At 52.6% G+C, this 57,011-nt stretch carries 55 protein-coding genes; 28 read left to right on the plus strand and 27 right to left on the minus strand.

The window, feature by feature from the left end:
• Window positions 1-143 precede the first annotated feature (143 nt).
• Window positions 144-1,862, plus strand: coding sequence for a hypothetical protein (locus IMCC3135_RS15475; RefSeq protein ID WP_088918450.1), 1,719 nt, complete (start codon window positions 144-146; stop codon window positions 1,860-1,862).
• Window positions 1,863-1,924: 62 nt separating this feature from the next.
• Window positions 1,925-2,092: a hypothetical protein gene (locus IMCC3135_RS15480; RefSeq protein ID WP_205738064.1), complete on the plus strand. Its 168-nt coding sequence runs from the start codon at window positions 1,925-1,927 to the stop codon at window positions 2,090-2,092.
• Between the two features lie 43 nt (window positions 2,093-2,135).
• On the opposite strand, the gene IMCC3135_RS15485 is transcribed toward IMCC3135_RS15480, so the two are convergent.
• The 3 genes from IMCC3135_RS15485 to IMCC3135_RS15495 form a co-directional block, all read right to left on the minus strand.
• Window positions 2,136-2,978 (minus strand): acetolactate decarboxylase, encoded by an 843-nt coding sequence (locus IMCC3135_RS15485; protein ID WP_088918451.1) that lies wholly within the window; start codon window positions 2,976-2,978, stop codon window positions 2,136-2,138.
• Window positions 2,979-3,040: 62 nt separating this feature from the next.
• Window positions 3,041-3,652 (minus strand): putative quinol monooxygenase, encoded by a 612-nt coding sequence (locus tag IMCC3135_RS15490; RefSeq protein ID WP_157736009.1) that lies wholly within the window; start codon window positions 3,650-3,652, stop codon window positions 3,041-3,043.
• Window positions 3,653-4,097: 445 nt separating this feature from the next.
• Window positions 4,098-4,313 (minus strand): hypothetical protein, encoded by a 216-nt coding sequence (locus IMCC3135_RS15495; RefSeq protein WP_205738065.1) that lies wholly within the window; start codon window positions 4,311-4,313, stop codon window positions 4,098-4,100.
• A 362-nt stretch (window positions 4,314-4,675) separates the two neighbouring features.
• Between IMCC3135_RS15495 and IMCC3135_RS15500 the strand changes: the two genes are divergently transcribed.
• A complete protein-coding gene (locus IMCC3135_RS15500) occupies window positions 4,676-5,026 on the plus strand; it encodes a hypothetical protein (protein ID WP_157736010.1) in 351 nt (116 codons plus the stop codon).
• A gap of 154 nt (window positions 5,027-5,180) precedes the next feature.
• Entirely contained in the window at window positions 5,181-6,176 is a 996-nt protein-coding gene (locus tag IMCC3135_RS15505; RefSeq protein ID WP_157736011.1) for an alpha/beta hydrolase family protein, read from the plus strand.
• 52 nt (window positions 6,177-6,228) lie between these two features.
• On the opposite strand, the gene IMCC3135_RS15510 is transcribed toward IMCC3135_RS15505, so the two are convergent.
• Window positions 6,229-6,972, minus strand: a complete 744-nt coding sequence (locus IMCC3135_RS15510) for an exopolysaccharide biosynthesis polyprenyl glycosylphosphotransferase (RefSeq protein WP_088918455.1) — start codon at window positions 6,970-6,972, stop codon at window positions 6,229-6,231.
• A gap of 270 nt (window positions 6,973-7,242) precedes the next feature.
• The gene (locus IMCC3135_RS15515) at window positions 7,243-8,247 is read right to left on the minus strand and encodes a Gfo/Idh/MocA family protein (RefSeq protein WP_088918456.1); all 1,005 of its coding nucleotides are present in this window, start codon (window positions 8,245-8,247) and stop codon (window positions 7,243-7,245) included.
• Window positions 8,248-8,505: 258 nt separating this feature from the next.
• On the opposite strand from IMCC3135_RS15515, the gene IMCC3135_RS15520 reads away from it, so the two are divergent.
• Entirely contained in the window at window positions 8,506-9,054 is a 549-nt protein-coding gene (locus IMCC3135_RS15520) for a methylated-DNA--[protein]-cysteine S-methyltransferase (RefSeq protein ID WP_088918457.1), read from the plus strand.
• A 54-nt stretch (window positions 9,055-9,108) separates the two neighbouring features.
• On the opposite strand, the gene IMCC3135_RS15525 is transcribed toward IMCC3135_RS15520, so the two are convergent.
• Both IMCC3135_RS15525 and IMCC3135_RS15530 read right to left on the minus strand, forming a co-directional pair.
• Window positions 9,109-10,086, minus strand: a complete 978-nt coding sequence (locus tag IMCC3135_RS15525; RefSeq protein ID WP_088918458.1) for a hypothetical protein — start codon at window positions 10,084-10,086, stop codon at window positions 9,109-9,111.
• A 112-nt stretch (window positions 10,087-10,198) separates the two neighbouring features.
• Window positions 10,199-11,041, minus strand: a complete 843-nt coding sequence (locus IMCC3135_RS15530; RefSeq protein WP_088918459.1) for a PhzF family phenazine biosynthesis protein — start codon at window positions 11,039-11,041, stop codon at window positions 10,199-10,201.
• Between the two features lie 162 nt (window positions 11,042-11,203).
• Between IMCC3135_RS15530 and IMCC3135_RS15535 the strand changes: the two genes are divergently transcribed.
• Both IMCC3135_RS15535 and IMCC3135_RS15540 read left to right on the plus strand, forming a co-directional pair.
• Entirely contained in the window at window positions 11,204-11,602 is a 399-nt protein-coding gene (locus IMCC3135_RS15535) for a hypothetical protein (protein ID WP_088918460.1), read from the plus strand.
• Between the two features lie 589 nt (window positions 11,603-12,191).
• Complete coding sequence (locus tag IMCC3135_RS15540; RefSeq protein ID WP_088918461.1) at window positions 12,192-13,181, plus strand: alcohol dehydrogenase catalytic domain-containing protein; 990 nt, start codon at window positions 12,192-12,194, stop codon at window positions 13,179-13,181.
• A 15-nt stretch (window positions 13,182-13,196) separates the two neighbouring features.
• Here the strand turns inward: IMCC3135_RS15540 and IMCC3135_RS15545 are convergent, their stop codons facing one another.
• The 3 genes from IMCC3135_RS15545 to IMCC3135_RS15555 are packed head-to-tail and all read right to left on the minus strand — an operon-like array spanning window position 13,197 to window position 14,708.
• The gene (locus IMCC3135_RS15545) at window positions 13,197-13,586 is read right to left on the minus strand and encodes an ExbD/TolR family protein (protein ID WP_088918462.1); all 390 of its coding nucleotides are present in this window, start codon (window positions 13,584-13,586) and stop codon (window positions 13,197-13,199) included.
• Window positions 13,583-14,002: an ExbD/TolR family protein gene (locus IMCC3135_RS15550; protein WP_157736012.1), complete on the minus strand. Its 420-nt coding sequence runs from the start codon at window positions 14,000-14,002 to the stop codon at window positions 13,583-13,585. Before IMCC3135_RS15550 ends, IMCC3135_RS15545 begins: the two co-directional genes overlap by 4 nt.
• Entirely contained in the window at window positions 13,992-14,708 is a 717-nt protein-coding gene (locus IMCC3135_RS15555; protein WP_088918463.1) for a MotA/TolQ/ExbB proton channel family protein, read from the minus strand. Before IMCC3135_RS15555 ends, IMCC3135_RS15550 begins: the two co-directional genes overlap by 11 nt.
• 279 nt (window positions 14,709-14,987) lie before the next feature.
• Between IMCC3135_RS15555 and IMCC3135_RS15560 the strand changes: the two genes are divergently transcribed.
• Window positions 14,988-16,127, plus strand: coding sequence for an efflux RND transporter periplasmic adaptor subunit (locus IMCC3135_RS15560; protein WP_088918464.1), 1,140 nt, complete (start codon window positions 14,988-14,990; stop codon window positions 16,125-16,127).
• Window positions 16,124-19,228 carry an efflux RND transporter permease subunit gene (locus tag IMCC3135_RS15565; RefSeq protein WP_088918465.1) on the plus strand — a complete coding sequence of 1,035 codons (3,105 nt, stop codon included), beginning with the start codon at window positions 16,124-16,126 and terminating at the stop codon, window positions 19,226-19,228. Before IMCC3135_RS15560 ends, IMCC3135_RS15565 begins: the two co-directional genes overlap by 4 nt.
• Window positions 19,229-19,252: 24 nt before the next feature.
• On the opposite strand, the gene IMCC3135_RS15570 is transcribed toward IMCC3135_RS15565, so the two are convergent.
• A complete protein-coding gene (locus IMCC3135_RS15570; protein WP_088918466.1) occupies window positions 19,253-20,278 on the minus strand; it encodes a hypothetical protein in 1,026 nt (341 codons plus the stop codon).
• A gap of 126 nt (window positions 20,279-20,404) precedes the next feature.
• Entirely contained in the window at window positions 20,405-21,688 is a 1,284-nt protein-coding gene (locus tag IMCC3135_RS15575; protein ID WP_157736013.1) for a DUF3060 domain-containing protein, read from the minus strand.
• 413 nt (window positions 21,689-22,101) lie between these two features.
• Here IMCC3135_RS15575 and tnpA point away from each other — a divergent pair, with 413 nt between their 5' ends.
• From tnpA to IMCC3135_RS15590, 3 genes are all read left to right on the plus strand, one after another.
• A complete protein-coding gene (tnpA, locus tag IMCC3135_RS15580; RefSeq protein WP_088915928.1) occupies window positions 22,102-22,536 on the plus strand; it encodes an IS200/IS605 family transposase in 435 nt (144 codons plus the stop codon).
• A 360-nt stretch (window positions 22,537-22,896) separates the two neighbouring features.
• A complete protein-coding gene (locus IMCC3135_RS35235) occupies window positions 22,897-23,031 on the plus strand; it encodes a hypothetical protein (RefSeq protein WP_257790411.1) in 135 nt (44 codons plus the stop codon).
• Between the two features lie 150 nt (window positions 23,032-23,181).
• Complete coding sequence (locus IMCC3135_RS15590) at window positions 23,182-23,505, plus strand: hypothetical protein (RefSeq protein ID WP_157736014.1); 324 nt, start codon at window positions 23,182-23,184, stop codon at window positions 23,503-23,505.
• Window positions 23,506-23,649: 144 nt separating this feature from the next.
• Here the strand turns inward: IMCC3135_RS15590 and IMCC3135_RS15595 are convergent, their stop codons facing one another.
• The 6 genes from IMCC3135_RS15595 to cuyB all read right to left on the minus strand — a co-directional run bounded on the left by IMCC3135_RS15595 (window position 23,650) and on the right by cuyB (window position 30,338).
• A complete protein-coding gene (locus IMCC3135_RS15595) occupies window positions 23,650-24,669 on the minus strand; it encodes a CobW family GTP-binding protein (protein WP_088918470.1) in 1,020 nt (339 codons plus the stop codon).
• 42 nt (window positions 24,670-24,711) lie between these two features.
• Entirely contained in the window at window positions 24,712-25,668 is a 957-nt protein-coding gene (locus IMCC3135_RS15600; protein ID WP_088918471.1) for a zinc ABC transporter substrate-binding protein, read from the minus strand.
• A gap of 34 nt (window positions 25,669-25,702) precedes the next feature.
• Window positions 25,703-26,251, minus strand: coding sequence for a GTP-binding protein (locus IMCC3135_RS15605; protein ID WP_088918472.1), 549 nt, complete (start codon window positions 26,249-26,251; stop codon window positions 25,703-25,705).
• 211 nt (window positions 26,252-26,462) lie between these two features.
• Complete coding sequence (locus IMCC3135_RS15610; RefSeq protein ID WP_088917058.1) at window positions 26,463-27,803, minus strand: IS1380 family transposase; 1,341 nt, start codon at window positions 27,801-27,803, stop codon at window positions 26,463-26,465.
• 42 nt (window positions 27,804-27,845) lie between these two features.
• A complete protein-coding gene (locus IMCC3135_RS15615) occupies window positions 27,846-28,472 on the minus strand; it encodes a DUF1826 domain-containing protein (RefSeq protein ID WP_088918473.1) in 627 nt (208 codons plus the stop codon).
• 423 nt (window positions 28,473-28,895) lie between these two features.
• Complete coding sequence (gene cuyB / locus IMCC3135_RS15620; protein WP_088918474.1) at window positions 28,896-30,338, minus strand: cysteate racemase; 1,443 nt, start codon at window positions 30,336-30,338, stop codon at window positions 28,896-28,898.
• Between the two features lie 264 nt (window positions 30,339-30,602).
• On the opposite strand from cuyB, the gene IMCC3135_RS15625 reads away from it, so the two are divergent.
• A complete protein-coding gene (locus IMCC3135_RS15625; protein WP_088918475.1) occupies window positions 30,603-31,769 on the plus strand; it encodes a DUF6152 family protein in 1,167 nt (388 codons plus the stop codon).
• Between the two features lie 58 nt (window positions 31,770-31,827).
• Here the strand turns inward: IMCC3135_RS15625 and IMCC3135_RS15630 are convergent, their stop codons facing one another.
• The gene (locus tag IMCC3135_RS15630) at window positions 31,828-33,558 is read right to left on the minus strand and encodes an HNH endonuclease signature motif containing protein (RefSeq protein ID WP_088918476.1); all 1,731 of its coding nucleotides are present in this window, start codon (window positions 33,556-33,558) and stop codon (window positions 31,828-31,830) included.
• A gap of 401 nt (window positions 33,559-33,959) precedes the next feature.
• Here IMCC3135_RS15630 and IMCC3135_RS15635 point away from each other — a divergent pair, with 401 nt between their 5' ends.
• Window positions 33,960-34,460 carry an Hcp family type VI secretion system effector gene (locus IMCC3135_RS15635; RefSeq protein WP_088918477.1) on the plus strand — a complete coding sequence of 167 codons (501 nt, stop codon included), beginning with the start codon at window positions 33,960-33,962 and terminating at the stop codon, window positions 34,458-34,460.
• Between the two features lie 10 nt (window positions 34,461-34,470).
• Here the strand turns inward: IMCC3135_RS15635 and IMCC3135_RS15640 are convergent, their stop codons facing one another.
• Complete coding sequence (locus tag IMCC3135_RS15640) at window positions 34,471-34,767, minus strand: MipA/OmpV family protein (protein WP_157736015.1); 297 nt, start codon at window positions 34,765-34,767, stop codon at window positions 34,471-34,473.
• A 42-nt stretch (window positions 34,768-34,809) separates the two neighbouring features.
• Window positions 34,810-35,865 (minus strand): NAD(P)-dependent alcohol dehydrogenase, encoded by a 1,056-nt coding sequence (locus IMCC3135_RS15645; RefSeq protein ID WP_205738066.1) that lies wholly within the window; start codon window positions 35,863-35,865, stop codon window positions 34,810-34,812.
• 132 nt (window positions 35,866-35,997) lie between these two features.
• Here IMCC3135_RS15645 and IMCC3135_RS15650 point away from each other — a divergent pair, with 132 nt between their 5' ends.
• The gene (locus IMCC3135_RS15650; protein WP_088918479.1) at window positions 35,998-36,678 is read left to right on the plus strand and encodes a TetR/AcrR family transcriptional regulator C-terminal domain-containing protein; all 681 of its coding nucleotides are present in this window, start codon (window positions 35,998-36,000) and stop codon (window positions 36,676-36,678) included.
• Between the two features lie 66 nt (window positions 36,679-36,744).
• On the opposite strand, the gene IMCC3135_RS15655 is transcribed toward IMCC3135_RS15650, so the two are convergent.
• Window positions 36,745-37,572 (minus strand): MBL fold metallo-hydrolase, encoded by an 828-nt coding sequence (locus IMCC3135_RS15655; RefSeq protein WP_088918480.1) that lies wholly within the window; start codon window positions 37,570-37,572, stop codon window positions 36,745-36,747.
• A gap of 298 nt (window positions 37,573-37,870) precedes the next feature.
• Between IMCC3135_RS15655 and IMCC3135_RS15660 the strand changes: the two genes are divergently transcribed.
• On the plus strand, window positions 37,871-38,449 hold the full coding sequence (locus IMCC3135_RS15660) for an outer membrane beta-barrel protein (RefSeq protein WP_157736016.1): 579 nt from the start codon (window positions 37,871-37,873) through the stop codon (window positions 38,447-38,449).
• A 31-nt stretch (window positions 38,450-38,480) separates the two neighbouring features.
• Here the strand turns inward: IMCC3135_RS15660 and IMCC3135_RS15665 are convergent, their stop codons facing one another.
• Complete coding sequence (locus tag IMCC3135_RS15665; protein WP_169727468.1) at window positions 38,481-39,404, minus strand: LysR family transcriptional regulator; 924 nt, start codon at window positions 39,402-39,404, stop codon at window positions 38,481-38,483.
• Window positions 39,405-39,593: 189 nt separating this feature from the next.
• Here IMCC3135_RS15665 and IMCC3135_RS15670 point away from each other — a divergent pair, with 189 nt between their 5' ends.
• The 5 genes from IMCC3135_RS15670 (at window position 39,594) to IMCC3135_RS15690 (ending at window position 45,375) form a co-directional block, all read left to right on the plus strand.
• On the plus strand, window positions 39,594-40,727 hold the full coding sequence (locus IMCC3135_RS15670; RefSeq protein ID WP_088921875.1) for a TAXI family TRAP transporter solute-binding subunit: 1,134 nt from the start codon (window positions 39,594-39,596) through the stop codon (window positions 40,725-40,727).
• A gap of 7 nt (window positions 40,728-40,734) precedes the next feature.
• Window positions 40,735-42,702, plus strand: coding sequence for a TRAP transporter permease (locus IMCC3135_RS15675; RefSeq protein ID WP_205738067.1), 1,968 nt, complete (start codon window positions 40,735-40,737; stop codon window positions 42,700-42,702).
• On the plus strand, window positions 42,699-43,367 hold the full coding sequence (locus tag IMCC3135_RS15680; RefSeq protein ID WP_088918483.1) for a 3-oxoacid CoA-transferase subunit A: 669 nt from the start codon (window positions 42,699-42,701) through the stop codon (window positions 43,365-43,367). The genes IMCC3135_RS15675 and IMCC3135_RS15680 overlap by 4 nt, the downstream gene beginning before the upstream one ends.
• A complete protein-coding gene (locus IMCC3135_RS15685; RefSeq protein WP_088918484.1) occupies window positions 43,364-43,999 on the plus strand; it encodes a 3-oxoacid CoA-transferase subunit B in 636 nt (211 codons plus the stop codon). Before IMCC3135_RS15680 ends, IMCC3135_RS15685 begins: the two co-directional genes overlap by 4 nt.
• Window positions 44,000-44,085: 86 nt before the next feature.
• Window positions 44,086-45,375: a hypothetical protein gene (locus IMCC3135_RS15690; protein ID WP_088918485.1), complete on the plus strand. Its 1,290-nt coding sequence runs from the start codon at window positions 44,086-44,088 to the stop codon at window positions 45,373-45,375.
• 47 nt (window positions 45,376-45,422) lie between these two features.
• Here IMCC3135_RS15690 and IMCC3135_RS15695 read toward each other — a convergent pair whose 3' ends face one another.
• Complete coding sequence (locus tag IMCC3135_RS15695; protein ID WP_088918486.1) at window positions 45,423-46,703, minus strand: flavin-dependent oxidoreductase; 1,281 nt, start codon at window positions 46,701-46,703, stop codon at window positions 45,423-45,425.
• An 84-nt stretch (window positions 46,704-46,787) separates the two neighbouring features.
• On the opposite strand from IMCC3135_RS15695, the gene IMCC3135_RS15700 reads away from it, so the two are divergent.
• Complete coding sequence (locus tag IMCC3135_RS15700; RefSeq protein WP_088918487.1) at window positions 46,788-48,560, plus strand: M14 family metallopeptidase; 1,773 nt, start codon at window positions 46,788-46,790, stop codon at window positions 48,558-48,560.
• Window positions 48,561-48,804: 244 nt separating this feature from the next.
• Window positions 48,805-49,782: a hypothetical protein gene (locus tag IMCC3135_RS15705; RefSeq protein WP_157736017.1), complete on the plus strand. Its 978-nt coding sequence runs from the start codon at window positions 48,805-48,807 to the stop codon at window positions 49,780-49,782.
• A 23-nt stretch (window positions 49,783-49,805) separates the two neighbouring features.
• Here IMCC3135_RS15705 and IMCC3135_RS15710 read toward each other — a convergent pair whose 3' ends face one another.
• Window positions 49,806-50,699, minus strand: a complete 894-nt coding sequence (locus IMCC3135_RS15710) for a pseudouridine synthase (RefSeq protein WP_088918489.1) — start codon at window positions 50,697-50,699, stop codon at window positions 49,806-49,808.
• A gap of 3 nt (window positions 50,700-50,702) precedes the next feature.
• The gene (locus tag IMCC3135_RS15715) at window positions 50,703-51,620 is read right to left on the minus strand and encodes a LysR family transcriptional regulator (protein WP_169727469.1); all 918 of its coding nucleotides are present in this window, start codon (window positions 51,618-51,620) and stop codon (window positions 50,703-50,705) included.
• A 170-nt stretch (window positions 51,621-51,790) separates the two neighbouring features.
• Between IMCC3135_RS15715 and IMCC3135_RS15720 the strand changes: the two genes are divergently transcribed.
• The 5 genes from IMCC3135_RS15720 to IMCC3135_RS15740 are packed head-to-tail and all read left to right on the plus strand — an operon-like array spanning window position 51,791 to window position 56,202.
• Complete coding sequence (locus IMCC3135_RS15720; RefSeq protein ID WP_088918491.1) at window positions 51,791-52,651, plus strand: fumarylacetoacetate hydrolase family protein; 861 nt, start codon at window positions 51,791-51,793, stop codon at window positions 52,649-52,651.
• Window positions 52,648-53,136, plus strand: coding sequence for a GlcG/HbpS family heme-binding protein (locus IMCC3135_RS15725; protein WP_088918492.1), 489 nt, complete (start codon window positions 52,648-52,650; stop codon window positions 53,134-53,136). Before IMCC3135_RS15720 ends, IMCC3135_RS15725 begins: the two co-directional genes overlap by 4 nt.
• A gap of 49 nt (window positions 53,137-53,185) precedes the next feature.
• Window positions 53,186-54,166 (plus strand): Bug family tripartite tricarboxylate transporter substrate binding protein, encoded by a 981-nt coding sequence (locus IMCC3135_RS15730; protein WP_088918493.1) that lies wholly within the window; start codon window positions 53,186-53,188, stop codon window positions 54,164-54,166.
• A 41-nt stretch (window positions 54,167-54,207) separates the two neighbouring features.
• On the plus strand, window positions 54,208-54,666 hold the full coding sequence (locus IMCC3135_RS15735; RefSeq protein ID WP_088918494.1) for a tripartite tricarboxylate transporter TctB family protein: 459 nt from the start codon (window positions 54,208-54,210) through the stop codon (window positions 54,664-54,666).
• 3 nt (window positions 54,667-54,669) lie between these two features.
• Window positions 54,670-56,202: a tripartite tricarboxylate transporter permease gene (locus IMCC3135_RS15740; protein ID WP_088918495.1), complete on the plus strand. Its 1,533-nt coding sequence runs from the start codon at window positions 54,670-54,672 to the stop codon at window positions 56,200-56,202.
• A 100-nt stretch (window positions 56,203-56,302) separates the two neighbouring features.
• On the opposite strand, the gene IMCC3135_RS15745 is transcribed toward IMCC3135_RS15740, so the two are convergent.
• Entirely contained in the window at window positions 56,303-56,944 is a 642-nt protein-coding gene (locus IMCC3135_RS15745; protein WP_088918496.1) for a glutathione S-transferase family protein, read from the minus strand.
• Window positions 56,945-57,011: the final 67 nt, after the last annotated feature.

Below are 57,011 nucleotides of genomic sequence, written 5' to 3' on the forward strand. Positions count from 1 at the left end.
AATTACCAATCTCTGGGTTGATTTTTGATCGCTTAAAAGAGTAATAATCACGCCAGTGAACAAGACGGCCAGGCTGATCTCTTCACGCATGCCGTTATGCCTTAACGGTTCCAGTGGGCCAGTGTTCCAGAGACATCGTAATCATGATCATGTACAAAATGGCGGACAGAGGCGGGAGTGACTACCCCGTCACAACAAGCAAGGTGAGTCTCGTTGCCGCTGCAGTAGCCATCCTGCTGGCTGCACCACTGGCGCAAGCGCAACCGGTGGTTACAGGGTCTGAAATATCCTGGCCGGACGATGGCTGGTATCAAGTTCAGAGCGCCGATGGGCTGACCAATATCTGTGAGGGCACTCGATCCTGCCAGGTTGAGCCAGGTTCCTACATCGTGATCAATCACACGACGGGTCAGCGCTTCACCCATGTTCTGGTTCCCGAGGCGCCGATGGCGGAAGTCGTTTCGGTTGAAGGCAATACGATTTCATGGCCTGACGATGGTTGGTACCAGGTACAGTCGGCAAGCACCTATGAGTCAATTTGCCAAGGCGGACTTTCGTGTACGGTGGATGACGGAGTCTATATTGTGATCAACCACACTACTGGCGAACGCTTTACCGACATTGTCGTTAACGGTGGAACTGAGATTGATGAGCCGCCGGTTTTATCTACCGTTGACCTGCTTGATATATCGCAAGATTTGATTGTCACGGCTGCCGGTTTCCAGCTCGACGAGCTTGCGGTGGTAGTAGACGATTTTGCGTTCATCATCGGACAACAAACAACGATCCAGTGGCCAGACAGTAGTTGGTACCAGGTGCAGAATGCCGACACCTACGCATCAGTGTGTAATGGTGGGGCAGAATGCAATATTTTGCCCGGTAGCTATACGGTCATCAATCACTCAACCGGCGAACGTAGCCCGCTGCTCGTGCCTTATGTCAGCCCGGATGACCAAACTGAGGCGACCCAGCTGGAGAATACCTCTGCGACTTTCCCGCTGCCCCAGGATCCTGACAACATCAGCACGGAGTTGACAATAAAGCGAACGTACTACAGCTGTGAAAACGGTGGCAGTTTCGTACTGGAAAAAGGTAACGGGAATGAAGCTACCTTTACTGACTCATTCGGAAGTGTTATCGGTGGAATATCCGATAAAAATGGCTATGTATTTGACCAATGTCGAATGAGCTTGCAGAACGGTCTGCTACCGGACGGAACCTATGAACTGAATGGCAATCTGCAAACCAATATCATCTACAGCTACGGTGACTCACAAAGCACAAACGTTTTTGATGAGTTTTCGATTATCGGAGATAACGGCGTAGAGTACCGAGCTAATGGACAGACAAAGGATACTGACGGCTACGACTTCAATTATCTGCGCAGCGCCACAATTGCCGACTTTCGGGAAAAGTTGCCTGGTGTTCCGACAGAGGAGACGATTTCCGATGTCACATTCAACTATGAGACCTTGAATAACACCACGGTTCTTGCCGCTCCCTGGAAGACACTTGAGGTCAATGGCATCGTTCGCAATGCGCAAACCGGCGATCAGAAAGTGACTATCACGACAGCGCCCGTATTGAGCTGGGGCTCTGAACCCTTCATGCCCTTCAACGGTTCAATAGCGATGTTGGCAGAAGATGGTAGTTCTCTGTATCAGAATGCCAACCCTTTTGTCGATCCTGAAGATTTCTGGGCGCTCTTTGCTGACTTTAACTACACAGCGGCAAATGGAGATCAGGCGCAACTGCAACAGGAAAGTTATTCCTTTCCATTCGGATACGGCGAGCTCAGTTGTTTTTATTACCGATCTGATCTGACAGGAAGGCTCGATTGCCCTGATAATTATCTGCAATAGCCGAGGCGCTATTCTCCCTGAATCGAAGTTGCGATTCAGGGGGAATCCGTCACAGACTCGCAGTGGCGTTTACAGATGAGGCTGTCTTGACCGGTGATAACCCTGAGAACCTGACGCTGGATCTGGCCTGCGAAAAAGTATTCGCAGCCAGTCAGAGAAAAGTTCTGACCCGGGGGGCATATGCCGAGTTGGAAGAGGAAGTTGCTGAAGGTCACAGGGACTTCTGGTGAGATACGCGGAGCGTTGCAGCTCAGCCAGGTGCAGATCTGTCAACTACTCTTCTTTTTTGCTTCCGCCTGCGCCTGCTCCTGAAGGCGGTTGAATCATCTTCATGTCGATGTCACGAAATTTCTGCACGTTCGGCAGCGCTACGTTGATGCGGTCCACTTCTTGTACATCGAATTGCATCTTGTCAAAGCGAATGTCCTCGAGGTGTCCACCGATGGTGTTGTCCTCGTTTTGAAAATGAAAATGCAAGCCCGGGATGCTGATGGTGCCAAGATAGGCGGGTGTGTAGATGCCGACGATGGTACCAACGGTATGCTCCAGGTTGTACATCTGTCGACTTCCCAGGTATTCGAAGAAGTCCACATTCTCATCTTCGACTCCGTGGGCGGAGGCCAGACGCGTAAACGAGAATTCGCCCTTCGCCTTGAATACGTGCAGAGTGTTGGCTGATGAGATATTGTCCAAAACCGCTTGTTCGAGCGCTTTGAAAGAGCTGATGTCCGTGATCGTGACAGTTCGGGTCGGTTCGAAGTTGATCATGGACATGTAAGGAGCTTGCAGATCATCTGGGGCAACTGTGGCGGTACCATCGGCGGCAATCGAGTACACGATTCCGTCAACGGCTGTCAGCTCGCCATTCAAGTGGTTGCTGACGCCAACACCCAGAGTGCCTAGTGATTTCATCTCGGCAGCCGTTATCTGGCCTTCATAGATGGTGTTCATCAGTGTCAGTGGCAGCCCGTACTGTTCGATGGCTTTCCTGTCGCCAGTGCTGGCAGTGATCTCTGCATGGTCGTCTGACTCATGTGCGGTGGCGTTTGCGCTAGAGAGTAGTGTGGCGATCGTACTAACGACTGCCAGTAGAGTGTGCCTGTGTTTGAGCATCATGTGAGTTCTCGGATTGAGGTGATCGATGTGGGCGTGACGTTTGTGATGAAGGCAGAACGTGCCTATCGAATCTCAGTGGCGAAATGCATGGCATCTTCCAGGCTTCCGGCCACGGCATCGTTCAGTAATGCACCTGTCTTTTGAGCGTAAGGTTGGGAGAAATGTATCTCCATCAGCGCCGCCTCGTTTTCCCAGCGCTCATAGACCATCAGGGTGTCGTCACTACCGTCGATGGTATACAGATCAAAGACGACGTTGCCCGGCTCCTGACGAGCCTGTTTGATGTGCTCGGCGAACTGTTCCAGCACTTGATCCCGGAAGCCTGCCCGCAGTTTGAAGATGAAGAACACTGCAAACTCGTCGCTGCCGCCATCGGTATTGGCAGGCAGGGTGCTGGCTGGTGCCGTCTCGCCGAGGTTGAACTGCTCGACCTGAGTGCCGGAGCTTGCCAGAAACTCGAACAGTTGCTGTGTGTGCGGCATGGCAGCATGGGTATCCTGGTCCAGCAGGCGCTCGTAGGCAAAGAATGTGTTCGAATCCGCACGAGTGACGAAGAGCCTGGCTTGTTCGAAACCGGGTTCCTGTAATGCACCGGCACTGGCTATGGCGAACGATGCCTTGAAGCCGCTGACCTGCTCGGATGGTACGGTGAATTTTATGACACGGTTGATCATGAGGGTATTCTCGAAGTGTTGGCAGTGGGTGACGTGAGTCTTGAACGGGTAGTGTCGCGGCGGGGCTTGTGCTGATTGTTGATCAAATGCCCGTTGTGATCTCATCTCCCATGGCACGTTGAGAGGCAGAGATGACCTGCGAGAAATACTATCGACATACCCAGTCAGGAGTAACCACGAACTACGGGATTCACTATCCCGAGAAACGAAAGAATCAAGCATCGACAGTGCGTATGGATGCGTAGGTGGAGCCGGTTATTTCGGTCTGCTAGCCTCGATATCAGAGAAATGAGCCCAAAGAACGCGAGGCTCCATGTGATCTTGATGCTGATTCCACTGATGAGCGGCAAGGGTCGCGAGGGGCACGGAACCCATGTCAACGACCACTCGGTCAATGATTCTCGGACTTCATAGGTACTGCGGTTTTTCCGGCGCAGTAATGACCTCAGCGGCGCTCGTAGTGCACGCAGTCGAAAGGCCAGGCTTCGATGAGCCAAGTCGACATGCTCTCCCATAGAATTTTGTCAAGTTGGGCCCGGGATGCGATAACCCATGACTTCACCCTGGCGTCGTAGCCTTCTTCCTGGGACGGGTAAACATAGACAGCACCGACAATCTCGTCGCCATCAAGTACCGAAAATGCTGGACATCCACGCTTCATGGTCGCGCTCGTTGTGTTGCGGCCCGAGTGTCTCTAACCGAAAGTGCTCAGTTCCAAGCTCAAGTGGAATATCAAAATCATCCGGCACGAAGGGCGTGGTCATAAAGGTATCCTGTCTCAGAAGAGTAAAATCGACATCACGTGTCACAGCAAAATAGTTTCAATTCTGCAAGCGTAAGCTCATCGTCATGTCCATACCCATTGTGCGGTGAACGCGATGCAGTTTAGCCCATACCGTACCATGCATTGAATTCGCAACGCAGGCCTCAATGACGCATGAATGAATTAGAGATTCGATGCCAGGACGATCGTCTTCTTGCATCAACATCGCCCTGAAGGAACTGAACGAGAGGAGAAGGACTGTGACAGCACAACTAAAAATCTGCGATGAAAATGCCGAGCACATAGGTAGGCCGATTTTCGACAAGATTATTCGCTCATTCCAGAATTCAGATCGTGAGGAGCTACTGCAGTACTTTCCCTACTTGCACGAATGGATGACAGTAGAGATTTTTGACGAGGCAGTAGAAGTCCAGAACCGCCTGGGGAAATTGCTTTCAAGCAAATATTCAAGCCATTCAATAGAAAACGATAACCACGTGCTGGTCTGGAAGGTCAACTACGAGAACGATGAAAACACAGTGCATTGGAAGTTGTTTCTCATCGATAACCAAAATGAAGTTCTGGTCAACGGTTTTGCGTTCGACCGATAACCACCCCTGATTGATCTTCAGTCCGTTGAGAAGTCGCCGGTCAATTCAATAGCACATCTACAGGCAATTATCGCAATGTGATAGGCGAACCTTCTATGCCTGTATCATCTGTGGCTGTTATAGGGCTTAAGATTCTTCACTCAGGGATGGCACGATGAGAGTTCCACTCAGTATTTTTCTTTTTGTTGCTTGCATGGGCACCGCCTATGCGGATGAGCTGCTCGGCGTTTCAACTATTGAGGTTGAGGGCGCTGGTTCTGGCCAAGCATTGTCATTATCGGTTTGGTATCCAGCAACAAGCGGAACTCCGGAAGAGATCGGCGGCAGCGCCGTATTCATGGGAGTGTCTGCAGTGCAAAATGCACCGATCGTCAGCGGAAAGCTCCCGCTTGTGCTCGTCTCACATGGTGGCCTGCGATCTGCTGACAACTCGGGGGCCTGGTTGGCTTCGGCATTGGCGCAGGCTGGCCGGATTGCCGTTGAGATCAATGGATTGCGCCCACATTCGGCAACGGAGGCGGTGGACGAGATCTGGCAACGTCCTGATGACATTAGCCGAGCACTGGATGCCATTCTGGAAAACGCTGATTACTCAGCGCGTGTGGACTTGCAGGACATCTCTGTCGTTGGGTATGCGCTGGGTGGTACGGCTGCGCTTGCACTGGCTGGCGGAGAGTTCGATGCGCCAAGCTTCATTCAATCTTGCGCTGACTCGCTCAAGAATCCCCCTGATTGCGCCTGGTACAACGCACAGAATGTATCGCTGGATACGGTTGATCAGGTTCAGCTAATTGCGCCTCGACGTGACACACGGGTAAAGCTTGCGGTAGCGATCAACCCTGAATACGCTGCTGCATTTTCGAATGGCGGTGACACCATTGAAGCGCAGTCGCTGCTTATCAATCTGGGAAGGGATGAGCAGAGCAGCAGTGCTATTCAGACGAAGAAAGTCACTCACTCAGTCGCCCAGGAAGCAAACCTGTTTGATGGATTCGGTCTGTGCACACCAGCTGGGCCGACCATTCTTGTTGATGATGGAGGCAATCCCGACCTATGCGGCTATTCAAGAGAAGAGAGGGTGCTTGCTCATCTGGAAGTCGTGGATAAGGTCGAGTCGTTTCTTCTGTCAGTGAACGATAAAGGAGAATAGGTCACAGAATCAAACAGAACAGCACCGAGTTCATCCCTCCAGTACGGGTGTATCAGTAAGCGTTCTTGTGAACCCAGCCTTTGAAGACTGTCATGACAAGAATCTTGATATCGAGAAACAGACTCCAGTTCTTTACATAGTGACGATCGTGTTCGATGCGCGACACCATGTCACTGACTCGGCGAGTTTCGCCGCGAAAACCATTGATCTGAGCCCATCCGGTGATACCCGGCTTGACGCAATAGCGAGAAGGCAGAGCAGGGATGACATATTTGAAGTCTTCGTCCAGCTTCAGAGGGTGGGGGCGAGGACCGACCATGGACATTGATCCCTGAATCACGTTGAACAGTTGTGGCAGCTCGTCAAGGCTGGTCTTGCGTAGGAAAGCGCCTACGCGGGTAATGCGTGGATCATCTTTCTGAGCCTGCTTGAACTCTTGTGAGCCGCTTTGATACATTGTGCGAAATTTGTAGACCATGATGATTTCACGATTACGACCACTGCGTGCCTGGCAGAAGAGTGCCGGTCCTGTGCTGTCGAGTTTCACGGCGATGGAGATCAAAGCCATGAGAGGGAACAGAATGAGCAGTGCGACAGAGCCGAAGACAAAATCCTCCAGCCGCTTCATTGCTGCATTGACTCCAGTGATGGGTTGCAATGTCGAAGTATCACTGTGAGCCAGAGTACCGAGATGTTGCTCTTCGACAGGCTGCTCAGCGATGTGTGATGCGTTAGCACTTTCAGCATTGATGATTGAAGTATTGATTTTGCTTTTAGTTGCGCTGGCGCTAGACACCTGATTCTCCGTTTATCCGATTAGGACATGACACCGCAGGCACTTGGGGTGTGCAGTGTTGAAAGACTTGATTTGAAACTGATCGTACCGCGCCAGTGCATTTTGACTAGTGACATCGGTCGCGTGTGATTACGATATGTGAATGTTATTACAGAGTCTGCTTGCAGTGCTGCAAAATGGCATAGGGACACATTGTTTCACTTGTAGGGGGCAAGTCCAGCGGTTTCTGGTAGTCAGTGTAGTGCCTGGGGATCGGTCGTTCCAGGGCAATTACCGATCGTCAGCAGGAAACCTGACACCCGTCTGGCGCCTGACTTCGTCAAGAACAGTCAGTACCTTGGTCGAGAGCGCATGAGTATTTACAGCAGATTCCTTGAGCCCGGACGAGATTGTTTCACCCAGGTGCTGCGCAATGTAGAAAATTGAATTGGGATCCTGCGGGGCCGATATCTCAGTCTCTTCCCCCTTTTTATCGACAAACTTCAAGCTGGTGAGCGTAGAAATATTGTCTATTACGATAGTGCCGTCTTCACCCTGAATTTCACTACTGTTTGTTGTGGCACAGGTTTTAGAGTGAGTGATGTTTACGTGAAACTGCGGATACTTCAGGATGACAATGCCTGCCGCATCGACCCCAGAATCGAGCAGATCTGCGTAAGCATGGACTTGTTCTGGAGACCCGAAAAGATGAACAAATGGATGTATGCAATAGACCCCCAGATCCATAACGGAGCCATTCGATAGCATGCGGTTGAACGTATTGGGGTTATTGCCATCCAGATATCCTTGATATCGACTGGATATTTTGGAGTAGGTCGAGGTGCATTGTCGGATTCGCCCGACCCTCGAAAGGTTGTCTACCAGTATGCTGAAATTCGGACATAGCAAAGACTTCATGGCGTCCATAAGCAACACATTGTTTGCCTTCGCCAGTGCAATAAGTGACAGCAGTTCCCTGGTATTGGATGTCATCGGTTTCTCAACGATGACATGTTTTCCAGCTTTGATACAAGCGGCTGCTTGTGGAAAGTGAATAGCATTAGGCGATGCCAGATAGACAACATCCACCTTGTCGTCGTTCAGCATGTCGGCGATGTTTTCATGGATAACTACATCTGAATCGTATCCGTTTGCACTTCGAAAACAGAGCCCTGATTGAGTTTTTCTGGACACGATTGAATGCAGATGGAAGTAGCCTGATCGCTCGGCTGCATCAATGAACCTGGGTACGATGAAGTTTGTCCCGACTACCGCCAGGTTATATTTTTTGTTCATGTCTCATTCTGGTTAGATACGCTGAAAATTGTCATGATCACTGAGGGGGTAGCTGGTGAAGTTGCGTTGACCTAAATCCATTGTTCGGCGTTCCTGTGGCTCTCTGTCCGAAAATGACAGGTAGTTCAAGGTGTACACTAATACGCTCTCTGCGTACGATGCTTCAAACTGGCCAACCACCCGGTGGATTGCTGCCCAAGGCTGCGAAGGGTTGCTATTTTTCTTTCGAAAGCAACGTTAGTATAAAAACTATACGATATGAATCAGATCAATATCAGGTATTACAAGACCAAGGTAGGGGAAGTGATCCTGGGCTCCTTTGACAACAAGCTTTGTATGCTTGATTGGCGATACAGAAGGATGAGAGAAGCTGTGGATAGACGAATAAAGAAGGGGCTTGCAGCTGAGTTTGTAGAAAGCGAGGATGATCTTATAGATCAGACTATTGAGCAGCTCGATGAATACCTGCGTGGAGATAGAAGCCAATTCGACATCCCCTTGTTGATGGTAGGAACAGAATTTCAGAAAAGTGTCTGGGGCGCTCTGCTGGATATTCCGTATGGGCTCACCTCAACCTATCTGCAATTGGCAATCAATTTGAACAACAAAAAGGCGGTTCGAGCGGTGGCTAGTGCCAACGGTGCCAATGCCATTAGCGTCATTATTCCTTGTCATCGCATCATTGGAAGTAATGGAGATCTCGTTGGTTACGCGGGTGGCCTGCCTGTAAAAAAGCAGCTGTTAGAGCTGGAGCGAAAGGACATGGCTTCTACTAATAGTGAGCAATATCAATTCAATTGGGAGTGAGTTCGACCATTCCCAATCAGGCATCAGTTCCAAGAGCATTCAAACTGCATTGAACTAGCGGAAAGACACCGACTTGGCAACCGTATCCACCTGCGCAATCAGAGGCTCGAGCAGGTCGGGGGCACCCATCGCAGCCAGGCGCAGATAATTATTGTCGGGTCTGGCCCACAAGTAATGGATGGCCAGCATATCTGGCGCCCTGGCCTCTACCCGGAACGCATCACCACCCGCTGATTCCACTATCTCGCCAGTACTGACCTCGGCGTCTTGAAGATCAGCTGTTTGCGCCAGCATCATCTCGGAGGCTGCCTGCAAATCACCAAGCTCAAAGCTACTCAGAGAGTTGGTAATGATGATGAAGGGTTTCTTGCCACTGGGGTCAGTACCTTCAAACGTACTGATCGAAGCGGCCGAGCCAGCCATAACCTGATTGTGGACAAACGGTGCCGCGTCCTGGTATTTAAAAATCAACTGCCCCAACTGCTCTTCAAGGCTGGCGGGTGTTCCAAGAGTGACTGACTGCAGCGCATCGATAGCCTCGCTCTCGCTGAGCGAATCATCAATGACATTGATGGTGATCATCGCGGTCATATTGCCATCGAGCACCATCAGATACTTGCCCACTTCCAACCCTTGGGCGGACTGAACACCTTGCACCAGATTGACAGCTTCACCATTGATGTCAATGGATGAGACTCCTGTGACAGTGATGCCTTGCGAGGCCAATGCAGAAGCCGCGCTGTCTTGACTTTCGAAGATTGTCGAGATCTCGGAGTAGGCCTCCTTTGGCATTTCCACGACCAGAATGCTGTTAGAGGTTTTCAGTTGCTGGAAGCCTGCAAAGGTGTCAGAAATCTCAAAGCCTTCGGGGGGATCCATGCTGACTGTCGTGCCTGGAACCTGTACGGTTTCGGCATGTGCGGCAGATATGCCCAGCAGGCTGGCCAGCAGCAATGCAAGAATCACAATCGGCGAGGCGACTGCATGTTTGGCAAATTCAGGGAGGGTATCTCGTGTTGGCATCATGCTCATTGTGCTGTCCTGTTTTGTTCCTGATACGTCGGGTGCTGACGAACGGCTGAACAAAATCTAACATATGAGACCTATCCTCGTCCTTCTTGCCGCGATGAATACTGCACATTCGCTATAACGTCAATTCACCATCAATCAGAACGTGACTCTGACCACCAATCAAGACACGACCTGCTTCACCTCGGCGTATATAGACTCGACCCTGCCTGTCGATACTCGTACCCTGAGCAATGATCAGATCCCGCTCCAGCTCGCCTATTGATTGCATCCAGTGCGCAATAGCGGCATTCAGAGAGCCTGTGATCGGATCCTCGCTCATGCCGCTTGAGGGGGCGAGCATTCTGACTTCATGGTCACATTCGTGATTAGATGTGTGAGGGCCAATCAGGCCAATGGGCTTGTGCGTTGCCCAATTGACAGCAGCGGCGTTTGCTGCCAACACCGCTGCTGCAGATCGTAACTGAAAGACCTGCCACACCGGCCCATTATTCAGTTTCGCAGTTCGAACAATATCTGCCGCTTGCAGACCGAGTGCTTCTGCCAATTGTTTCGCATCGGCAGGGGGCAGTTCATCGATTGCTGTCGGCGGTGCGACGAATGCTGGTACCTCGCCCTGGAGGTCTATTTCAACCAAACCTACACCGCAGTCTTGTATGACCGAGCCTGCATTTTTGGGTGTACCACCTGCGCGTAACCACGCAGCACAGCTACCGAGCGTCGGGTGTCCGGCAAAGGGCATCTCTCGTACCGGCGTAAAGATGCGCAAGCTGTAGTCTGCCTGCTCATTATCGGGTGGAAACAAAAACGTTGTTTCAGCCAGATTGGTCCAGCGGGCAAACACTTGCATCTGCTCGTCGGTGAGTCCATCCGCATCAAGTACGACTGCCAGCGCATTGCCACGTGTTGGAGTTGCCGTGAAAACATCCACCTGCATGAATCTTCGTACTCGTGTCATCAGCGTCTCTTCCAGGGTGTTCAAGCGGCTGGTTGAGCATATCAGAACGCTGTCGCACAATATGGATTACCATCATCTGTTACTTGCACATCTTTAAACACAGGAATTAGTTGATTTTCCTCTATCAGTAACTCAATGGGTTTCAACGTTAGTGGATAATAAATGATAGAAAGTCAGCGCCCAGAATTTGCACGATGCTTGTTGGCCATGCTTGTCTGGTTTTTCTTAAGCACCAGCTCCGGGATATTGGTGGCATTTATTGGTCCCGGTGCGGCAGCTATCGTTGCAGGGTTATTGTTGAGTGTGTGTGGAATGACTTTGCACCTACTTCTCTGGGCGATAGGACGTACACCTCATTGGTCCTATGCGGGACTGGTTTTTGGCTCTGTGACAACAATATTGTTATTGATCGCTAGTGGTAGCAGTTCGTGGCAGCTGGTCGTAGTCCTGATCTTGTTCGTGTCGTTTTCGATACTGAGCGGCGTTATCTATCCGATCGCAAACCGGGTGCTGGGGAGTTCGCCGAAGTGCGGTTCCAGTGATGAATCACATGAGCGTTGAATAGTGGGCGCTCGTCCAATAGATAGGATGAGTTCTCGGGGTGTGGGTTTTTTGCGCTGTTTTCGGTTGTCTGCTATTAGTGCACCAAGGCGGTTATGTTCTATGAGGACGAGGCAGCGCTATGCGCTTGGACACCCCTCCACTCCATTGATCTTTTTCCAGAATGGGGTGTTTGTAGACATTTCACAGCGAACCAGATTTGATGTGCCGCCGACATCGAAACATTCAACAGCTCCCATATCTCTCATGCTCCCATCAGGAGCTCTGCACTGGCACTCGGGTTTTGCCAGAGCGTAAGATGAGCAGCAAAATGCTAAGGTAAGTAATACGATCGGTGTACGTGATCTATTCATAGACGGTACTCCCTGGCGACGTTGTGTCGCGGCGTGCAAAAGTGAATGCATCGTGGAATACCATACGAAAAAAAGTCGGTTATTGTTATTCCCCATACGGGTAAGAGAAAAAATTCACTTTGTAGGTGATATCAGGCTGCTCTGGTGGCGGCAAGACAACATTATGGAGCATCTCCTACCTTGCAGCGAGGCTCGTGGCGGTTGATAATGAGCGTTGCACCTTTGGGGGAAATGAGATGTTGGCAACACGGCTTTTCAAGGTCGGAGATATTCGCACTGTCGAGGTGGCAGAGCCTGTGCCTGGTCCAGGCGACATTGTGGTGAAGGTAGAAGCCGCCGGCATTTGCGGTACCGACCGGCATTTGTTCAAGGGTGAATTTCCATCGGTTGCTGGTACGACATTGGGCCATGAGTTCTGCGGCATTGTGGTGGATGCAGGAGCCTCCGAGCTGGCTGTTGGGACAAGAGTGACCTGTGATCCCAACACCTGGTGTGGGGCCTGTTACCAATGCCAGAGAGGACGAGTCAATCTATGCACCAACAACATTGCCACAGGTATTGGCCGAGATGGAGGATTCGCAGAGTACTGTGCTTTCCCGGCGCATAAAGCGCATGTTCTGCCTCTGGATCTAGATCCACTTTTCGGTGCCTTCTGTGAACCGCTGGCCTGCACCCTACATGGCATGGATATCGGGGCAGCAAAGTCTGGTGAACGAGTATTGGTTATTGGCGGAGGGGTGATCGGGCTACTGGCTGTTCAGTTGGCAAAGCTAGCCGGATGCGAAGTGATGCTTCTAACACGCTCTGCAAGCAAGCAGCAGCTGGGGCGAGCCCTAGGCGCTGATCTGGTTGCCGCAACAGAGCCCGAGGCACTAGAGCAGTGGCCAGAGGGCGCTGACCTTGTGGTGGAGTGTGCCGGTGTCAGTGCAACGGTTGCCATGTCACCACGACTGACACGATCTGGCGGACGCATTATGGTATTGGGTGTTCTAGCAGATGGCGTAAAAGTTTCCATTGAGCCTTTTGATCTGCTATTTCGGGAAATCCAGATGCACTTCAGTTTCCTGAATCCGTTTACACATGCCCGTGCATCGCGAATGATTGCAGAAGGTGTGATCGACGTTTCAGCCCTGATTACTCGCAGGATATCTTTACAGGAAGCGAGTGATGTCATTGCTAATGCCGCACCTGAGGGTGAGGTGCGGGCTATTGTTGTGCCGGGGTAGTGGGTGCTAGAAAACCTAACGCTGTTGCGTAATCAGCGTCATGGAATCAAAGCCTGCCTGACGCAGCAGGGCGGTCAGCTGCACCAGCCGCTGCGCATCCAGTCGGGCATCAGGCTTGATACCCACCTTGCCACCGGTTTGCGCATAGAGAGCTAGCTGCTTGATCAAGGCTTCATCGGTGAGCAATTCAGCATTGATCATGGCAACGCCTGCCTGATTCACTGACACAATCAACAAACCTTCTTCAACGGGGTTTTGCGAGTCCACTTTGGCAGACTCCAGGCTATCAGCAGGCGTCAAAGAGCCTGTCAGCATGAAGAACACCAGCAGGAGAAAGACAACATTAATCAGTGGTGTGAGATCCAGCTGCGGTGTTTTGCGGGGAGCCTCATCGCGAAAGATCATGGCAACAACGATTCCATGGTCACGCGAGTCAGTCCGACTCTCTCTGCCAGGGCAATCAGCTCCAGTAGCTCTTGAACCCGAGTGCCCTCGGCAACACTGATCGACAGGGCGCGACCAGCATCAATGATATCTAGCTGCTTGAGTGCCTCAATCAGACCGGTGCGATCAAGCACTTGGCCGTCCAGTTCGAAATTGTCATTCCCCAACAAGCGAACACGGCTTGCAAGTTCTGTACTTGCCGTAGCCGACGACTGATTGCCCGCCGATTGAACAGAAAAACTGGTTTCCACATTGAAGTTGCTGGCCAGCATGAAAAACAGCAACAGGATGAACACCACATCAATCAGTGGTGTAAGGCTGATGAGAGAGCCTGTCCGAGGCTGATAAAACTGGAAGCTCACCTCATCAGTCATCATCAGTCTCCTGCAAGGCACTGACCGCAGGCTCATTGGCCTTTGAAGCTTCGTGCAGGCTCTTATCAAACGTGGTGAAGATCCGAGTCGAACAATCTTCCATGGTATGCGCACAGCGCTCCACGCGACGTTCCAGCCATTGATGAGCGACCAGTGCGGGGATGGCGACTATCAAGCCAACAGCGGTGGTCAGCAAAGCCTGCCAGATGCCGCCAGAGAGCAGGGCAGGATCAACCTGATTGCCTGCAGACTCCAGGCGTCGAAAGGCTTCAATCATGCCTATGACCGTGCCCAGCAAGCCCAGCAAAGGACTTAAGCTGGCGATCAATTCCAAAGCACGTAACCACGAGCGTAAACGTTCCAGATGATTGCGGGCAATGCGTGTGACCTCTTCACGGACAGTAGCCTCTTTCTTGTCCGCGAGCAGGCCCCGCATGCCTGCATTCATCACACGACCAACCGGATGATCCGGCACCGCTTTCAGGTTATCAAATGCCTGTTGCCAGTGACCCTTACGCCATTCGCGCAGGCTGGCATACAGTTTACTGCTCTTACCAGTGTCAAGCCTGTGAAACTGCAGCGACTTGCCAATGAAAATGGCAGTTGCCAGAGCTGCCATCAGCAGCAATACCAGAACAACAGGCCCGCCACGTTGAGCAAGCTGCTGTAGCAGGTTAAGAAAATCCAGGGTTGAGTCTGTGTCAGCCATTAGTGATTGTCAGCGCTTCGCCGCTTTGATTGGGAGGAGTCTAGCATTAGCAGTTGTGACTGGAAAAACCGCAAACCCCACATTCTTTGCACATTCGATAACCACAATTCATATCTACTCCGCTGAAGGCATTTAGCGCTCTGATCGACAAACGCCTATTCAGTCACAGATAGCCAGCCATCAAGATGCCCTTCGGTCTTGCATGCCTTCAAGCATGCACACAGGCAGACGATACTGAAATAAGGATAGGCAGAATTGCCAATTACACGAGTTATCTCAATGAAAAAATTAGTCAGCCTGCTTTTCGCCGGCGCTGTGATACTGGGTGCCTATGTGCTGTCCTTTGGCATGCCAGCGTCACTGACCGGGCTCTTGCCCGGTGCATCAGAAACGGTGGCTGAAAAAGCAGGCCCCGGGGCTCCGGCTGGCAGGCCACAACGTCCAGGGGGTGGCGCGACGACTGTCGTGGTCGAACCTCTCAAGCAAGAGCCCTATACCGATATTCTGCGCGCCATCGGCAGTACGGTTGCGCAGCGCAGTGTCAATGTCGTTGCCATCGTTGCCGGCGAAGTGACGGAGTCGTTGATAGAGGCCAATGCTGAAGTGGCTGCAGGAGACATCCTGGTCGAGCTGGATAACCGGACCGAGATCCTCAATCTGGAGATTGCGCAAGCCGAGCTGGATCAGGCCCAGCAGACCGTCGAGCGTTATAAAGGCCTGTTGACAAACTCTTACGTGACAGCCGTTGATGTTGCCGATGCTAATGTTGCGGTGCGTTTGGCTGAGGCGGCTGTTGGCCTGGCCAAAATTGCTCTGGAAGACCGGACCATTCGTGCCCCAATTGACGGTCGTCTGGGCTTGAGTGATGTGGAGGTCGGTGACCGGATCAGCGCCGAGCAGGTGATTGTCACCATTGATGATACGGAAACACTCCTGATCGAATTCGAACTTCCGGAGAGATCCATCGGTCTGTTGGAAAAAGGCCGCGCCGTCCTGGCAAACACACCGGTTTTCACCGGTCGGACGTTTGAAGGTGAGATCTTTGCTTTTGACAGTCGCCTGGATAGCGTGACGCGTAGCGTGACAGTACGTGCACGGATCGACAATCCTGATCGCAAGTTGTGGTCTGGCATGACCTTCGCCATACGCCTGGTCAATGAAATCGAGAAGCTGCCGGCAGTGCCTGCAACCGCCATTACCTGGAGTCGTGCCGGTTCTGCCGTATGGACAGACACGGACGGCGTTGCTGCTCGTGTGCCTGTCACTATTCTGTATCGCGAAGGTGATCGGGTCTGGATTGAAACTGACATCGCCGAGGGCAGCTCCATTGTTACCGAAGGTGCGCAAAAATTACGTGAAGGTGGAGCGTTGCTTGTGGATGGAGCCGAAAGAAGGCCACGGCCCGAGGAACCGGCATGACCGATAGCAACCTGCACCGGGTGGGACGATCCGGTTTTGCGGATCTGTTTGTCGCGCGCCCCATTCTGGGCATGGTCCTCAACTTTCTGGTGCTGATCGCAGGGCTTGCGGCACTCAGCAGTGTCGATGTGCGTGAAATGCCCGATGTCGACCAGCCCGTTCTGTCGGTACGCACAGACTACGAAGGCGCCGTTCCTGCCACGGTAGACCAGGACGTCACACAAGTGCTGGAGGATGCCTTGAGCGCCCTTGATGGCGTCTCCTATATGGAGTCGCAGTCATCAACCGGTTCCAGCAGAATCACAATCGATCTGTCCGATGGTACAGACGTGGATATCGCCGCCAGTGAGGCGCGTGAAATCGTGTCGGCAACGCTGGGTCAGCTACCCGATGATATCGATGATCCGCAAGTCACCAAAAGCGACACCAATTCAGACGCCATCATTCGTCTCGCCATTCTGGGTGATGCCACCCTGGACGAGTTGACAGCGTTGGCTGAGGGGGTGATCTATGATCGCTTGTCGCTTATTGATGGCATCGCGGAGGTCACTGTGCAAGGCAACCGTGCAGACGAGTTCCGTGTCACGCTTGATATTCCATCGCTCATGAGTCGTGGACTAACCATCTTTGACGTGTCTGACGCCTTGTCAGCCTTGCGTGATGACACCCCGCTGGGCTCTATTGAAGGTAGCTCTCAGGCGTTGGCGCTGCGCGTTGGCAATCCGGACATAACGATCGAAACGGTTGAACAGATCCCGGTCGACGCAACGACGCGCGTCTCGGACATCGCATTTGTTCAATTGACGGCTGAAGATAACGACGTCACAGCCCGCGTCAATGGCGTTACAGCCATTGGTCTGGATATCACACGCCAGTCTGTCGGTAATACATTATCGATTTCAAAAGCTGTCCGCATTGCGGTAGCCGAACTGCAAGATGACATGCCAGAGGGGGTGGATTTACTCATTACCACCGACGACGGCGTGTTCATTGAAAACTCGATCTCTGAGGTCATAAAGTCAATCTTGCTGGCAACTGTAATCGTGATCGCGGTCATTTTTGCTTTCTTGCGCTCCTTCCGGGCCACCATCATTCCGGCAGTTACCATCCCGGTGGCATTGGTCGGTACGTTGGCGGCTATCTGGCTGACAGGCTTCTCGGTCAATACCATCAGTCTGTTGGCGCTGGTTCTTGCCACGGGACTGGTGGTGGACGATGCCATCGTCGTGATCGAAAATATCGTGCGCAAACGCAAGGCGGGCATGGGTGCGTTTGCAGCCGCTGCCGAAGGCACTAACGAAGTGTTCTTCGCCGTGATATCAACAACGGCGACGCTTGCAGCCGTTTTCATCCCTATCTCATTCCTGCCGGGTCAGGCCGGCGGCGTTTTCTCCGAATTCGGCTTTGTGCTGGCGTTTGCGGTTACCTTGTCGTCCATTACCGCGTTGACGCTCGCCCCTGTAATGGCAGCCTTGCTGGATCCGGGAAAACCCGATGCCAAACAGAGTGCTGAACCCCAGCGTCCGGGTCTGCTCGCACAAGGGTTTGAACGGATCATGGATTGGGCCATCCGAACTCCCGTGCTGGTACTGGCCATAGCTATCGCATTCGCACTTATTGCAGGTGGTGCGGCGAACACACTGACATCCGAAATCACGCCCAGTGAAGATCGTGGATTCTTTCTGATCCAGGCGCGAGGACCGAGCGACACAACAACGGAATACCTGGACACGCAGGTCGCGCAGATCGAGGACATTCTGGCGCCTTATCGCGCCAGTGGCGAGATCGCCAGCGTGCAGAGCATCATCGGTATTCAAGGCGGCACGAGTGCCATTATCATCGTGCGCTTGCCCGATTGGGCCGATCGTGATCGCTCGCAGCAGGACACGGTTGCCGAAATCAACAAGCAACTGTCGTCGGTGCCAGGCGTTCAGGTCTCGGCACGCACAACCAACAGCCTGAACATCCGTGGCGCCGGTCAGGGGCTGACCTTCGCGGTGACGGGCAAGAATGTAGGTGACATGACTGCGGCGGCTGAAGATCTGGTCGCAGCCATGGGCGGGGATCAGGCCTTTGTCAATCCACAGCTTTCCAACGACAGCGTTGAGGCGCAACTCGAGTTGCGCGTAGACGATGAGATGGCTGGCGCATTTGGTCTGACGGAAGCTGAAATAACGGAGACGGTCAGCGCATTGGTGCAGGGCAGCGTTGCCGTCAGCGTCTTTCAGGACGACACAGAGACGGATGTCAATCTGGTGCCTGGTGGTCCGCCCATTAATGACCCGTCCGATCTGGAGTCACTGTTTCTGCGCCTGCCAGGTGGGGAATACGTGCCGCTTTCGGTGGTCGCAACGCTTGATACCATCGTGAGTTCCTCGCAAATCGAAAGACAAGGGGGTTCGTTGGCTGTGTCAGTCCAAGCCAACCTGGGTAGCGGTGTCGACATCGGCACGGCTATGGCGCAGCTGGATTCACTGGCAGCAGAGATGCTACCAGCCGGTATGGGCATCACCTACACGGGTGAGGCGGCTACGCTTGCAGATGGTCAGGCAGGATTCTATCTGGTCTTTGGCGTGGCGTTAGTGGTGGTATTCCTCGTCTTGTCAGCACAATTTGAAAGTTTTGTCAGCGCCATTGTCATCTTGCTGACCGTGCCATTCGGTCTGGCCGCAGCGTTGATGGCTATTTCACTGACCGGTGGCTCCTTGAATTACTACAGTCAGATAGGTCTGGTCATGCTGATTGGGGTCATGGCCAAGAATGGTATTCTGATCGTCGAATTCGCCAATCAGTTACGCGAGGCCGGCCAGGACATAGATTCCGCTATTCGTGATGCGCTGCGATTGCGTATACGGCCTGTCATGATGACGATGGTCTCGACCGTCTGTGGTGGCCTGCCTTTGATCTTCACCTCGGGTGCCGGTGCCGAGGCGCGCATCGCCGTGGGTTGGGTCATTGTGGGTGGGTTGGGCTTTGCAACAACCTTCACCCTGTTCCTGACACCGGTCTTCTACCGCTGGATTGCCGTTTGGGGAAATGAGCCGGGTAAGTCGGCAAAACGTCTGAGCAAGGAGCGTCAGGTTCCGGTTAGCGTCGCTTGATTTCAGGGCAGCAATTGATGTGAGTCATCCCTTCAGATCCAGCACGAAACGAATCGTGCTGGTGCTGCCACGAAATTCTGCCTCTACATCAAACACCCGCTCTTCTCCTGCCTCGAGTGTCGTCTGCCAGGGGGAGTTCCATCGATCCATTCCCAATGGCAGCCCGCCTTCATCCAGAAAGACGATGTTGATACCGGGCATCTCCAGCGGCACTGTGGACTGATTCACCACCCGTACCTGTAGGCCGTTTTCTGTCACCTCGAAAGTCAAGGGAATCATCGTGGGTGTGGGAATGACGAATTCCCGGTCAAAGTAATCCAGCTGCTCGATCGCAATGCCGCCGATGACCTGTGCAGAGTTATCCAGGTTTGCTCGGAAGTAGCCAAAGTCGCCAACACCCAGGCATGGACTTGATTCAGGTATGTCACGCCAAGGTGAGCTGGTACCGCTGGCACCTCGGACAAATGCGGAGTCGGCAATGTAGTCGCTGAGGTGTTCGCCTTGAACATTCAGCAAGGAGATACCCGTGGCCCTTATATGGCAGTGCGTGCTGGCTGAATTGTTCCTGACAATGCCGACTGCCAGATCGCTGTCCAGTATGGAGGTGCGATTGCCTCGTAGCAGGTAGATACCCACCATCTCCAGATCTTCTGCATGCTTGGTCAGGGTATAGGGGATGATTCGTCTCAGTTCGCTGTTCAGCATCGTTCCCGTGCCAAGCACAGGACCGCTCACCAAGGCCGTGTTGTTGGAACGTGTATAGAACAGGCCATCTGGTGTGTCTTTGGAGAAGCTGGTTTCTGCCAGATCAGCGTCGGTGAAATCGAAAATAGACTGGGGGCCTGCGCTATAGGCTACTGGGGTGGGGTTCTCCTCCGGCCCAGTTCCGCTTGAGTTGGATTCAGATTCAATCCGCTGGTATCGAGTGTCACTTCTTCCGGTTCGGTGCTGCATGCTGAAAGCAATATCGATAGTGTGCAAATCGTGCCGAGTACGTGAACAGTGCTTCCCCGCAGTCTTTTCATTACGCGTATCAATGTCCGATTTCATAGAGTGATATCTCGTTCATTCTAACGTTCATCGGTTTCCATGCCGCCGTATCGCCAGCTGCCGTTGCCATTCTTGTGACCTATGTTCCACTGACAGTGTGTGTCAGTACTGCAATCTGCAGGGTGTCTATTCCTTGATTGCGTAATAGCGTCCTCGAATCAAGATCGTTTTGTTGTCAAGACGATAGAACGTGCGACGGTAAACCTTGCCATCCTCCGCATTGAGCACGATGCTGTAATCATCAATTTTGTATTCGCCAACATTGGCGGCACCGCACTTGTTGCCTTTCTTGCTGATGCTGCTTGAGCCTGACGTTGCCGTCGAGTTGACGATGGATGAATCTCCACTGGAGTCGCATGAACTGGCAGCAATGGTCGAGCTGATTCCCGGAACAGAGGCTCCCATCATGGACGAGCTGGACGTTTTGAACCGGCCGTCTTTTGAGAGCCAGTAGTGTGAGCTGCCTGTCGCCGTATAATCAGAATTTGTCCAGAAGTTGCTCCATTCGCCGGATAATCTGAGATTCTCTTGCGCAGGCTTCATCGAGACGGGCGTGGAGTCCCTCAAATTGAACCACTTGCCAGTGGACGATATGCCACGCACCTGAATACGTTTTCCTTCTCGTCGCCATTGCCTCCAGTGTTTAGGATAGTTTTTCTTGTCAGCGGTGACATCCAGATAGTCGACGGGAGTGGCAGGATTGAATCGTGCGGTATTGTCCTTGTACAGAACCAGAATATCGTATTTATTGAGTTGTCCCAGAAAGAGAACATCCACTACATTCCTGAGGTCAGGGCTTTTCTTCGTGGTTTGTAAGGGCGCGGCGCTGGAATCCGTTTTTACGGGTTTTTTCTGCGGCTCGTTTTTCTGCGGCTCGTTTTTCTGTGGCTCGTTTTTCTGTGGCTCGTTTTTCGCCTGATTCTGTTGCCTGGTCGGGGGCTTGCTCTGCTTGTTGCCATTGGCTGCAACCGGATATGAACCCTTGGCAATGACAACCTTGTTACCATGGCCCATCAAGGCCGGTTTGAATCTATTGCCGCCGTAATGGCTGACACGATTCTTGTCTCCGGCCAGCACGATCTTGCTAACGCGATTGATTGTTGCGACGTTTTTGTCGCCACCGATCCAAAGCGATACGGCTGAGCCGTCTGTGGTGCCGCTTTGTGTCACGGTATTGTTGTTTCCAGCGATCTTTATTTCGCGTGCGCTGTCAAAGGTGACGGTAATGTCGTTGCCGGGGAGCCAGATTTCATCGCAATTTCCGTGTATGCGGATAGTGGAATTATCATTGACAGTGTTGAGCCTGTCATCGCAACCATATTCGAGCGTTGTTTGAGCAAACAGAGGCGTTTGCACAGTCGTCGTGCAGGCAATGAAGATCATTGCTGCTGACAGAGTCTTGTTTTTCATGTCGTGATTTTCCTTGCTGGAGGGGTGGAGTGCATGCATGTACTCCACTGCTGTTCAATTTCACCCAGACGCCGAGATAATGGACCGGTACGTCGTTGAATTATTGCAGAGAAAGCTGACTGGGCGCTTAATATCTTGTTTTCCAATTGGCAATACACGTCGTTGAAAGAGCTCTCAATGACTAAATGACATGCACATGGTGGCGCCTCGCAGGGCAGAGCGAGAGGTCACTGTTTGGGTGACACTTGGGAAGTGTCGCTAGGATTAATATTGAATTATTCTTGTAGTGTTTAGTCGTATCGTAGAAACCCACGTCCTCCGGACGTGGTCAGAGGGCTGAGGCTTTGCCGATAGTCCGACTCAATGGTAAACCTCTCGTGAGCTATCCCCATAGCCTCATTCGAGGAATACCAATGAGTCGTTTTAAGAAGCTATCACACACGATATGGCACTGCCAATATCATGTGGTTTGGACACCCAAGTATCGGTACCGGGTTCTTGCCGGTTCGGTGAAACAAGAAGTATCCAGTTGTATTAGGGCTTTTTCGGAGCAGAAGAAGTGCGAAGTGGTGGAGTTGAACGTGCAGATCGACCACGTTCACTTGATCGTGTCGATACCGCCGAAGCTGTCGGTATCGGATTATGTCGGAATGGTGAAGGGGAGGACGGCAATACGAGTTCTCCAGCGTTTCAAAGAGTTACGGACAAAGCCGTATTGGGGCAATCACTTCTGGACAAAGGGGTACTGCGTTGACACGGTGGGTTTGGATCTGGAAAAGATCCAGGCTTATGTTCGGTATCAAGATAAGAAGGATCAACAAATAGAGCAGCGCCAGCTCGGGCTGTAGTTATGTAAATGCTGGGGGGTTGGCTTCCTGGTCGTCTCTGACGGCCAGGCATACCGGGCCCCTATGGGGCCGACTCAAGCCCCTGCGCTCCGCGTAGGGATCTTTTAGTATTGCAAGTCTGGTATTTACAGCCGTTCAGTATCTGATCAGTATTTCTGTACATGATGTCATTGTCGGCAGTGCGAAAGGTGGGGGCGGTATTTATATCTGCAGTTAAGTGCACAGGGTTACATCTACAGCACTTACAATTCACTCACTTTCACGAAACAACGCTCCATGTCGTTCAAGTGTTGCATCGACATTCCGATATGGCTCTTGAATCTGAATCTGAATGCTGACCAGTAAAAGGATAGACAAACCATGAAAGTAATCAGTACGACACTCATCGCAGCTTTGATCTTGGTAGGTTGCTCGTCTTCGGACTCTGACAATGACAACGATCCTGTAGATACGGGTGATACCGTAATCGATGATGGCGGCATGGACAGCAGGTAGAGGGTATCCTGCTGGCATCAACAACTACTCTTGATGACGGCAGGGTCGAGATTGATTATACGTGTAATGGGGAAGGGGCTTTGACCAGCATCGGTCGTGGTCGAAGCATCGTTGACTTTCACAGGTGACTACTTTGATTGGGACAATCCCGTGAGTGAGAATGATAACGATTACCCAGTGAGTGATCTTGGCTCACCAGTGGCCATTTCTGCGACAGAAGATTCCGCCTCGGATGTAGAGATGCTGGAAAATACTCCGAAGGATAATGAGGCGCAATGGCAGAACGGTGAACTGACCATTACGGCTGAGGACGGCAGTATCGTCAGCTTGCGTCCATCCAGTGAAGACAAGATGCTGGTAGAGATCGAGTTGAATGATTCGGGAGATATTCAGATGCGTAACTGGTCGGAAGGCTTCAGTGTTGATTGTCCCAGCCTTGTTGACGGTTGCGGTGACAACGCCCTGAAGTTCTGACTACCAGATCGCTGTTCTGTATCGTTCCCGAGCCAAACACTGACCGCTCAACAGGGCCGTGTTGTTGGAACGTATATAGAACAGGCCATCCGGTTCGGAGCTGCCTGGTGTGTGTCAGTATCGTTATCTACAGGATGAAGGCGCTTACTCTGCCAGGCACTGCAATAGTTGGTTTTCCCAGTCATCGTCAATCGTGCTGTCGATGATCTCGATATGGCTTTCTGCACAATCCTGGAGGGCTATCTCGGTCAGCGAACCGGACGCCATGTTGTAGCCATACATGCCTTTATCTGTCAGGAAAAATGCTTTCATTCGCATAGCTTCAATCCCACTGAGGAAACTGAAAAGACGATCGTGATGAAAGATCTTGTCAGCCTTGAAACGCCAGCCGACGCTACAATAACCCTCGCCTTTATTCTCTGCCTTGAGGTAACCGTTGGCAGGCAATGGCTTATCGGCTTCCAATACAGGTGGAATATGGGCTTCGTGGTGGTGGTGGTGACTTTCTGTTTGGCCGCTGGCAAAAACCGAGAGATCGGCCTTGCGATCAAGAATCGAAGGGTCCAGTTGACCGTTGGAGGCGAACATGACGCTCGCTGAGGGACGTCCATTCCGCTGCACGTAGGTTTGCAGTCTTTCAGCATCGTCTGGCAGGTACAACTCACTCTTGTTGCCAATAACAATATTCGCGATGGCAATTTGCTGATTGAAGGTTTCGTTGTCTGTGTACCGCTGATCCAGCAGATGACGAGCATCCACCAGTGTCAGAACCTGCTGCACACTCAGCACCTCTCGATACATGTCTGAAAGAACCTGCAAGACCTCTTGCGGGTGACCGAGCCCGGTGGGTTCGATCAGTAAGCGATCGGGTCTGGAGCGGGTCAGCAAGGAATTGAGCCCAACCTGCATAGGCAAGCCGGCTGTACAGCACATACAACCCCCGGGTACTTCTCGAACGTAGACCCCATTGTCTTCGCTGTATTGCCCCCGCAGCAGGCCGCCATCGACACCGATTTCGCCAAATTCGTTGATTAATACTGCCCAGCGCTGCTGGGCAGGTTTGGTTTTCAGCAGGTGTAGAATGGCAGTCGTTTTGCCAACACCCAGAAAGCCGGTAATGATGTTCGTAGGGACGCTACGTATTGCATTTGTACTCTTGCCCATCACTCATTTATCATCAAACAATGGGCCTCACCTTAACATCGTTCAAACGCAGCCAGCGAGTGCTGTGGCGAGCTTTCGTAACAGTTGCGGATATAGATCAGGCCCGGTTTCAATGTATGTACCCAGCGGATCAATTTCGCTCGATCGCGCCTCGGTGCCTTCGAGAACGGTTTCAACCAGGCTAGGGTTGAACTGAGGTTCGGTCAGCACACAAGTGACATTGGCTTCTGCAACGCGATCCTGAATCTGCTGGATGCGTGCAACGCCGGGACTGGTCGCATCGCCCAGGGATATGGCGCCTGAGGCGGGGAAGTCAAATGCATCCTCAAAGTAATGGTAGGCATCGTGAAAGACGATAAAGTGGCGACCACGAACCGGTGCGAGTGAAGCTTCCACATCCTTTTTCGCAGCTGTAATCGCAGCCTTGCCTGACATTGCATTGGCTGAGTAAACGGCTGCGTTTTCCGGGTCTGCTTTTGATAGTTCGTCTGCAATGGAGTCCAGCCAGATCATCGCATTTGATGGGTCTAGCCATGCGTGGGGGTCAGTGTTGCTGTGTTGTGATTCAGTGTCTTCGGTGTGTTCTTCACCTTCACCTTCGTCCTTTTCATGCTCGTCCTCTTCGTGTTCGTCTGCCTCGAACAGCGCACTGTCTCGTTTGATCAGTGTTGTGCTGCCGAGCACCTTCACCAATTCCACTTGCACCGCATCTCGAGCCAGTGTGTCAATCGTATCAGCGAGCCATGGCGTCAATCCGGAGCTGACCCAGAACACGATATCCGCATTTTCCAGAGATCTTGCCTCTGAAGGTCGCATTGAATAACCATGGGGTGATGCACCTGGCGATACAACGAGCTCTGGTTTGCCGAGTGTCCCCATCACTTGCGCAACCAGAGAGTGTACAGGTGCAATATCGACGGCAACAGCGGGCACATCGGCGTGGCCGATAGTGGCGGTGATCAGTGATGCTAGCGCCACGGGCAGGACAGTTTTGTTCATTGGGTATTCCGGTATAGATCAGTTTTAATGAGTATTATCGAGGCGTGTCGGCGTCTTCGTCTGCGTCGCCAAACCATCGTGGCAGCGATTCGTCGAAGCGTTTCCAGGCTTCCATGCCCAATGCCATTTCAATATCGTTGAGCAAGCAGCGATCGAGAGTCTTTTGCGTATGTGCCGGTTCGAGGTCCTGGCCGATAAAAACGATCTCCTGACGCCGGTCTCCATACTCACCGTCGAACTCGGCTTCGATCTGGGTGCGCTGTTCAGGATCGTCCGGCCAATGCTCGCAAGGTACATCGGCCCACCAGGTACCAACTGGGCCGTGCCGCACTATGCCACCTGCCTGCGACCATTCACCGGCAGCATGAGGGCTTGAGGCCAACCACCCTGGCGAGCTAATCGCGCGTTCAAAGTCGAAGCGTCCTGTGGCAATGATGTTGTCCAGCGGTACGTCGCCGAAGCGCACGTGCACGATGTTGGCGTGGCGGTTGAGCTGGCGCAGTGCATGATCGAGCCGCTTGCGTTCCACGCTTGTGATCAAGTCAATCTTGTTGAGTATGATCACGTCTGCAAACTCTACCACGGGGCTTAATCAGGCCATAGCGGGTCAAGCGTCACCAGGGTGCGGCGTTCCTCGCTAGCCTGAATATTTCATCGGCCTCAAGTAATGCAACTACGTCACCTTGTTGAGCATAAATCAGTGCCGATAGCACCAAAAGTGACTATTTTTTTGAGTTTCGGGTACAGGCCCCCTTTCCCCCATCTCGGCTGGCCAGAGATTTCATAGCCAATGGCTACGCTGCTTCTAGACGTTGCAACGCAATCAGAAAATTCTCTTTTTCTAACGCCGCGCTACTCAGCTTTATCACAATCCGTCGCGTGTTTCTGATCACCACGGCACCGATATGGACCAGGCGCTGGCGCAACGTCCATACCTGGGCCCTGGCCAGTGAGGTTCCTGCCAATCCTTTCTCTCGCACCGTCTGCCATAACACATACCCCAGTGAGGAGAACATCACGCGCAGCTGGTTGCTCCACCAAGCTGTGCAACTTGTACGGTCAGCAAATAGACCCATCTGCAGCTCTTTGTGCCGATTTTCCATGGTCCCACGTTCGCAATAGACCTCGCTATAGAGCTGTTCAGCTTCGCCAACCAGATCCGTGACGATAAAGCGTTGATTGGGTCCTATCTCGTTGTATTCCATTTTGGCAATGACTCGGCGGGGGCGAACCCAGCTACCCGCCTGGTAGTCAATATCCTTGAATACCTTGAGTGCAGGAATATCCACATCCTTGTGCTCGAACCACAGCCAGCAACTGCTCAGTGTCTCCCGGCTGACCTGACACTCGCTCATCAGCACCTTGTTGGTTGTATAACCCACAATATAGCGAACATCATGACGCTCACACCAGCTCAGCAATAGCGGCCGGTAAAAGCCCCCATCGCCACGAAAAACGATGTTCACCTGCGGCCAATGGGCTCGAATGCCTTTAACCAGCAGCGACAGCACCGCTGCCGAATGAGTGGCGTCAGGGCGATTGATGGGGCGTAGGTAACTGACCAACAGCTTCTCTCCACAGTACACGTAGAGCGGCAGAAAGCCATAGCCATCGTAGTGTGTGTTGTATGCCCGACCTTGCTGTTCACCGTGAACACGATCATCAGTGCCATCAAAGTCGAGAATCAAAGACTTGGGAGGCTCATCAAACGAGGCGATGAATCGCTCCAGAATCAATCGATGCATCTCAAACACCGTTTTTCTCGCTTGTACCGTTGAATGCTGAGCGATAGCAGCTTCCATTCGGCAGAGTGTGGGAGCGCTACCCATGGGCTCAAGCACTCCGACCGCACTTTGCAAAGCGGCGTCATGACGCAACTGTTGATGGTCATTCAAATCGGCAAAGCCTGCCGCTATAGCGAAAATACGTTGACGCACAAGCGCATCCCACTGGTGTGTCACGCCACTCTGATCGCGAGGGTCGTGCATAAGCCTGGAAGCCGCCTTGCACAGTCCGAGGCGATCATCGGCTGCCCGCAGCAGTTCAACCCCTCCAATGCCACTGACATCTCCACCGCTGAAATCCAGTTGGATGCTACGTTTTTTCAGCTTGCGTTTGAGGGTACAATTTGACACTGGCGGGGCGCTCCTGTTTTTGATTGTAAAGCTTTGATCGGCCTACAATTTTACAGGTGCTCCGCCAACTCTTGGTGAAATATTCAGGCTAGAGGCGATCGCTGGTGAACGGTGTATGGCACCCAAACCGTCGTTGTCCTGCCAGAGCGCACCTTTGAGCAGTACGAGCTCACCGATGGAGGCGCGCTGACAAGGGCTCTGCATAGTCTCTGAACTGGACAGTTCGTGCCGATCGACTCCCTGGTCCTCAAGCCACTCTGTGCCTGGGCCCTCGTAGGTGCAGAGCAACCGCAATGGGACTCGGTCGATGTGCCAACGCGGACACATCGTATGTTCGATGCGCGTACACCGAAAACCGACACTCGGGCAATTCACCAGTTCGCAGAGGATCTCGGACAGCAAGGTTATATCGTTTATCAATGCCTCGCGACCGGCGCCTAGTGGAAAATCGGACAGCTTGACCCGACTAGACTGGCTCAGTGTTTCCATCGCCCGTAACTTTTCAAGACCCGCTATGCCATCAAGATAGGTCGATATCTGCGGGTCGATAGTACGCTGCCAGCTGCATACCTGGACGCTCGGTTCAAAGATTCTGGCCAGCTCAGCGATCTCTGAGACACGATGCCAGCTCTTCAGTTCGTGATCCACAACTGACTTCAAAGCGTGCATGACAGACTTCCGTCAATGCCCTGTACGCCGGGACCGGCATAAACAGGACCCCGGCCAGATGAATTGATTACATCAGTGAGCTTTGAGAGGCAGACGGGTGAGAGAACGCGTACACAAAGGATCGACATGGGTATCTTGATTCGCCTAAAGTAATGTTATAACGTAACTGTTGGCGAACGTATCATGACAAACTGAGTTGCGCAACACACTGGATCTTTTGTCAGGATAATCACTGTGTAAGTGCCCGCTGGAACTTCACAGGCGGGGGCGTGGCTTGAAGCAGCTGTTTGCGCTATTTCTTTCTCACTTGGTATTCATCAAACAATCAATCCTTGACAGAGGATTGGTTGCAGCAGTCATTGATGATCATCTTCTTTATGACGCGTTCGTATTGCATACAGCGCACGATCACATTGTCGACAATTACTTCCCGTATTCGCAGGCAAGCTGCACGCATTTCCTGGCCAACACATCGGTAGGGTCGATGGGTATCGCGCCCAGAATTTCACGTGTACCGGAGACGATCAACGGAAGTTCAGTGCAACCAAGAATAACGGCCTCCGCACCGTTTTCAACCAGATAATCGAAAGCCTGTCGTATTTGTTGCTTGCACAAACCGTCGATGAATCCTGCCTTCACGCCCTCGCGGCCGTAGATGGAGTCCATGACTAATGCCTGATGTGCATCGTCCGGAATCAGGTAGTCAAGCCTCGCCTCGTCCAGTGCCTGCTGATAGAGGCCACTCTGGATGGTTCCGTTGGTTGCCAGGATGCCCACCCTGTTGATGCGTGGTGACATCTGTCTGATCGCATCGGTGGTTGCGGACAGAATGCTGATAATGGGCACATCCAGATGCCGCTGGATACGATCAACGTATGCATGTGCCGTATTGCAGGGGATGGCAAGAATATCAGCTCCACCACGCTCAAGTTTTTTACAGGTCGAATAGAGTGCAACGGTAGGGTCGGTGCCACCACCGACCAGATTTTCAGTGCGGTCGGGAATCTGAGGGTTCTGTTCAACCAGTATCTTGATATGATCCTGGTCGCGAGCAGCGTTCGTTCCTTTCACCAGTTTGGACATGAAGTCCACGGTAGCGGCTGGACCGATGCCACCAACAATACCCACCTTGAACTTGCGCTTACTACCAACTTCGGTCAATGCGAGCGCATGCCTTGCATAGAGCGTCGCGGTGTTGATCGCCGTCATCGAATCGGGAAAGCTAAGCTGCTCGAAAAGCAAAGGCAGTTCGGTCAACCCCGGCACGAATACCGTGGCACCCTGTTCCTGCAGATCGGATAGCGCCGCGTTGATGGGCCCCAGAATCTCCGGCCCGCGATTGCCTGATTTGAAACCGTTCTCTCCATAGATGGAATGCATGACTGCGGTTTCCATCATTTCCGATGGGAAAACCACACATTTGTCTTCACCGAATAAAGACTGGAACAGTCCATTCTTGCGTACATAGGGCGTTGTGATAACGCCGATCCTGGCGTGTTGAGAACCAGGTTTTTCGACGGCCTCCTTGATCGCTTCGGTCATGCTGATCAGCTTGAGATTCAGCTCATCTTCCAGCTCCGACAGAAAGCAGTGCGTAATGAAGCATGGCAGTAGTGCGGCGCTACAGCCGTCTCTTTCCATGCGCGATAAGGCGTCGAACACATAGAGCTTGCGATGGGTTGGACTGTAGTTCGGGTTCATCGGCGACAGGGGTTCGCGCATCGGCTTCTGTTCAAAGACCAGCTCGCGGTGATCGCCCTCTGATTTGATGGGAGTTTCCTGCACGATCCGATTAAGCAGATCGGCGCCGGCAAGCGCACCCAAACCACCGACGATGCCAAGCCTGAGCGAATGTTGTTTTTTCACGGGATTACTTCAGCCTCGATCATTTTTGCCTGATCAAGGTAGTGTACTGCTTCAGCGCACTAATCTGAATTATTCAGTACCGAGGCACAATACGGAAATCTATGCCTGCCAGCACTCCAATATCCACATTAATATCCACATTGTTTGAAATATTTCCTTTTAGTCTCTCTACCTGCATGGCTTAGTAAGGCTCTGCCTTGCCAATTTCGTCGTGATCATTATTGCCTGGAGAATGAATTGAAGAAACGGATCGTTGGAGCTTGCATGACCGGCTTGGCTTCCTGCATGCTCACTGCGGGTTTTGCTCATGCACACCATGGTGTCAACGGGCAGTTCGATACTTCGCAGACAATCGAAGTCAGTGGCGTGGTCACCAAGGTCAGATTTGTTAATCCCCACTCTTACGTCTATTTCGATGTGACTGGAGATGATGGCAGTGTTGATGAGTGGCGTTGTGAGCTGACTTCGGGCAGTCTGCTAAAGCGTAAAGGCTGGACGGTCGACATGTTTGCCGATGGTGTCGAGATCACTATTCATGGGGCGCCCGCTCGCAAAGAGTCTACAGCTTGTTTTACCCAGACAATCACGTTTGCTGGTGGTCATACAATAGGCCGGCAGGATAGTTTGGATGAGTCGGGCAGAGCGATCCGGAAATCCAGTGAGCAAGAGGTGCCTGAAGCCGATATTGCGAGTCTTGATAGCCAGAGTCCACAATTAACTGGAAACTGGGTGTCCGAACGCCAGGAGCGTCGACCGAGGGGTAAGAACGGTGCGCCACCGTCTTTTTCGGACGGTCCTGACGGCAGACCAGAGCGGGTCGACTCTGTCGAAGCCAGATCTGCAGTCGGCGAAAAGGCTGTGCCTCCTCGACCGCCTGCTGGCAATGGTGGCGGAGCAACGCAGCTTGAGCTGACTGTGTTGGGCAGGGCCGCAGTCGAAGGCTTTGTACGCGAAGACAATCCGCGTTTCCACTGTCAGGCAACGAACATCCTGGTGGACTGGTGGTTCGATCAATTGGTCAACAGGATTGAACAGACCGGAGATGACATCAAGCTGACGTATGGTTTTATGGATATTGCTCGAACCATCCATCTGGATCTGGATGAGCATCCTGAGGGCATTGTACCCAGTATTGCGGGGCACTCTATTGGCAAGTGGAAAGACGGCGTGTTGATTGTGGATACGGTCGGCTTTGCAGAGGGTTATCTTCATGTGCCGCCAAACGAAGATGGTGTCGCCAGAAACAGTACTGAACTGCATATAGTGGAGCGATTCACGCTGAGCGAAGACGGCACTACACTGACACGCGATTATGTTGCCGATGACTCACTCTATCTGGTCGGAACCTTCTCCGGACAGGATGCCGTCAAGCGAACTGACGTTGCCTATGAAGCCTACAATTGTGAAGACCTGACCGGCGATACCTATTGATAGGCGGTGGGTTTGAATACGGATTTGTGTGCGGTCAGGCAGTCGAGAATTTCTACGTCTAAACAACGCTAGCGGCGCAATAATATTCTGCCCGCTCAGCGACGCCAGGCCAATGCTTGAACGGTGTGTCCTCATCTGTCTGCTGTCGGAAGTCGTAGAAGGGGTTGTCTACACGTGTAGAGTAGGCATCGTGATTTAACTGGTCTGACTCATTTGATTCACCAGGTTCTCCTTGCCACTTTGGTGGTTTTGCAGTCTCACTGATATCACGAATGTCCAGTCCATCTTTGTTAACGACGCGAAACCGGAAGCGGGTTGGATCTAGTTGGCGTACAAGCTCGAATGATTCACGGCTGTTACGTAACGCCTTTTCGATCTCGTTGACAGTCTGTTCTGTGGCTTGCTGCCGAATGAACTGTTCCTCGTGCGCTGTTTCCAGATGACTTACGTGTTCAATACGATATCCCCCTTCATGTACAGCCGTATGATGCTTGCTGCATAAGCAGATGCCGTTGTCTACGCATGTAGAGCCGCCGTCGGCCCAGTGCTGGATATGGTGGATTTGTAAATGCCGTGTTTGTGTGCACCCAGGGTACTGGCAATGTTGATCCCGGTTCTTGATGGCGCGGGCCATGGCTGGTGGCCAGAGGCGTGATTTGCGGCCGATATCCAGAGGTTCGCCGTGTTGGTGTGTGATTGTAGAAATGCTGCAATCGCAAGCCAGTCGACGAGCGGTTTCGATGGCAATCGGGCCTGCTCCGTTTACGTTAGGGCGTTTTGTCGGTATTGGGCTTGAACTTGGCTGCTGGTCTTGTTCAGCGGGCTTGCTGGCTGGTAACTCTGTTGCATCCACCGATACAATGACTTGATAACGATCAGCGGTGGCCATTTCCCTGCCAGCGTTCTGCAGGCTATTCTCTGCCATGAGGATTGCTGCATCGGCGCGACGTTGTGTCATGGAAGCGTCAGACTCTTCGAGTTGTGCCAAGGATTGCTCGACACTGTTGAGAAATGCCTGGGCAACCTCGGGTGGCAGTGACAGCTTGATGAGAGTGTTGCCATTGCTTGCCGAGCTCCATCTGAATGATCGTGCTTCGATCTGTTGCAAGCTTCTGGCATTCTCGCCATCGGCCATATTTTGCTCGGCATCCTGCTGCCAACGGTATTCGTTGACCAGGCGTTCTACATCAGAGACTGATGCGTCCAAGGCTGTGTGACACAGCAGTGCTTCGTTGTCTGTATCTGCTACGCGTGAGAGTAGGCGTACGATTGACCAGGTGAGTTTGCCAGCTCTGAACAATGCCTGAGTGATCGGGAGGCTGCGTAGTTTACGGCCGACCCTCAGATATTCCCACCCCAGCTGAAGGCTGATGCTCAACTCAAGGTTCATCCAGGCTACGCAGTGACGGGAGCCGGAAGTTTTCCAGCCCTCCAGGTCGTCAAATCGGACCAGTAATTCGAGTTGATCAGCCATGTCCGAGGATATGTCTTCTCCGATCTGTTTCAATCGACGGGCTATGGCAGGTGCTTCGGCGGGCATCGCCATGTCGGGCAGCGCAATGCCGGGACGCTCGGGGTTGGTACGCTCAGAGTCGGGAGGAATGGCGGAGCCGTCTGTGAGTGACATGAAAAGACGGAGGTTGCGGCCGAAGGATTCACGCGCGTCGGCATCGAAGGAGTCTGAGCCGAATGAGGTGTGGTTTACGTGGGGTTTGGCTTTTCCATTGCTGTGTTCATAATTTGTATTATCGTTGTATTTTCTATCTGTTTTTCTGGTTGAATCTTCCATGAATTCATGCCCTCTTTGAAGATATAAATATACTTGTTTGGTGGTGTGTCGTCAAATATTTATACTGTATAAATATATAGCTTAAAGTGGCGTTGTTTGAAGTGGTGTGTAGGTCTTTGTCAGTAGCTTCGGTGATTGAATTGACGAACTCCAGTTTCTATGTTGCATACAAGTGATTTTTCACACTTCATACTTTCGTTTAGGTGGTTTGCAGTTGTCTGGTTTGTAGGGTAGGTTTCTGTTAGTTTCTGGGTCTATGGTGCAGTGACCAAAATGCTGTATGAATCGCTCGTGTCGATTACAGGCAGAATTGCCTCGGCAGAGCCAGACCGATTGAGCGTCAGTTCTTCAGTACGAAGTGTCAAACTAACTTAACTAAACCTTCTGAAAGGAATCGCATTATGGCTGAAACTATTTTTGTCGAAATTCCCGAGGTTACAGGCGATGCCGATGACGATAAGCACAAAGGTTGGATCGTTGTCCACAGCATGAGTTTTTCAGTGGAAAGAATGATTGACATGAACGATCTAAGTTCAAATCAACGGAGTCATGCCAATACGCGATTCAACCAGATCGAGCTCGTCTCAAGCCTGGGCACTGCATCGAACAATTTGATGTCGGCAGTTGTGAGCGGTAAGAGCTATCGAGAGATAAAACTGCATGTTTGTCGCCCTTCTAAACATTCAGGGAATGTTCTTGAGGCGTACTCCAACTGGACGTTAAAGGACGCGATTATTGATAGATACGAGCTCCAGGTGGACAACGGTGGTACTCCAGAAGAAGCTTGGGCGATTGCCTATTCCAAGATTGAGCACGAGTACAAAAGTATCGACAAAAAAAATGGTAACTTGGAAAAAGTAAACACATTTAAATGGAATCTATCAACAGGTAAAGCTGAATAAGCCAGCTCGCTTAGTCATTGTCATTCGCGTTATTTGCTTCTTCTCTGGAATAGACCTCCACCTGGCCTTTGACAATGAATTGAAAATTTCTATTCAAGGCTTTGCGGTAAGTAGCCTTAAAACCAGACGAACGATACCCGCCATCAAAACTGGTAGGTGGCAGGCCAGATGCGATGGAGTCAGATTGAGAGACTCCAAAATAGCTGTCTATTTGTTCTTCATCGCCAAAGGTGGAAAATACCTCGATCTCTGCGCCGGAGCCATAAGAGGGTAGAAATAATTGAAGCTGCTGTCGAAAGAGTGGCAAGCAATATATACTTCAACATGCTTTTGAGAGAATAATTCACGGTCAAGTGATTGTTGATGGCTGGATGACAATAACCGACTTTCCGCATGTCATACCTGCTTCCATTTCGCGCATCGCAGTTTGAGCCTCATTAAGGTTAAAACACTTGCCAACTGTTGGTGTCACTGCGCCAGATTCAATGAACTCTCTTAGTCTTGTAATATTCTTGAGGCTGACGCTGCTGACGAACATCGTCAGGCGTTGTTTGTAGAAAATAGACATCAGGCTGGTGCCTATTTGACGGCCTATGCCACCGGTAATTCGATTGCCCCCTTCGCCACCAACGAAAACCAAGGTTCCAGTAAGGGTTAGTAATTTACGTAAACTGGAGACCTTGTTGCGACCACCTATGTCGATGATAAGATCATATTGATGCGTCGGATCTTCAAGATAGTCCGTACTATAATCAACAATATGATCGGCGCCGAGCGAGAGAACCAAATTGGATTTGGATGCACTCGCAACACCGGTAACTTCAGCCCCCATTGCTTTTGCAAGCTGCACCGCGAATGTTCCAACCCCACCTGAAGCGCCAACAATCAGGACACGTTCTCCCGCTTTGAGTTGTCCAATATCGCTAAGGGCTTCAAGTGCGGTAACGCCCGATACAGTCGCTGCAGCGGCAGCCTCGAAACTTAAATCTGCCGGTTTGATAGCCAGTGTATCTTCACTAGCCGTGGCGTATTCGGCAAAGGAGCCGTTGGCAATGCCGAACACCTCATCACCGACAGCAAGTCGGCTCACGCTTTTACCAATTGCCGCGACTCGTCCCGCAACATCAAGCCCGGGAGTTGCTTGTTTTGGTTTGGAAAAGCCGAAGCCGAGAATTCTGATCAAATAGGGGGTGCCGGTCATCAGGTGCCAGGTACCTCTATCAAGCCCAGCACTATGCACCTCGATCAAGACCTCCTTATCCCCGAAGGTTGGACGATCAATAGTGGTGTGTTCGAGCACCTCGGAAGATCCGTATCGATGCTGAACAATCGCTTGCATGGTGAGGTGATCATGCGTTTTAGATTGTCTGGTTGATTGATTGGGGGCTGCTGCAGTTTTTTGCATGACTTTGCTCCGGATGTTTTATTGCAAACCGTACTTAGTACGGTATTTAATCATAAACATCCGTACAATGTACGTTTATTCAGATAGCGGAGAGTTTTTCAAGTCGATGCAAAACGAGGCACAGATGAAATCATGAGCGCCAAAGTGACCGGAAAAAAAGCTTCTAAACGTGAGCCATTAACACGCAGCCGCATTGTAGAGGCGGCGATCAAGCTTGCCGATATCAGCGGCGTTGATGCAGTAACTATCCGAAAGTTAGCGGACTCGCTCAACGCAAAACCGATGTCTATCTACCATCATCTGTCGAACAAAGAGATGATCGTCGATTGCATGGTTGACACAGTGTTTAGTGAAATCACACTCCCAAGAGCTGATGCCCATTGGAAAGAGGCAATTTATGAACGCTCTGCCTCAGCCCGAGCGGTATTAGCGGGGCATCCGTGGGCCGTTCCGCTTATGGAGTCAAGAAGAAGTCCGGGGCCAGCCACGTTGAAACAACATGATGCGGTGATCGGATGTCTACGCAACGGAGGCTTGTCGATAGCAATGACCGCACACGCTTATGCGTTGATAGATGCATTCGTCTATGGATTCGCAATACAGGAGGCGAGCCTTCCGGCAACGTCAGGGCCAGAGATGGCAGAGCTTGCAGAGTCAGTCATGGAAGCTGCGCCAATGGAGGATTATCCGAACCTCATGGAATTCGCTAGCGAACACGTGATGCAGCCTGGATATGACTTCGGGCGTGAATTCGAATTCGGTCTTGATCTGATCCTCGACAGTCTGGAGTCGATGGCAAAAGCGGATGCTTGAGCCGATCGACTCTCTGAAGTCTAGTTGAGGCATGCCCGGGCTGATTTCAGCAGCGGGACAAGAGTCTTACTCAGCAGCCCCAATATCAATCAGGTGTCTCGCCATGCCGCGTACGTTCAGTTCTATCCATTGCTCGTAGGAGGCCCAATCCTTGTATTCATCCATGGTGATGCTGCTTGCCAGTTCGTCGACGGACTTTCCGGATTTCAGACCTGACAAGACCTGTTCACGAAGTTCTTCCAGATAGATTCGTCCATCCGTGACATCTGCCTTGTCACCCAGGGGGCCATGTCCACCTGCCAGAATCTCGAAGTCCAGGGCTTCGACGATGCGCACCTGATTGGTCCAGTCGTCGACATTGGCGTTCGCGAAGTCGCGAAAAGGTAGGCGTTTGGCCGCGACGGCATCGACAACGAAGCTGACATTCTCCGGTCGAACGACCATGGCCATCAGATCGTCACCATGGCCCGGTCCGAGAGGTGTCAATTCGATTGTCTTTCCACCTGTCTCGATGATGGTGGCATCCTCCACGCGCAGGGTAGGGGTGATGCCGTCTATTCGGTCGGGAGCGTTTTTGTGAGCGATAACATCAGCTACCTCGCCAAAGGCTGCGCCACCGGATGCATGATCAGCGTGGCTATGACTATAGATGAGGTGGGTAATGGGTTTTTCTGTGAGTTTGCCAATTTCCGATCGAAGCCATAAGGCAGCCTCTGCATTAATCGGATCTGTTACTACAACTCCGTCATCGGTGATGACGAAAATGGAATTGTGAAACTGGTTCTGAAAACGGTATACGTCCCCTGCAATGTTGCTTATGGCTCGATCCTGGGCGAAGGAGGCGCCTGAGGGCAAGACGAGGGTGAGGAGAATGGCAGAAAGCAGGCGAGGCATGGTGGGTCAGTCCTTCTATTGGTGATTGTTGTGAGCAGAGATCCTACTGCGAGCGTTTCGTGGTGATTCGCGGCGAGACGCGCGATGATTTCGTAGGATTTCTGCAAGGCTGTCGATTGTGACAAATTGGAATAGGATTGGTTCCTTTGTGGGTGTCTGGCTTGTCAATGCAGGACCCGTAAGCCAGCCGGGAATTTACATGAGTCCGATCAATTGAAAAATGATGGGTCAACCATGGTGGTTGAGCAGCCCAACTCGGTTAGGATAGGGCCCTGGAATCAGCCAAGGAATGCATTTCATGCGAAAAATTACAAAAGTTGCTCTTGCCACCGCGTTAGCGGTCTCCGCCAGTTCTGCCCATGCGTTCGATGGTGAACGACGCGGCTTCATGATTGGTGTCGCGGGTGGCGTTCATACGACTGATATTGATGCCAAGGTCGATGGTGCGCCAGGCGGATCAGGTTCTGAGTCCGGCCTTCAGTTTCGCTTGTCGATCGGTGCTGGCATCAGTGATCACGTCACGATCTACGGTATGTACGATCTGGAACAAGACGGCGATGCGGTCTATGGTTTGCTGGGGCCGGGTGCAACATTCTATTTCAGTGGTTCGGGCCCAAGTGCCTATCTGTTCGGTGGCGTTGGAGTGGGAGTAATCACCATCGACAACAATGATCGGAACGATTCGAACTTCAGAGATGATTACGATTCTGCGACTGGCTCGGGTCTGGTGTTCGGTGGTGGCTATAGCATCACGCAGAACTTTTACGTCGACGGAAGTTTGATGTACCTGGACATTACAGACGATGAAAACTTCATTACGGATATCGACTACGAGATAACCAGTCTGCGAGTCTCATTGGGCTACAACTGGTTCTGATGACTTGGCCGCCTTGGCAAGGCGGCCGGTATTACAACACCTGTCCAGGCCACTCACCCGTGGACACCAGGTTATGGATTTCGGCAATCAGGAAATCGGAATAGACGTCCGTCAGGCGCTTGAGAGGACGGTTGAGCGAGCTCAACAGGTCAAGCCGGCGCGTGATGGGCTCATCGACGATAGGCCTTGCCAGTAATTTGCCATCGCGTACATGCTGAAAGGCGCTCACCATTGGAAGAATGGTGGACCCCATACCTCTTTCGACGCAGGACAAGGTCGTAGGCAGGATATCAAGTTCAAGAACCACATTCATCGCAACTCCCTCGGCTTCGGCTACGGTGTCTATCAGCATTCGAAGAAAATGTTCCTGGTTTGGCAGGATCAATGGTTGCTTTAAAGCATCAGCTCGTTTGATCGGGGATGAGTCGTGTGTTGGCTCGTCACTTTTTTGAATGAAGAACAGCTCTTCCTCGATAATCGGCCTGACTTTCACAGAGTGTGGTTGTCGCCCCCCATAGGCAATGCCAAGATCAATCTTGCCGCGACTCAGCCAGTCTTGTACATGTCCACTGTAGCCGGAGGTGATACGTAGATTCACAGCCGGGAATATCTGCAGGGTGCGGTCGATCAGATGCGCGGCCATCACATCAGCTACCGATGGTGGTAGGCCCAGAGTGAGTGATCCACTCAGATCCCGTTTGGTCCCTGAGAAGTCATCGATCAGATCATCAAATTGTTCCAGAATCGCCGTTGCTTTCGTTGCCAGCCTGATCCCCTCATCAGTGGGTACAACACCGCGCCCGTGCCGCGTTAGTAAACTGACCCCTAGCTTTTCCTCCAGCATCGTGACCTGTCGGCTGAGCGCAGGTTGCGCAACGCCCAGCTGTTTGCCCGCTGCGGTGATGCTATTCAATTCGACAATGGTGACAAAATTGCGAAGCTGTTTCAGGTTCATCCCATGCCCGTTTGGTATTGCTGGTATATCCATATAGCATTTGTCATGTGATTAGCAAGTCGATAACCTCGCGTTAGCTTGGGGAGGCGACATTTTGTCAATGTTTACAACGCCTTCTTCCTCATAACCGGTTCCGCAGTGAGTTTTTCAGCGGGCATCTGCGTGATCAATGCAGAAAAGGAGAGTTTGATGACACACAAATATTTGGGTGCGATTCTGGGTTCGGCGATGGCTATCGCGGCGCTGCCCTCGGTTGCTCAAGAATTGCCGAAAACAATGATCTGGTCATCCTATGATGTCGGCTCAGCAGGCTATGCCGAGGCCTCGGCGATTGCCGATGCTTTTGGCAAACAATTTGGAACACGAATTCGAATTCAGCCCTCGGGCAGTAGCATCGGACGTTTGCAGCCACTCTTGAAGGGCCGCGCAGACTATGCGTTTCTGGCAACTGAAGCCTTTTTCCTGAGCGATGGCGTGCATGATTTTGCTATTCCGGATTGGGGGCCAGGAGAATTGCGCGCAATAGCCGGACGACCTGCCGGTTTTGATTTGATCGCAGCAGGCGATGCCGGCATCGAAAATGTCGAAGATGCGCGTGGCAAGCGCATTGCCTTTGTCGCTGGCAACCCCTCAATCAACGTGAAATGCGAGGCTGTTCTGGCCTTTGGTGGTCTGACACTGGACGATGTGGAAGTTATCACTTTCCCAACCTACGCTTCCGCCATGTCGTCAATGACTCGCAATGAGTCTGACGCGACGTGCACCTCACCGACTACCAGTCAGCTTTACGAGCTCGCTGAGTCGCCCAGAGGTATTCACTACCCCAGGCTAGATCCTGATAACAAGGCAGGCTGGGAATCCATGCAAAAAATGCTGCCGATCATGGGGCCCTCAGAAGAGGATGTTGCCGCCGGTTTGAAGGAGGGCGATACCATCCAGATGGCAGCCTATCGTTATCCCATCATTGCCACGACCAAGGACAAGTCGGCTGACGAGGTCTACGCGTTCATCAAGGCGCTAGATGAAAGCTATGATCTCTACAAGAACGGCACGGCAACCATGGAACGCTGGGCGCTGGAAAAGTCAGGCCACTCGCCAGTTGATGTACCTTTTCACGAAGGCGCAATTCGCTATCTCAAGGAGAAAGGGATCTGGACAGAAGAAGATGCAGCCTGGAACAAGAAGCGGGCTGAGCGCCTGGATGCGTTGGTTGCAGCCTGGGCCGAGTTCAAGCCGCTGCATGTGGACTTGAGTGAAGATGACTATGTCAAAGCATGGATGGAAAAGCAGCGTGAAGTGGTGGCTTCCCTGATCTTGCAATGAGTCTGCAATGTCACCTGAAAATACACTCCCGATTGCTGAAGTAGTGGCTCCACCACAGCTTGAAGTCGAGCCCGTGCCATCGCTTCGCTGGAGGCGGATTGCCATCATGGTGCTAGGTACCATCGGTGTGCTGATGGCGCTCAATCAACAGTTCCTGCTGAATCTTGCAGGGTTCCAGCCGCTTGGTAATTCCTATCTCTATTATCTGATTGGAATTTTTCTGGCAATCTCCTTTTTGCATCTACCGGTCTCGAAAGCCCATCCGAACCGACTGGTCTGGTTAAATGCACTATTGGCGATTGCGGCTTTATCCAGTTGTTTGTGGTTGGGACTACACGGCCTGGATATTCTGCAGCGAGGCTGGGAATACGACGCACCGCCGATGGCCGATGCAATGGCCTTGATCATGATTGTGCTGGTGCTCGAAGGCATACGCCGCGCTGGCGGTGGAGTCTTACTGTGTACTGCACTGCTGTTCGGTACCTTTCCGCTCTATGCGGGACACATGCCAGGCTTCTTGTGGGGATCGCAGTTCACTCCACTGGAAACCGTGCGGGCGCATGTGCTGGGTGTGGAGAGCATCATTGGTATTCCGATGCAAGTGGTGGCTGAGCTGGTCATCGGCTTTGTGATATTCGGTTCTGTCCTGGTGGCAACCAAGGGCAGCGAGTTCTTCATGAATCTTGCCAATGCACTGCTGGGTCACAGACGCGGTGGTCCTGCAAAAGTGGCGGTTCTTGGCAGCGGCATTCTGGGTTCTCTTTCGGGCAGTGTGATCTCGAACATTCTGACCTCAGGGCCTTTTTCGATCCCGACGATGCGCCGTGTCGGCTATCCCGCACACTACGCCGCTGCTGTCGAAAGTTGTGCCTCAACCGGTGCCACGTTGATGCCGCCGGTCATGGGGACTGTGGCTTTTGTCATGGCCTCTTTCCTGGGTGTGCAATATACCGAGATTGTATTTGCCGCCATTATCCCGGCCATATTGTTCTACGTTGCGCTGTTGTTCCAGGTTGATATGTATGCGGCCAGGCGCGGGCTGGACGGTTTGCCTAGATCGGAGACGCCGGACATCTGGCCGGTCATCAGAAGTGGCTGGCCTTATTTGTTGAGCCTGGCGGTGCTCGTTTTTGTATTGATGGTTCTGCGTATGGAATCGCGCTCGCCTTATTATGCTTCTGCCGTGATGATCCTTGCGACCTCCTTCAACAAGGAGACGCGGCTGACGCTGGCACGTGCCAAGGGGCTGTTGATGGATACCTCGGTGAACGTGGCTAATCTTGTCGCGGTGCTCGCGGGCATCGGTCTGGTTGTCGGTGGATTGTCTTATACCGGGGTGGCAGGCGCTTTCTCGCGCGAACTGCTGCTATATGCGGATGGCAACGTGGCGCTGATGCTGCTTGCAGGGGCTGTGACCAGTTTCGTTCTGGGCATGGGAATGACAGTGACAGCTTGCTATATTTTTCTGTCGATCCTGCTGGCACCGGCCTTGATCGAGGCTGGCCTGAATCCTATCGCAAGTCACCTGTTCATCTTGTACTGGGGAATGCTGTCATACATCACGCCGCCAGTGGCGCTGGCTGCAATTACCGCTGCCAATATTGCCGATGCACCGCCGATGCGCACGGCGGTTTATTCCATGCGGCTCGGCATAACGCTGTTCATCCTGCCATTCATGTTTGTCTACAACCCGGCGCTGATCATGCAAGGCTCTGCCGGAGACATTCTGCTCTCTGTTGCTCTTGCAGTGATCGCTATCTGGGCGCTGACCGCGGCATTCGAACAGTGGATCTACAAGGTGGGAAAAATCGGCTTGCTCAGCCGACTTGTGATCGGCGCCAGCGGTCTTCTGATTCTGGTTCCTGAATTGAAAACCAGTTTGATCGGTTTTGTCCTGTTGGCTGGAGTCATCGGTATCAACTATTTTTTGAACGCAAACAAGCCTCACAACCGATATAAAGGGTCAACCCAATGATTGACAAGCGGGTCAAGGACCTGAACGAAGCCGTCTCGCAAATAGGGGATGGTGCTGCGGTAATGATCGGAGGTTTTGGCTCTTCGGGCATCCCCTATGGTTTGATTGACGCACTGGTCGAGCAAGGCGCGCGTGAGCTGACGATCATCTCCAATAACGCGGGGGCGGGTGAAACCGGTATCGCTCGGTTATTGAAAGAAGGTCAGGTTGCCAAAGTGGTGTGTTCATACCCGCGCTCGCCCGGATCGGTCTGGTTTGAGCGTCGCTATGAGCAAGGAGAGATTGAACTGGAGGTGGTACCTCAGGGCACATTGGCTGAGCGTATCCGTGCTGCAGGGGCAGGTCTGGGTGGATTCCTGACAAAGACCAGCTACGGCACTCTGCTGGCAGAAGGCAAGGAGACCCGCCTGATCGATGGGGTCGGCTATGTTCTTGAAAAACCCTTGCCGGCTGATTTCTCACTGCTTCGGGCCGAGGCCGGAGACCGTTGGGGCAACCTGCGCTACCATGGCACAGCACGAAATTTCAATCCGGTCATGGCAATGGCAGGCAAGGTTACGATTGCCGAAGTTCGGCACTTGTCTGGCGAGCCGCTTGATCCCGAGAGCGTGGTGACGCCCGGCATCTTCGTACAGAATGTTGTTGAATATGGGGTGCGACCGTGAATAGTCTGACTGATCAGCAGCTGGCGGCCAGGGTTGCACAGGACATTCCCGATGGCTCCTACGTCAATCTTGGCATCGGCAAGCCCACCCATGTGTCATCTCACCTGCCCGAAGGGCGCGAGGTGATCTATCAGTCTGAGAACGGCATTCTGGGGGTTGGGCCGACACCTGCACCCGGCGAGGAGGATGTCGAGTTGATTGACGCCAGTAAGCGTTTGATCACTACCGCTCCGGGCGGATCGTTTTTTGAGCAATCAGACTCGTTCGCCATGATGCGAGGCGGGCATATCGATATTGCTGTTCTAGGAGGCTATCAGGTTGCGCAGAATGGTGATCTGGCTAATTGGGCGACACTGGATGAGAAATTTCCTCCCGCTGTGGGTGGCGCTATGGATCTGGTTGTCGGAGTGCCGACGATATTTGTCATGATGCGACACACCAACAAGGACGGATCACCTAAACTTGTCAACAAGTGCACTTATCCGCTAACCGGTTTGGGTGTTGTCACTCGTGTTTACACCGATTTAGTGGTTCTTGACATTACACCCGATGGATTTGCATTGGTCGAACTGCTTGCCGGTAACTCACTCGAAGACGTTCAATCTCTCACAGAAGCCAGGATTCACACCTGAAAACGTATATCAGCGCCCTATGCCTCACACTGTGTCTGGCAGGGGTCCTGGCAAGCAAGCTGTTTGGCATAACCAGCGGGACGTATGTGGCCGCGCCGGCGTTGCTGATCTATGTCGCGTTGAACTTGCGGCAAACCTCGACGGTGGTCAAGGTGTTCTTCGGGCTCGCCATGCTGCTGATCTTAAGCTCTGGTGGCACGTCACTGAGCTCTTCAGATATTCTGGCAGGCTTGGAGCGCATGGTGTTTCTTGGCGCTCTGCTCACCGCACTGGGATTCATGCGGGTAGTCGCGACACACGACACACACTTTATTCGTGCCGGTCGGTACCTGATTTCACAACCACCGGCCCGCCGTTATTTGTCCATGTATGCGGGTGGCCATCTGTTCACCACATTGCTGAACATGGGTGGCCTCGGTTTACTGGTAGAAACAGTGAACAGGGCGCTGGAGGCCCGCAGGGATAGTCTGAGCCCGCTGGTCTTCCAGCTACGACAGCGCCGGATCGTATCCGCGATCATGCGAGGCTTTTCGACAATAGCCTTCTGGACACCGTTCGGCATTGCACTCAACAGCCTGTTGTTGGTGTTCCCGGATTTGCATTGGATCGACGTGGCACCGTTCGGCTTGCTATTTGCGGGCACTGCGCTGATTTTTGGGTGGTCACAGGACAGCATTGAACGACGCCTGCGGCCATTGCACCCTCGACCTCAAGTGGATGCACCCGAGCCGGGCGATCATTGGTCGGCACTGTTCGTCGTCTTGCACATACTCGGACTCGGCACGGTCATCTTCACACTCGATGTCATGCTACCGGTATCTTTCCAATCGGTTCTGTTGTTCGTAGTCCCTATCTATGCGCTGATCTGGATTGTCTGGCTATTTGGCCAGACGGGGCCGGCCACGCTGAAAACTGGTTTCATCGAGCGAGCACCGAGCTTTGTCACTGAGATCGGTGTCTTTTCCATGGCAGGCCTGTTGGGGCCGATGATCGCGGCACTCATTCCAGAAGCGGCCATGAACCCCCTGTTCAGTGTTGTTGGCGCTCAGCCGGTCATTCTGGCCTTGGCATTGTTGTGGACGACCGTGTTGTTCAGCGTAATAGGAGTTCACCCCATTATCTCCGTCATTGTGCTGGGGGAGCTGGTCGTGCGCAATGGCGGCATTTCAGAGCTGGCCGCCACACTGGCACTGTTGTCCGGCTGGGCAGGTGCTGTCACTCTTGCACCTTTTGCCACCACATCCGTGTTCATTAGCCGACTTGTCAATCAAGGGGTCTGGCGTGTGAGCTGGGGCTGGAATGGTGTCTATAGCTTTGGTGTGCTGTTGCTCTTTTCACTGTTATTGAGTGTGGGGATTCTTCTTGGTTTTTTCTGAAGAAGGGCTTGCGAAGAAGAGCTGACAACGAGTGTACTGCGACAGGCTCAGATCAATACGGTCGAACCAGGTGCAATGGTTTGCGGTGCACGATTCAGCTCGTCGATGGCCAAGCCTGCCACCGCCTTGTAGTCCGCCATGAAAGCAGTACGCTCGTCAGGTGACACCACGGCATCGATGTCCTCGAAGACCCCGTTGCAACGTTCATCAACCAGGTTGAGAAGGCCAAAAGGACCAGCGCCGCGGTTGCGTAGAACCAGTTTGGATATGGGTTCGCACAGCTCTGTGTTGTAGGCGGATAGTGCCTTGCCAGAGACCCCATGCTCAAGCATTTTCGCGCCCAGAATGCGTGCATCGATGATCGCCTGACTGGCCCCGTTGGAGCCTGTGGGGTACATGGCATGGGCGGCATCACCCATCAAGGTCACCTGTTTGTCCAGCCAGCTGGGTATTGGATCTCTGTCGATCATCGGGTTCTCGAAGACGACATCGGCGCCATTGAGCAGATCTTTGACATCCAGCCAGTCGTAGGACCAGTCCTGAAAATGCTCGATGAAATCCTCAACCTGCGCTAACCTGAACCAGCCACTGGGACGCTGATCAACCGTCTCGTAGTTGACCTCCGCTATCCAGTTGATCAAGGCCATGCCGTCCTCGTCAGGTGCGGAAATAGGGTAGATCACCATGCGTTGCTGGTGAGTGCCCAGTCCGACAAACGAGGCACCGGTACGAATGGGTCGGGCACGCGTTGTGCCTCGCCACATCATGGTACCGCCCCAGTGAATGGGGGGTTGATCCGGATGCATCTGGGCGCGGATGGCCGAATGGATGCCGTCGGCTCCAACCAGTAACGTACCCGTGTGATGCATGAGGCCACCGTCCTTGTGCTCCACGATCGCGGTCACTGTGCCGTCAGGGTTGTTCTGGTAGCCGCTGACACGGCTGCCAAGGCAGACTCGGGAATCACCGGCGCGTTGGATGAGTTCCTGATATAGCAGCGTTTGAAAGTGCCCTCGATGAACACCGTATTGCGGCCATTGGTAGCCTGCCTCCAGTCCGCGCGGTTCAGAGTAAATGTCATTGCCCTTGCGACCTACCAATGCCCATTCACGCGTCGGCAAACCCACGCGGTCCAGCTTTGCAGCGTCGATGCCCAGGTCATACAGCTCTCTGACAGCATTGGGCTGGATATTGATGCCTACGCCGAGCGGCTTCATTTCGCTCACGGATTCGAATACGATGAACGGGACACCGATCTGGTCCAGCGTCAACGCCAGGCTCAGTCCGCCGATGCCACCACCGGCAATCATCACTAGAGGTTGGCTCATGTTTATACTCTATGGATTCTTAACAACAGGTCGCCTCATGCTAACGCTTTGAGGGCGATTGTGTAATCCCCAGAATGTTGACTCATGCCCATCGAACCTTTTGATAAGCACTATTCACGAACTCTGGATAGCCTGAAGAGTCTCCCGTCGACTATCGCCGATGTTTGGCTGTTCGAGCCCAGGCCAGCGCGTCTTGCTGTTGAACGATCATTGGCAGAGACGGGGCGCACTCTGCGCATTCACTCGGCTTACAAGTGTTTGCTCCACAGCGTACTGGAGCAGGATCTATTTGTTGATGCCATCGCTGTAACGATCCGTTACCCGGTTGTCGAACACGATGAGCCGCTGCGCTTTCGACTGGAGTGTTATCCGCTGCAGGATCTGTTCAGCCATATCGACATCCAGTTTCTGGCAGTTGATCACTGTGGTGATAGTCTGCCCGCCTATCAGTTGAGCATTCGTACTGAGACTGAACAGTTCGAGCTGAGCATTGCGGTGCCTGTCAGATGGAAGGCTCATCCGGCAGGTCGTCAGTTGCTGGTGGCATCCGGGTGGATGCAGTCCAGTGACGGGCAGTCGGTACCGATGGTTACTGATTATGAGCAGCTCTATGACGATATTTGTGCTTATCTGCAAGTCATGCCAATGACACCAATGCATCCCTCGGAGCCTGGTGGGCCGTTTTTCGATCAACTGGATGTTTGCGTGACAGCACCGTTCCAGGATGAGCCAATGCCGGTGGGTAACGAGGCAATATCGTTGGCAGAAGCTCTGCATGAAGAGATCTATTTTACAGCGATTGAAATATTTCAGCAAAGACTAGGCTTGCCGCCCATGTCACGCGAGCTGAAACCGGGACAAGTGGTGCCCAGAATCTCCAGGGGTGAAACGGTCTCGCTGTCGATCCGCGCCAATCAGGCCCGGCTAGCAGTGGATCGGGATCAGGCGGGTTGCCCGGTGCTGTCACAGGCAACACACTGGCTGTATCCCTCGCAGGTCAAATCGTGCCTGAATCAGATTGATGGGCAGCCTATCTTGGCAATGTCGAGACAAGGTCGTGTTGTTGAAGGGCGCATTGTTCGTAATGGTGTATTGCCTGAGCAGGCCATGCTTGCAATATCGGGTGCACAACACGCCAATGAAAGTTCCGGTGTGATTGGTGCCTTGCGGGCTGCACTGGATTTGCAGCAGACCGGCAAGCTCGCCTTCACGGTGTGCCCTGTGGAGAATGTCGACGGCTATGCTCTGTACCATAGCTTATGTCTGGAGAATGCCAATCATATGCATCACGCGGCGCGCTATAGCGCCGGTGGTAATGATCTGACGCACGGGGAAGGGATGTTCGAATCAGCTATTCGGCACAATGCCTACGACCTGCTACCCGCTCGTGTGCATGTCAACCTGCACGGCTATCCGGCTCATGAATGGACGCGGCCATTGTCGGGTTATGTTCCGCAAGGATTCTCACGCTGGACCATCCCCAAAGGCTTTTTCCTGATCTGCGATTACGCGGATGAGAGCCAGCTGACACTTGCCACCCAGGTGCTGGATGCAGCACTAGAGGCGCTGTACGAGTTTCCGGAAATGATGGCGGTCAATCGCCGTATGCTGCGAAGTTATGAAAGTGTGGTCGGCTCACTGGATTTTGAGCTCTATCGAGACTGTATTCCCTATACGTTGACACAACGGCCTCGCGAACCGTATTCAATCTCATTGATCACGGAAGCACCCGATGAAAGCATCTACGGTGAAGACTTTCGGATCGCTCACGAGGCTCAATATCGTGTGATCATGGCGGTAGCTGAATTACTCGCTTCTCAGGTCATACCGCCAATAGACGATGCGGGATGGGCTTGATGGGACGCCAAATGATTGGCCTCTGAGACTAGTTTGTAACGTTTGAACAAGTGCGCTGGTAGCTTGTTCTGAGCCGAGTAACATAGGCAGCACCCGTATTATTACAGCGTCTATAGCCATAGCTGGACATTTGGCCAGTCCCTGCAGGCTTACGAGACAGAAGCCTTGCGCTAGCATTCGATTCGGCCTGATAAAGCAGACATGCGCTGGCTATTGGCAATCAGAACTACGAAGGAGACTAGCTATGAGCCATTGTTGCCCCAGAGTTCCAGCTTTTTTACCTGTCATCTGCACCGCGTTTATCTTTCTCGCTGGTTGCGGCAGCTCGTCGGATTCACCTTCCACTGCCGTGGTGCCCTCTGACGATCTGCCAACGGTCGGTTCACCCAATATTCCTGATACCAGTGGTGGTGATAATGTACCGCCGGGTAATACCACCGATGCCGGTTCCGGGGCCTTGCTCACGTACGTGGGGTATATCGCTCTTGTACAAACGACGCCGGCCAATAGTTTGTTCGACGGTGCACCTTTGAGGGGGGCATCTCCGAACGCCCGTGCATCGGCAGTGCTGACCAGACTTAACGAACCTTTTTCGCTCACAGAATATCGTGAAGCGCGTGCTTTGGATGAAGATCAGTGCACGCGCTACGTGGACTATGTCGCTGTAGAGGGGCGTTTGGAAGGCGCCACTGATAGCCTGCCATCGGATCTGGTGGATGGCGGTGAGGTGTTGACGATTCAGAGTCCGCAAGGCTCTTACGCAGAGTTATTGGTGAATCCGAATTCAGTCGGAACCACGTATGCAAATGTGGAGTTGGACTCCTTGCCTCTGCCAGTGCCGGACGGTCTCATCGCCAATATCCCCGGTGGGGAGTTTCCGGCTGTGGCCGATATCGTGATTCCGAACGTAGACCTGCTGGTTGTGTTGGGAGACTCTCCTGAAGGGATTCACTCAAGTGAGTTTCGATGGGAAGCTGGGTCTGACCCTTCGTCCATCGTCATGTTGTCTATCATAGCAAGCTCACTCGACGGCTCGTCTAACGGCGTTTTGTGTACGGCAATCGATGACGGTGAGTTTGTTGTGCCCGACTGGGCGGCGGAAAATCTGATTGGCAACCACACCACAATCGTTCGCACTATGCAGCGTGAAGTCTACGCGCTGACAGTAGAAGGCGATACGCTGGTTGTCGGCTCAAACCTGAGCCCTTATAGTTCGTTGTAAGGCAATGCTGATTGACTGATCACTCACAGTGACAGTGACAGGCTCTCAGCATACTCAAAGCTTCTTGCTTGCTGGCTCACCGGGTCAATAAATTGAAGAGCCTTTGACAGCAACTGCAAGGGTTGTGAGTAGTTGTCTGCTGATAGAGGTTGTAATTGTGGATAGTATTTGTCGTTAAGTAGGGGCCAACCCAGAGTGTGCATATGAACGCGCAATTGGTGGGTTCTACCTGTCACCGGGTTTAATTCAAACAAGGCCTTGTCATCTGTTTGTTGCAAGCATCGAATCACAGAGTGGCTATTGGCCTCGCCCTCGGTGACACGCATGCAAAAGCGTGGTTTTGACTGTACAAGGCGGTTTTTTATCTCCCACTGCTGACCTACCAGGTTTTCCGTGTCTTTGACTTTTGCAACAGCCTGGTAGGTTTTATGTATATTTCGTGTTTTGAATAGTTCATGGTAATGGTGACGCGTATCCGGATTGACAGAGAAAATGACCAGACCGGCTGTCACTCTATCCAGGCGATGCAAGGCTTGTAAGTCATCAATGCCTGTGCTTCGTCGCAGCCGATTTTGCAGGCATTCGTTCACGTAGATACCGCCGGGAATGACTGCCAGAAAGTGCGGTTTATAGGCCACCAGGATATCCTGATCCTGAAATAGAATGATTTCCTTGAAGGGGATGCTGGGCTCGCTTTCCACTTCCCTGTAGTAGTGAATGCGTTGTTGTGGCTGGAATGGTGATTGCGCTGTTATCAGGGAGCCGTCATCGCGATGTACCTTGCCATCGTTGATCCGTTGATGCCAGATATCAGCATCAATATAGGGGAATTTGATTATCAGGTATTCCAGCACCGTGGCAACACCGGGGTTTGTCTGCGGCAAACTCAGCTTTGAGGGGTACTCGGAAATTGCCATCAACTATTCGTCGAGCGCCAGCGCTGAAAATTCAACTTCCAGAAAGCCGATGAACTTTTCCAGCAGGTAGGAGCGGGCATCGTCTTCATTGGTAAGCATGGTGACCGAGCGTGTCGGCGTTGACAGATTCAGGGCCAGAGTGGTGATGTCGTATCGGTCTGCCAGCTGATTCAGGACATGCTCGGGCAGTAGCACCAGATAATCTGATTGCTCCAGTATATGCATGACACTGGATAGGGAGCCGCCCGAAAAGGCTACCTGGATATCATGCGCATCCAGGCGATTCATGACATTGCGCATATCGGCTGCCAGAGGGCTGTCGGCAGGTGGTGCTATCCATCGATAATCGAGCAGGGCCATGGGCTGTAGCTTGCGACGACGAGTCAAAGGATGCTCTTTGCGACAGGCGATGAGATTCTTTGCGGCAATCAGGCGTTGGCTGGTCAGACCCTGGGCAATGTCCATGGTGTCCACCGGGGCTATGACCAGATCCACCTCGCGACGTTTCAAGCGTCGAAGTAGTTGTGCGGTATAAGCATGCGATAGCTCGATACGTACATCTGGGGCTGTGTGCTGGAATCTGGCAATCATGGGAGTGACGACCGCATCGCTGACGTACGGCGTACAACCAATCTTGAGCAAGCCATCAGTGCCACCCTTGAATTGTTCGATAGCATGAGTGGCTCGTGATATGGCGACTTGTACTGCACTGCCTTGAGCCGCCAGCATCTCGCCCAGAGCGGTCATGCGCCAGGGGCGAGTGGAGCGATCGAATATGGGTGCGCCCAGACGTATTTCCAGGTCACCGACAAGGCGTGACAGAGCGGGCTGCGAGGTTCCCAGAATGGCGGCAGCCGCAGTCAGACCCCCACGTTCGAATATGACGTGCAGAGTCGCTAGATGTTTAGGATCTATTTCCATATCAGATTGATATCTTAACTTATGAAATGAGTATTTCATATACATGATTGGCTGCAGTACTCTCTTCATACACCTGCATCTGACTACAAGTGAGCGAAGGCTCACAGAACATCGTTGATTTGCAAGGTGAAATAGATCGTTTTTGAATTCGCATCGACCAGGTATATCAAATGAGATTTGTCAGCTACAACACACCAACAGGACCCTCGTGGGGAATTTTGGTTGGTGAGTCGGTTGTCGAGCAACAAAACCTGGGAGCCAATGCACCTGCCAGTCTCCAGGAACTCTTTGATTCCACGGACAATCGCGAAACCTTGCTCGCCGATCTGGCTTCGCAGGCTGCCAACAGCCCGACAGTGGCTGTGGATCAGCTTTCGTTACTGCCCTGTGTCCCCAAGCCTGGCAAAGTGATCTGCCTGGGTGTGAACTACATCGATCATGCGAATGAGGGTGGAAACACGATTGGCGATTATCCTGCCGTGTTTCTACGCTGCAGCAGCTCTCTATTGGCTCACAAGGCGCCTTTGCAAGTCCCTAAAATTTCCGACAAGCTGGATTATGAAGCCGAACTAGCGGTCGTTATCGGAAGCCGTGCACGGTTCGTTTCTGAGTCAGAGGCGCTGAATTGTGTTTTTGGCTATGCCTGTTTCAATGATGCCACTCTGCGCGATTATCAGCGCAAGACGGCTCAGTGGACTGTTGGCAAGAACTTTGACAACACCGGTGGCTTTGGTCCTTGCCTGGTGACCACCGATGAGTTGCCGGAAGGGTGTGTCGGCCTGCGTATTCAGTCACGTCTGAACGGAACCGTCATGCAAGACGCTGATACGGCCAATATGGCCTTTGGTGTGGCTCGTACCATTGCACTGCTGTCAGAGGCAATGACCCTTGAACCGGGTGATGTGATTCTGATGGGGACCCCTGGTGGTGTCGGATATGCCCGCACACCATCTGTCTGGATGAAAGCCGGGGACACGATAGAAGTCGAGATCGAAGGTATTGGCACATTGATCAACGAGGTTTGCGCATGAGTGAGCTACTACACCCAGTCAGGACCAGTCTGTCGCTGAATGATGCTTCCGCCATCGTTGATGCGGCTATCCATATCAGAAAAGAGAACCAGCTGTTGCCTCTGGCTGTCGCCGTTCTTGACAGTGGCTGCAATCTGATTGCTTTCAAACGTGAAGACGGTTGCGGGACGCTGCGTTTTGATATTGCCCGTGGAAAAGCGGCAGCCGCTCTTGGCATGGGTATGTCAACGCGTCAGATTCGTGATCGCCTTGCAGCCCGACCAGCCTTTCAAAGTGCATTGGCCGCAGCCGCACAAGGCCAGTTCATACCGGTACCCGGCGGTGTCTTGATTCTTGACGCAGAAGGCATGGTTATCGGTGCCGTCGGTATCAGCGGTGACACCTCCGACAAGGACGAGTACTGCGCCATCAAGGCTATCCAGAAAATCGAACTTGGATGTGAGCCTGACGCTCCCAACCCCGAGTGGAACGACAGCAAGCTCTGATTGAACAAGAACACCAAAAACACCAAGTACCACAATACAAGGAGATACCATGCAACGAAGAGAATTTCTGATCGCAGCAGGCGCCGCAACACTGGCGTCCTCAATGCCATCCTGGGCACAAAGCTACCCATCTGATCCTATCCATCTGATCGTGCCTTTTTCACCCGGTGGACCAACTGACAGCTTTGCGCGCCTCTATGCAGAGTCGCTTGGAAAGCAGCTTGGCCAGAGCGTTATCGTTGAAAACAAGGATGGTGCTTCAGGTTCTATCGGTTCGATGGATGTCATGCGAAGCAAGCCCGATGGATACAATATTCTGTTTGGTACGGCCTCAACGCATGGTCTGTATAACCTGATTCAGAATAAACCTCGTTACGACGCTGCTACGGATTTTGAATACATCGCCGTACTCGGAGGCGCACCTGTTGCACTAGCGGTCAACAATGATATGCCTGATACGCTGCGCGAATTTGTTGATGCCTCCAAAGCGGCTCCCGATACCATGTACTACGGCTCACCCGGAGCAGGAACCCTGCTGCACGTTGCTACCGAGAATTTCCTGCAACTGAGCGGCGCCAGTGTCGGTCATGTTCCTTACAAAGGTAGTGCCCCGGCCATGCAGGATCTGATGGGCGGTAGTATCGAAATGGCGGTTGGCACCCTCGGCGGTCTGCTTCCTCTGCACAAGGGCGGTCGACTGAAACTGCTCGGCGTTGCCAGTGCAAAACGCCTGGATCTGGCTCCGGAAATACCCACTATCGCCGAGTCAGCCGGACTGGATACTCCTTTTGAAGCCTTGCTCTGGAACGTTGTCGCTGTGCCTCGCAATACGCCACCAGAGATCAAGGCGCGATTGGCTGAAGCTTCTCAGGCTGCGATGAATGATGCAGAAACCGCTGAAAAACTGATTGCGCAGAACATGTTTGCCGATCTGCATATCGGAGACGAGGCAGCTTCTCGCTTTGTCAAAGCTGAAGCGGCCAAATGGAAGCCGGTAATCGACTCTCTGGGCCCGACGATTCGTCGTTAGGATCTGACGAGCTTTTAGCCTAACAACTACAGGACGGCTTCATGACGCGTGTTGACAATAGAGATTTCATTTCAGGATTACTGATCATGGCCGTCGGCTTGTTCGTGGCTATTCATGCCATGAGCAATCTGAATATCGGCACCATGGCCCGCATGGGGCCTGGCTATTTTCCGATGATACTGGGTTGGCTACTGGCTGGGCTCGGGGTCGTGATTCTGCTGTTTTCGCTACGCGGCGTGATAGTCAGCGTTGCACCGCCTGCGCTGGCGGTGCGTCCGCTGATAGCCGTTTTCTGTGGACTGCTGGTATTCAGCTTTCTCATCGAGCCATTCGGACTCGTTCCCGCAACGATAGGGCTAACGGCTGTTGCCGTGTTTGCAGAACGCAGGCCGCCACTTCGTCGATCTGTACTACTGGCCATTGGTTTGTCGTTCGTTGCCTGGCTTATTTTTACGGTTGCTTTGCAGATGACTCTGCCAGCATTTGATTTTCCGGGATAAGTCATGGAACTGCTAAACACATTTGTCGGAAACATGTCGATTGGCCTGCATGAGGCGGTCACCATCAGCAACCTGTGGTACTGCTTTGTCGGGGTGACTCTGGGCTGTCTGGTCGGTGTCTTGCCGGGCCTGGGCTCGCTGATCGCCATCTCACTGCTATTACCAATTACCTACCACCTGCCTGCCAGTGGCGCTCTCATCATGCTGGCTGGCGTCTACTTTGGCGCCGACTACGGAGGGGGTACCTGCTCGATACTACTGGGTGTGCCGGGGCATCCGGCAGCTGCCGTTGATGTACTGGATGGTTATCCCATGGCCAAGCAAGGTCGTGGTGGTGTTGCCTTGTTCATGAAGTGCATTGCCTCATTCTGGGGTTCGACCGTCGGCATCGTTTTACTGATGTTGTTTGCACCTATTCTGGCCGATGCAGCGCTGGCGTTTGGACCGGCAGAGTATTGTGCATTGATGTTGCTGGGCCTGGTTGCCGCCTCCACTGTCGGGCAGGGTTCACCGGTGAAAGGTGTCGCCATGATGGTGTTGGGACTGATACTGAGTATTGTCGGTACCGATGTGAGCAGCGGTTCACTTCGCTTCACTTTTGATGTTCTGGAACTGGAAGACGGCCTCGGACTCATTCCCATTGCAATGGGTCTGTTTGCTATCGCCGAAGTGGTCAAGAACGCCGGTCAGAATGCAGTCGCCAATGTCGCTCAGAAGTTCAGCATGCGTGATCAACTACCGACTCGTGAGGACTGGAGACGCTCCATTGGCCCCATGCTCAGGGGGTCTGGACTGGGCGCTTTCTTTGGTGCTCTTCCGGGTACCAGCGGCGGCATGGCAACCTTTTTGTCTTATGCGATGGAGAAACGAATCTCGAAGCACCCGGAGGAGTTCGGCAAAGGGGCGATAGAAGGGCTCGCCGGTCCCGAGGCTTGTAACAACGCGGGTGTCGGTACCGCATTCGTTCCGACACTCACACTCGGTATTCCTGGCGATGCCATCATGGCCCTGATGCTTGCCGCACTCATCATACAAGGCATTCAACCTGGTCCCGAAGTGGTCACGGGTCATCCGGAGCTGTTCTGGGGACTTATTGTCAGCTTCTGGATTGGTAACATCATTCTGGTCGTACTGAATATCCCGCTTATCGGTTTATGGGTACGTCTGTTACAGATCCCTTATCCGATCATGTTTCCGGGCATTCTCCTGTTTACCTGTATTGGTGTATTCAGCACCCACAATAACGTGTTTGATATCTGGAGCCTGATTGCATTCGGCGCTATCGGCGTCACCATGATGCAATTGCGTCTGGAGCCAGTGCCCCTGCTCTTGGGCTACATTCTGGGAGGTCCTTTTGAAGAATACTTCCGAAGAACCTTGCTGCTGTCCAAAGGTGATGCTGGTGTTTTTCTGGAACGCCCCATCAGTGCGACGGCACTGGGTGTTGCGGCATTTTTACTGGCCTGGTCGGTTTGGTCTTATGTGAAGGCAGGTCGCAAGAACGCCGAAGTGCAACAGGACCCGAAAGCAGCGTAGGTCCTGGTGATCACGTGGCGCTCGATGCGTTCTTTGTATGCATCGAGTGCCACGGACTGATTAAGAGGGATTGGTGTTCATCATTCCCCCATTGGTTGATTTATTGCCCGCGTGCTGCGGCCTGCTCAGCGGCCAGCGTTTCATCCATAGCCTGAACTTTCATGGCCAGGGGACGGGACATGATACGTTGCGCAAAATCACGAAAGACAGGGTTTTCCGGGACGAGATCGAACATCATCGTCCAATGCAAGGCAACACCCCAAAGTATATCCGCCACCGTCATGCGATCACCCAGAATAAAGGGTCCCGGTGTCATTGCCTGCTCCAGAGTGCTCAGCATTTCTTCCAGAGTTCCATAAACAGAACTACTTGCCGGGCCTGGGTCATGCCCGGTTGATTTGTCGATCAAAGCCGGTTCGAAGCAGGCCGCGTAATAGACCATCCAGCGTAGGTAGGTGCCACGATCCGGGTCATCAAAAGCTGGCGCTAATCCAGCATCGGGAAAGCGATCACCCAGAAATAGTGCGATCGCGACCTGCTCTGTGATGATGGTGTTGTCGGACTTCAGAGTGGGTACTTTGCGAAGTGGATTGATTTTGCGAAAATCGGTATCGGCAAAATGATCGGCATGAATGTCCAGCACATGAAGATCGTAAGGTGCTCCCAGTTCTTCCAGAAGAATGCGGGTCCCGGTAGCACGAGTTTGCGGGGCATAGTAGAGCGTGATATGTGGTGCGTTCATAAGCAATTCCATGAAAGGTAGGTGGGCTGACACAGGTACAATGTACGGGCCTATACCTGACACCTAG

It is taken from the genome of Granulosicoccus antarcticus IMCC3135 (genome assembly GCF_002215215.1).
Taxonomy (GTDB): Bacteria; Pseudomonadota; Gammaproteobacteria; order Granulosicoccales; family Granulosicoccaceae; genus Granulosicoccus; species Granulosicoccus antarcticus.

Excerpts from the sequence above, each read along its gene's own strand:
- IMCC3135_RS15545 (WP_088918462.1), bottom strand. The coding sequence starts at position 13,586 with ATGATCTTTCGCGATGAGGCTCCCCGCAAAACACCGCAGCTGGATCTC.
- IMCC3135_RS15570 (WP_088918466.1), bottom strand. The coding sequence starts at position 20,278 with ATGAAATCGGACATTGATACGCGTAATGAAAAGACTGCGGGGAAGCAC.
- IMCC3135_RS15625 (WP_088918475.1), top strand. The coding sequence starts at position 30,603 with ATGACCGGCTTGGCTTCCTGCATGCTCACTGCGGGTTTTGCTCATGCA.
- IMCC3135_RS15670 (WP_088921875.1), top strand. The coding sequence starts at position 39,594 with ATGACACACAAATATTTGGGTGCGATTCTGGGTTCGGCGATGGCTATC.
- IMCC3135_RS15705 (WP_157736017.1), top strand. The coding sequence starts at position 48,805 with ATGAGCCATTGTTGCCCCAGAGTTCCAGCTTTTTTACCTGTCATCTGC.
- IMCC3135_RS15515 (WP_088918456.1), bottom strand. The coding sequence starts at position 8,247 with ATGAACAAAAAATATAACCTGGCGGTAGTCGGGACAAACTTCATCGTA.
- IMCC3135_RS15555 (WP_088918463.1), bottom strand. The coding sequence starts at position 14,708 with ATGGCTGACACAGACTCAACCCTGGATTTTCTTAACCTGCTACAGCAG.
- IMCC3135_RS15530 (WP_088918459.1), bottom strand. The coding sequence starts at position 11,041 with ATGACACGAGTACGAAGATTCATGCAGGTGGATGTTTTCACGGCAACT.
- IMCC3135_RS15665 (WP_169727468.1), bottom strand. The coding sequence starts at position 39,404 with ATGAACCTGAAACAGCTTCGCAATTTTGTCACCATTGTCGAATTGAAT.
- IMCC3135_RS15675 (WP_205738067.1), top strand. The coding sequence starts at position 40,735 with ATGTCACCTGAAAATACACTCCCGATTGCTGAAGTAGTGGCTCCACCA.
- IMCC3135_RS15485 (WP_088918451.1), bottom strand. The coding sequence starts at position 2,978 with ATGATGCTCAAACACAGGCACACTCTACTGGCAGTCGTTAGTACGATC.
- IMCC3135_RS15655 (WP_088918480.1), bottom strand. The coding sequence starts at position 37,572 with ATGCCTCGCCTGCTTTCTGCCATTCTCCTCACCCTCGTCTTGCCCTCA.
- IMCC3135_RS15635 (WP_088918477.1), top strand. The coding sequence starts at position 33,960 with ATGGCTGAAACTATTTTTGTCGAAATTCCCGAGGTTACAGGCGATGCC.
- IMCC3135_RS15630 (WP_088918476.1), bottom strand. The coding sequence starts at position 33,558 with ATGGAAGATTCAACCAGAAAAACAGATAGAAAATACAACGATAATACA.
- IMCC3135_RS15700 (WP_088918487.1), top strand. The coding sequence starts at position 46,788 with ATGCCCATCGAACCTTTTGATAAGCACTATTCACGAACTCTGGATAGC.
- IMCC3135_RS15650 (WP_088918479.1), top strand. The coding sequence starts at position 35,998 with ATGAGCGCCAAAGTGACCGGAAAAAAAGCTTCTAAACGTGAGCCATTA.
- IMCC3135_RS15600 (WP_088918471.1), bottom strand. The coding sequence starts at position 25,668 with ATGAACAAAACTGTCCTGCCCGTGGCGCTAGCATCACTGATCACCGCC.
- IMCC3135_RS15525 (WP_088918458.1), bottom strand. The coding sequence starts at position 10,086 with ATGAGCATGATGCCAACACGAGATACCCTCCCTGAATTTGCCAAACAT.
- IMCC3135_RS15550 (WP_157736012.1), bottom strand. The coding sequence starts at position 14,002 with ATGATGACTGATGAGGTGAGCTTCCAGTTTTATCAGCCTCGGACAGGC.
- IMCC3135_RS15505 (WP_157736011.1), top strand. The coding sequence starts at position 5,181 with ATGAGAGTTCCACTCAGTATTTTTCTTTTTGTTGCTTGCATGGGCACC.
- IMCC3135_RS35235 (WP_257790411.1), top strand. The coding sequence starts at position 22,897 with ATGAAAGTAATCAGTACGACACTCATCGCAGCTTTGATCTTGGTAGGT.
- IMCC3135_RS15710 (WP_088918489.1), bottom strand. The coding sequence starts at position 50,699 with ATGGCAATTTCCGAGTACCCCTCAAAGCTGAGTTTGCCGCAGACAAAC.
- IMCC3135_RS15490 (WP_157736009.1), bottom strand. The coding sequence starts at position 3,652 with ATGATCAACCGTGTCATAAAATTCACCGTACCATCCGAGCAGGTCAGC.
- IMCC3135_RS15660 (WP_157736016.1), top strand. The coding sequence starts at position 37,871 with ATGCGAAAAATTACAAAAGTTGCTCTTGCCACCGCGTTAGCGGTCTCC.
- IMCC3135_RS15540 (WP_088918461.1), top strand. The coding sequence starts at position 12,192 with ATGTTGGCAACACGGCTTTTCAAGGTCGGAGATATTCGCACTGTCGAG.
- IMCC3135_RS15725 (WP_088918492.1), top strand. The coding sequence starts at position 52,648 with ATGAGTGAGCTACTACACCCAGTCAGGACCAGTCTGTCGCTGAATGAT.
- IMCC3135_RS15535 (WP_088918460.1), top strand. The coding sequence starts at position 11,204 with ATGATAGAAAGTCAGCGCCCAGAATTTGCACGATGCTTGTTGGCCATG.
- IMCC3135_RS15720 (WP_088918491.1), top strand. The coding sequence starts at position 51,791 with ATGAGATTTGTCAGCTACAACACACCAACAGGACCCTCGTGGGGAATT.
- IMCC3135_RS15645 (WP_205738066.1), bottom strand. The coding sequence starts at position 35,865 with ATGCAAAAAACTGCAGCAGCCCCCAATCAATCAACCAGACAATCTAAA.
- IMCC3135_RS15575 (WP_157736013.1), bottom strand. The coding sequence starts at position 21,688 with ATGAAAAACAAGACTCTGTCAGCAGCAATGATCTTCATTGCCTGCACG.
- IMCC3135_RS15680 (WP_088918483.1), top strand. The coding sequence starts at position 42,699 with ATGATTGACAAGCGGGTCAAGGACCTGAACGAAGCCGTCTCGCAAATA.
- IMCC3135_RS15560 (WP_088918464.1), top strand. The coding sequence starts at position 14,988 with ATGAAAAAATTAGTCAGCCTGCTTTTCGCCGGCGCTGTGATACTGGGT.
- IMCC3135_RS15740 (WP_088918495.1), top strand. The coding sequence starts at position 54,670 with ATGGAACTGCTAAACACATTTGTCGGAAACATGTCGATTGGCCTGCAT.
- IMCC3135_RS15730 (WP_088918493.1), top strand. The coding sequence starts at position 53,186 with ATGCAACGAAGAGAATTTCTGATCGCAGCAGGCGCCGCAACACTGGCG.
- IMCC3135_RS15735 (WP_088918494.1), top strand. The coding sequence starts at position 54,208 with ATGACGCGTGTTGACAATAGAGATTTCATTTCAGGATTACTGATCATG.
- IMCC3135_RS15595 (WP_088918470.1), bottom strand. The coding sequence starts at position 24,669 with ATGGGCAAGAGTACAAATGCAATACGTAGCGTCCCTACGAACATCATT.
- IMCC3135_RS15745 (WP_088918496.1), bottom strand. The coding sequence starts at position 56,944 with ATGAACGCACCACATATCACGCTCTACTATGCCCCGCAAACTCGTGCT.
- IMCC3135_RS15695 (WP_088918486.1), bottom strand. The coding sequence starts at position 46,703 with ATGAGCCAACCTCTAGTGATGATTGCCGGTGGTGGCATCGGCGGACTG.
- tnpA (WP_088915928.1), top strand. The coding sequence starts at position 22,102 with ATGAGTCGTTTTAAGAAGCTATCACACACGATATGGCACTGCCAATAT.
- IMCC3135_RS15475 (WP_088918450.1), top strand. The coding sequence starts at position 144 with ATGATCATGTACAAAATGGCGGACAGAGGCGGGAGTGACTACCCCGTC.
- IMCC3135_RS15495 (WP_205738065.1), bottom strand. The coding sequence starts at position 4,313 with ATGAAGCGTGGATGTCCAGCATTTTCGGTACTTGATGGCGACGAGATT.
- IMCC3135_RS15565 (WP_088918465.1), top strand. The coding sequence starts at position 16,124 with ATGACCGATAGCAACCTGCACCGGGTGGGACGATCCGGTTTTGCGGAT.
- IMCC3135_RS15520 (WP_088918457.1), top strand. The coding sequence starts at position 8,506 with ATGAATCAGATCAATATCAGGTATTACAAGACCAAGGTAGGGGAAGTG.
- IMCC3135_RS15615 (WP_088918473.1), bottom strand. The coding sequence starts at position 28,472 with ATGCACGCTTTGAAGTCAGTTGTGGATCACGAACTGAAGAGCTGGCAT.
- IMCC3135_RS15715 (WP_169727469.1), bottom strand. The coding sequence starts at position 51,620 with ATGGAAATAGATCCTAAACATCTAGCGACTCTGCACGTCATATTCGAA.